Source organism: Bradyrhizobium ferriligni (genome assembly GCF_056837965.1).
In genome coordinates, this window is record NZ_JBXEJO010000069.1 from 1 (window position 1) to 52,407 (window position 52,407).

The following is a 52,407-nucleotide window of genomic DNA, read 5'->3' on the forward strand; positions in this document are numbered from 1 at the left end:
GGTGGGCCCCGGGCACTGACCGGGGAGGCTTGGCAATTCGGTGTAGCGCGGATCTGCAACGCGTGCCTTCGCAGAGGAGCGCCGTAACCGATGCTCCCTCCAGTTCGCCTCGTCTCCGAAGCCGCCGAGCTTGCTGCGCGCCGTCACAACGGCATGGCGCGCAAGGGGCGGGGCAGCGAGCCTTACATCAATCATCTCGCCGAGGTCGCGAACCTGCTCGCGCAGGTGACCGATGGCGCGGATGCCGAGCTGGTGGCGGCAGGCTGGCTGCACGACACCATCGAGGACACCGAGACTACACGCGAGGAGCTCGCGCAGAGGTTCTGTGCGCGCGCCGCCGATCTCGTCGTCGAATGCACCGACGACATGAGCCTGCCAAAGGCCGCCCGCCGGCAAAAGCAGATCGAGGATGCTCCGCACAAATCTCCCGATGCGAAGCTGATCAAGATCGCCGACAAGATCAGCAATATCGGCGCGCGGATCGTGCCGCATCCAAGCAAGGACGAGCGCGACGATCTCGCCGACTATGCGACCTGGGCCGACAAGGTCGTTGCCGGTTGCCGGGGCATCAATCCGCGGCTCGACCGCATTTTCGACGACACGATTGCGCGCGCCAAGGCCGCGCTGGCTGAAACTGGGGGCTGACATGTCCGTGAAGATCAAGCGTTCCGTCTATGCCGACATGTTCGGCCCGACCACCGGCGACAAGGTGCGGCTTGCCGACACCGACCTGATCATCGAGGTCGAGAAGGATCTCACCACCTATGGCGAGGAGGTGAAGTTCGGTGGCGGCAAGGTGATCCGCGACGGCATGGGGCAGTCGCAGGTGACCAACGCGCAGGGCGCGGCGGATACCGTGATCACCAACGCGCTGATCGTCGATCACTGGGGCATCGTGAAGGCCGACGTCGCGATCAAGGAGGGCATGATCGCGGCGATCGGCAAGGCCGGCAATCCCGACATCCAGCCCAATGTGACCATCATCATCGGCCCCGGCACCGACGTGATCGCGGGCGAGGGCAAGATCCTCACCGCCGGCGGTTTCGACAGCCACATCCATTTCATCTGCCCGCAGCAGATCGAGCACGCGCTGATGAGTGGCGTCACCTCGATGCTCGGGGGCGGCACCGGCCCCTCGCACGGCACCTTTGCCACCACCTGCACGCCCGGCCCGTGGCACATGGGACGGATGATCCAGTCGTTCGACGCCTTCCCGGTCAATCTCGGCATCTCCGGCAAGGGCAATGCCTCGCGCCCGGGAGCGCTGGTCGAGATGATCAAGGCCGGCGCCTGCGCGCTGAAACTGCATGAGGATTGGGGCACCACGCCGTCCGCGATCGACACCTGTCTCTCGGTGGCCGACGATTACGACGTCCAGGTGATGCTGCACTCGGACACGCTCAACGAGTCCGGCTTCGTCGAGGATACGATCAAGGCGTTCAACGGCCGTACCATTCATGCCTTCCACACCGAGGGTGCCGGCGGCGGCCACGCGCCCGACATCATCAAGGTCGCCGGCCTGAAGAACGTGCTGCCGTCGTCGACCAATCCGACAAGGCCGTTCACGCGCAACACCATCGACGAGCATCTCGACATGCTGATGGTGTGCCATCACCTCGATCCGTCGATCGCCGAGGACCTCGCCTTCGCCGAAAGCCGGATCCGCAAGGAGACCATCGCCGCCGAGGACATCCTGCACGATCTCGGCGCGCTCTCGATGATCTCGTCGGACTCGCAGGCGATGGGGCGGCTCGGGGAAGTCATCATCCGTACCTGGCAGACCGCCGACAAGATGAAGAAACAGCGCGGCACGCTGCCGCAGGACAAGGGCAACGACAACGACAATTTCCGCGTCAAGCGCTACATCGCCAAATACACCATCAACCCCGCGATCGCGCACGGCGTGTCGAAGCTGATCGGCTCGGTCGAGAAAGGCAAGCTCGCCGACCTCGTGTTGTGGTCGCCGGCGTTCTTCGGCGTCAAGCCGGACTGCATCATCAAGGGCGGCTCGATCGTGGCGGCGCCGATGGGCGATCCCAACGCCTCGATCCCGACGCCGCAGCCGGTGCATTACCAGCCGATGTTCGCCGCCTTCGGCAAGTCGCTCACCGCGTCCTCGGTGGTGTTCACCTCGAAGGCCGCGGCGAGCGGCGGTCTCGCCCGCAAGCTCGGCACAGCCAAGAAGCTCTACGCGGTGCAGAACACCCGCGGCAAGATCTCCAAGAAGAGCATGATCCACAACGACGCGACGCCCGAGATCGAGGTCGATCCCGAGACCTATGAGGTGCGCGCAGACGGCGAGCTGCTGACCTGCGCGCCGGCCGAGGTGCTGCCCATGGCACAGCGCTATTTTATGTTCTAAAACCGATCCCGGTAAACTGGAGCGTTTTCGAGCGAACTGGATTTCCGGTTCGCGGAAAGAAAACGCGTCAAAACAAGACCCAAGTCAAAAGAGAAAACCGGGAGGAATTTCCGTGATTTACGTCGTTGCCACGCTGACCATCAAGCCCGAGACCCGCGCCGAATTCATCGCCGCGGCGACGGCCTGCATCAAGGAAACCCGCAAGGAGCCCGGCAACATCGCCTACGATCTGCATGAGAGTGTCACCGACCACAGCAAGATGGTGTTCGTCGAGCAGTGGGAGAACGCGGAGGCGCTGGTGCCGCATCGCACCGCCGAGCACATGAAGACGTTCGGCCGGGTCGCGGTGAAATGCATGGCCGCGCCGCCGAAGATCGAGGTGATCACGCCCGAGAAGGTCGACGTCCGCTAACGAGAAAAAGAAGGGAGATAATCCATGATCTATGTCATCGCCACCACGCCGATGAAGCCGGAGAACAAGGACGACTTCATCAAGGGGCACAAGGCCTGCACGGTCGAGACCCGCAAGGAGAAGGGCTGCATCTCCTATGACGGCAATGTCAGCGTCAACGATCCCAACCTCTATGTGGTGGTCGAGCGCTGGGAGAGCCGCGAGGATCTCAACGGCCATGCCAGGGCGCCGCACATGAAGGTATGGCGCGAATATTCCGCTAACATGAAGACCGGGCCGACGGTGATCGAGATCATCAGCGACGCCAAGGTCGAGAAGCTCTGAGGCATCGATGATCCGCGCCACCAAAGTCCTGGGACAGCATCGCTGGAAGGAAGCGGCAGCCGACACCGTCGTGCTCGATTTCGACGACCGGCACCGGCGGCGGATGGTGATGTCAGGGACGCGCGGGCTCGAATTCCTGCTTGATCTCGAAAACGCCGTCGCGCTGCGCGGCGGCGATGCGCTGGTGCTGGAGGACGGCCGCCTCGTCGAGGTGGTCGCAGCTCCCGAGCCGCTCGCGGAAATCCGCGGCAGCGATCCGCATCATCTGATTCGGGTCGCCTGGCATCTCGGCAACCGTCATCTGCCGACCCAGATCATGCCGAAGGGCCTGCGCATCCGCAGGGATCACGTGATCGAGGCGATGGTGAAGGGGCTAGGGGCGCGTGTCATCGAGATCGAGGCACCGTTCGATCCCGAGGGCGGCGCCTATGCCGAGCATGCGCATGCCGACGAGCACGCGCATGGTCACACCGGGCACGATCATGCCCACAGCCGTGCGCATGATCACGGTCACCACCATGGCCATGATCATGGGCCTGACCATGACCACCACCATCATCATGATGAGCATTGCGAGCATGCCCATCATCACCACGACCACTCCCATGCTCATGACCACAAATGAGCCTGATCCCGCCGTGCTGCGCGGCGGGATGGCGGAGGACGAGGCAGCCGCGCTGTACCGGCTGATGACGTGGCTGTCGCCGTCCTTTCCAGTCGGAGCGTTCGCCTATTCCAGCGGCATCGAATGGGCCGTCGAGGCCGGCGACATCACCGATGCCGCGTCGCTGCGCGATTGGCTCGCCGCGATGCTTTCCGATGGCAGCGGATTTTGCGACGCCGTGTTTCTCGCGCAGAGTTTTCGCGCGGCGTCTGAGCATGATCTTGCCGGGCTGAAGGAGATTGCCGAATGCGCGGCCGCCTTCGTGCCGTCGCGCGAGCGGCAGCTCGAGACCACGACGCAGGGGCGCGCCTTCATCGAGATTGCCCGTGCGGCCTGGAATTCGCCCGGCCTCGACGCGATGATCGCGGCTTGCGACGGACCGATCGTCTACCCGGTCGCAGTCGGCCTCGTCAGCGCCGCGCACGGCATTCGGCTTGCGCCTGTGCTGCACGCCTTCCTGCATGCCGTGCTCTCGAACTGGATTTCCGCGGGCAGCCGGCTGATCCCGCTCGGGCAGACCGACAGCCAGCGCGTGCTGGCCGATCTCGAGCCGGTCGTGGCCGCGACCGCGGCGCGGGCCGACGCGGCCTCGCTCGACGATCTCGGCAGCGCGACCTTTCGCGCCGATCTCGCAAGCCTGCGTCACGAGACGCAGTACACGAGGCTGTTCCGGTCATGACGCGCGATCAGGCGACGATGCTGGTGCCGTGTCCGCGCCCTCAGCCGTCGTCCCTGCGAAAGCAGGGACCCATAACCACCGGCCTTCGTGGTTACGCAAGTCTGCGGCCCCAGCTTCTCGCAACAATTCAATTCGGTGGTAATGGGTCCCGGCTTTCGCCGGGACGACAAGGAAAGAGCACCTGATATGCCCACTTCCCACGGCCCACTTCGCGTCGGCGTCGGCGGCCCGGTCGGCTCCGGCAAGACCGCGCTGATGGACCTGCTCTGCAAGTCGATGCGCGAGCGCTACGACATCGCCGCGATCACCAACGACATCTACACCAAATGGGATGCCGAGTTTCTGGTGCGCTCCGGCTCGCTGACGCCGGACCGCATCGCCGGTGTCGAGACCGGCGGCTGCCCGCACACCGCGATCCGCGAGGACGCTTCGATGAATCTCGCCGCGGTCGCCGACATGCGGGCGAAATTCCCCAACCTCGATCTGGTGCTGATCGAATCCGGCGGCGACAATCTGGCGGCGACCTTCTCGCCGGAATTGGCTGATCTGACGATTTACGTCATCGACGTTGCCGCCGGCGACAAGATCCCCTCCAAGGGCGGTCCCGGCATCACGCGATCCGACCTTTTGGTGATCAACAAGATCGATCTCGCACCCCATGTCGGCGCGTCGCTCGAGAAGATGGACACCGACGCCAGGCGGATGCGCGGCGAGCGGCCCTTCGTCATGACCAACCTGAAGAAGAGCGACGGCCTCGACCGCATCATCAGCTTCATCGAGACCAAGGGCGGCCTTCGGTCGCAGGGCAAGGTCCAGGCAGGTTAGGCGTTAATCATTGTGGCACGGGTCCCGTCACCCTGAGGTGCGAGCGTCGCGAGCCTCGAAGGGTGCACGGCCACCGGCCGGGCCGTTCACCCTTCGAGACGCGCGTACCGCGCTCCTCCAGCGACAAAGGCGAAGCCTTTGCGCGGGGGTGACGGTCGATGAGAGGGGCGCGCACCTCGCCGCAAAAAAGCTGCGCAATAGCCGGAACAATTTCCAACTTTGACGATTAGCAACCGTTGGCGCCGCCAAAGACCGCCGGGTGGCGTCGTCGTTAATGTTGACGACCGGCTCCTGTTGCGGACCGATGATCGCTATTCCATATTACTTTGCGGCGGGCTTTCATCGCATCCTGATTTGTCGCCGCCCTCGCAGAAGCCAGATGCCTTCCGTCCCCTTTCGCCACCCCCTGATTGCCGAGTAAGCGTGTGGTTCGACTGGGCTTCATCGTTGCCTTGATTGCACTGATCGGAGTTCTGCTCTCCGGTCTTGCCGCCTATCGGGTGCACGATCAGGAGCTCGCGATCGACGGCATTGCGCTGGCGCGGGCGATCGACGTCCATGCCAGCCTGGTGCAGGACCGCCTGACCGAGCGCGAGCTGCTGGCGCGGGTCGCCTCGGGGCTGTTCCGGGCGCCGTCGATGGTGAAGGCCAACATGCTGCAGCCGCTGCGCTCGGCGATCTACGCCTTCAAGACGGATTTCGTCGTCGCCGCCTGGATCGCGCGGCTCAAGCCGGACGAGCTCGCCGCGGCGGAGGCCGAGCTGAAGGCCAACGGCTTCACCAATCCGACCATCCGGGATTTCGACGACCAGGCGCTCGACCTCAAGGCGCTCGACAAGCCGATCAATGTGCTGATGGACGTCGAGCCGCGCAATCCGGAGACCTTGAGCATTCCGGGCCGCGCCTTCGACCGCCACTCGGTGGTGGGCCCGATGCTGGCGCGGGCGATGGCCAACGCCAAGCCGGTGGCCTCCGATCCGGTGCCGCTGTTGCGGCAGAACGGCCCGGTCGGGGTCGTGCTCGCCGCGCCGGTGTTCCAGGAGGGCGCATCCGAGCCGGCCGGCTTCATCACCTTCTCCTACGAGTTGTCGTCGCTGATGCTGACCAACGACGACAGCTCGCTGTTCGCGGTGGCGCTGAAGGACCCGCGCGATTCGAATGACGAGTTCACCGCCAACGAGCAGGGCATCGTCACCTCGCGCGCGGTGCGCCAGGACGGCCCGCTGCCGTCGATGGTACGCACGGTGACGTTCGGCGGCCGTGACTGGTCGCTCGACTATTACGCCAAGAGCAACGCCACGGTGCGTGCGCAGCAGACCGCGACCATCGTCGCGGCGATCGGCCTCGCGCTGACCGGCATCGTCTGCGGCCTGTTCGGCTATGTCGCCTACAACAATTTGCGCCTCAGCCGCGAGATCGAGGTCCGCATCGGCTTCGAGCGCCGGTTGACCGCCGTGATCGACGAGCTCAACCATCGCGTCAAGAACATCCTCGCGGTGATCCAGTCGATCGTGACCCGCACGCTGCGGCACGGCGCCGATATCGACGTCGCGCGCGAGCTCCTGATCGGACGCATCCACGCGATGTCGAACGTCGTCACGCTGCTCAGCGAGAGCCAGTGGCAGGGCGTCAAGCTGAAGGGCCTGTTCGAATCGCGCTCGATCCCGCATGCCGACCGGATCGCGGTGAACGGTCCCGACATCACGGTCAGCGCTCGCGCCGCGCAATCGCTGTCGCTGCTGTTCTTCGAGCTCGCCTCGCATTCCGACGAAGGGCTGTCGCTGGTCGGCAAGCACCCGCACATCGTCGCCAATTGGGAGGTCGTCGGCGAGGACGCCGACGCGGTCTTCCATTTCCGCTGGGAGGAGTTCAACACCAGCCAGGCGACGCGGCGGGTCGACAGTGACTTCGGCCTGATCCTGCTCGACCGTGTCGCGCCCGAGGCGCTCGGCGGCACCGCGAAGCGCTACTTCACCGACGTCTCCTATGTCTATGAGCTGACCGCGCCGATGGACACTGTCGTCGACATGACCGAGCGCGACCGCACCGAGCAGTTCTCCGCGCCGCTGCGCCCGGTGAAGAAGTAGCGGCTGCCTCAGGTTGTGTGACCAGACCGCCGCGCGGATTGATCGAAATCAAGCGCGCGCGCTAGCCCCCGCGTCATCGTGACCAATGCCCGGTATCCGTAATAGGCCGCAACCGTTTGTTAAAACTTCGTTGAACTTGCTTGGGCATATACCGGGCAGGATACCGTCTGAGGACCCCGATGAGGCTTTGGGTCAGCCTGACCTTGCTCGCGGCAGTTTTGCCGGTAGGGCTGTCGCTTGCCTTGACCCCGGCGACGGCGCCGGGCGACCCTGCGACAATCCGTGCCAGCTATCGGCGGCCGGACGTCGTTCCGTTTCCGAGCAGCAATCCCTATTCCGACGCGAAATCCACCCTTGGGCAGCTGCTGTTCTTCGATCCGCTGCTGTCGAGGTCAAAGACGCACTCCTGCGCGAGCTGCCACAGGCCATCCCTTTCATGGGCCGACGGCCTGCCACGCGCCATCGGTGAGGATCCCAAGGGCCTCCCGATCCGCTCGCCGACATTGATCGATGTGGCCTTCTTCGAGCCGCTGGGATGGGACGGCAAGTTCAAGGATCTGGAATCCGTTGCGTTCGGGCCGATCCTCAGTCCGGCGAACCTGAACATGACCGAGCCGGAATTGATCGCGCGACTGTCGGCGATCCCCGGCTATGTCGATGCCTTCACCCACGCGTTCGGAGACGGCGCGATCACGCGGCCGAGGATCGAGGCGTCATTGGCGACCTTCGAGCGCTCCATCATCGCAGGCGAGGCTCCGTTCGATCGTTGGATCAAGGGCGACGATACCGCCATCAGCAAGTCAGCCCAGCACGGCTTTGAGCTTTTCAACGGCAAGGCGCGTTGCTCGGCTTGCCACAGCGGCCCGTCGTTTTCCGACGGATCCTTCCAGGATATCGGTACCGCCAAGGGCCATGACATCGGGCGCGGCCGTTTCTTTCCGACCTCGGCGAAGCTGAAATATGCGTTCAAGACGCCGACATTGCGCGACGTCGCGCGCCGCGCGCCCTATATGCACGACGGATCGGTGGCGACGCTGGAAGATGTCATCGAGCTTTACAACAAGGGCGGGATCGATCGGCCGAGCCGATCGCCCGACATCAAGCCGCTGTCCCTGACGGCAAGCGAGAAGAACGACCTCATCGCCTTCCTGCAAACCCTGACCGCAACGGCCCCGCCGGTGGCAGGAGTCCCCAAACTGCCGCGCTGACCCCGGCCCAACGCGGTTCAGAACGAGGTTCGTTCAGCACAGGTGCGGCAGCGCCGCGCCCAGCAGGCCGAGCCCGACGATCACGAATGTGCCCGCGCAGGTCTCGAGGGTCGCTGCGCGCGCAGCGGACGATCTTGTCATGTAGGCGAGGGCCGACCCCACCCCGATACTTACGACGCTCAACGCTCCGAACACTGTACCGGCCTCCCGATCCGATTTTGTCCGGATTTCACTACGACAGTTGAATTGAGCTCCCGTGCCGGAATTAGCTAAAATTTGAGGGAACCGGCTGTAAAGACTGCACTAAGGGACGGGCCGGGGGCTCGCCCGCCATGATTAACCACAATGCAACCACGGGGTGTCCCGGCAGGCGCAAAGCGTAAAATTTGATATAAGTTAAACAAGTCCTTAAGTGTGTGGGCGGTTGGTTCAATGTTTAGTGGATGGGCGCGAGATACCGTCTCGGCGGTGCGCTCCTTTTTCGCCACGTGCCTTGCAGCGGTTTTGTTTTGTGTCGTAGCCGCGCGCAGTGCCGAGGCACATGTCAAATGGTTCTGTGCCTACGATGTCGCCGGCCAACCCCGCGGACTCGAGAATGTTCTTTGCCTGGATTTCGAGCTGCTGCTTGGCGTCGCCATTTTCTGGCTGTTTGCGGGTTGCCTGATCGAGCCCACCTCGCTGGGTGATGCCACGATCCGGGTGATGGACCGCGTTACCGAGGGACTGCGGCTGCGCACCGAATTGATGATGCGCGCCGTATGCGCGTTCTTCTTCATCTCGATCTGGGCCGTGGGCGGCATCCTGCTGACGCCCGAGTTGAAGACGACGTCGCCGTTCGTGGGCACGCTGCAACTTGCGATCGCTGCCGGGATGCTGTCACGCCGCACGCTGCCGCTGTCGGCGGCGGGGATGGTGGTCCTGTTCGGCATCGGCGTGCGCGACTACGGTGTCTTTCACCTCGCCGATTACCCGATCTTTCTCGGTGTTGCCGCCTATCTTGCGCTCGTCGGGCTGAACAAGGATCTGTTCGGAATCCGGCCGATCGACGTGATGCGCTACGCCGCCGCGGTGACGTTGATGTGGGCCTCGGTCGAAAAATGGGCCTATCCGGAGTGGAGCTTCCCGCTGCTGATCGAGCATTCCGCGATGACGCTGGGCTTCGACAACGAGTTCTATATGCGCGCTGCCGGCATGGTGGAATTCACGCTCGCCTTTGCCTTGATCTGGACGCCGCTGATCCGGCGCTGCGCCGCCACCGTGCTGACGGGGATGTTCATCAGCGCGTGCTTCGAATTCGGCAAGATCGACACGATCGGACACTCGGCGATCATCGCCGTCCTGCTTGCGATCGTCGCCGACAACAAGGTGTTGCCGCGCGACCGTCGTGCGCCGTGGCTTGCCCCGGTCGCGCTCTGTGCCGCGCTGTCGGTGACCCTGTTCGTCTACTATTTCGGCCACGCCGCGATCTTCAAGACGTCGGTCCTGTAGATCGCCACCGCCCGGGGCGGCTATTTGGCGACGTGGACGGCGAGCTTCATCTTCGGATGAATACCGCACAGCACCGTGTAGTCGCCGGGCACCGAGAAGGTGACGTCGAACTTGCTGCCCGGCTGCTGGTCGCCCGAGTCGAAACTGAACGTATCGGTGCTCAAATAAGCGTGATGCAGCAGTTCACCGTCATCGTTAACGAATCGTAAAACCTCACCCCGCTTGATCGAGATCTGCGCGGGTTTGAATTCACGATCCTTCTGCGAAATGACATAAGGGGCTGCGCCCAAAGCGGCTCCCGCAAGCGCTCCAGTGACGATCGCCGCCGCAAATGGCAGGCGGCCGAACTGGCCCAGGCGCAAGGCGCGCAACAAGCCTGACTGCATGAGACCCCCGCTGAACCTCGAACACCAAATATCGGCTATCCCGGGCTGCAAGTGTGGCTCCCGGATTACCTGTAAGGGTGATTATCGCCAGCTGATCTTAACGATTTCAGCATGAGTTCCAGTCACTACTAAGGCAATTTTGAGCAGACAGTTATTTTCCGCAGTGCTGCGCGTTTCTGCGTAGCTGAGTATCGAGCACTACGGCGAAACGCGGGCATGGACAGCCTATTTGGCAACCTCAAAGTAAAGAGCGGTGCGGCCTTCCGGTTCGCAACCGGCCGGCTCTCGCGTCTTGCCCTGACCAAGGGTTCGATCCGCAGCCAGATTCTGATTTTTTGCCTTGCGATGAGCGCCGTTGCGGTCGCCCTCGGCGGGTACTCCATCCTCGGCATCCGCCATGCCGGCGATCTGGTGGCCAAGACGTTCGACGAATCCCTGATGTCGATCAACTATGCACGCGCGGCCGGTGCGGATTTCGCCACGATGCGGGTCGCCTCGTCGCAGCGCCTGCTGACCACGGATCCGGAGATCCGCGCCAATCTCGATGGCCAGATTGAAAAGCTCGCGAAGACGCTCTCGGAAGACCTGGCGATTGCTGCCGATCGGTCGCAATCCTCGCGCGCCGCGCAAGCCGCCGCAAAGGTCCAGGAAGCCGCCGACGCCTGGATGGCGCTGCACCGACGCGCGATCGGATCGTCCACAGAGGGAAGCGAGGCGGCTGACCCGCGCGCACCGGGTGCGACGGTCGGCGATGTCGATCGCTACTCCAAGATCGTCAGCCAGCAGGTCGAGCTGCTGGTCAACTATACGGCCGGCGATGGCTTTCTGTTCCGGCAAAAGGCGCTCTCGACGATCAAGCGGGACCTGCAGCTCAACGTGGCCGGGCTGACCGTGGCGCTGTTTCTGTCGGCCCTGTTTTCGTGGCTGCTGGCGCGCCGCATCATCGGACCGGTCGCGATCGCATCGCGGGCCGCGCGAAGCATCGCCGGCGGCGACCTCGACGCGACCATCCCGAAGGGCGGTACCGACGAGCTTGGCACGCTTCTGACCGCCATGGAAACGATGCGCGACAACATCCGGCGGATGGTCAATCAAGAGGTGTCGCAACGCCGCTCGGCGCAGGCACGGCTTTCCGATGCGCTTGAAACGTCGCGCGAGGGCGTCGTGCTGCTCGACGCGGATGGCCAGGTCGCGCTGGCCAACTCGCGCGCGAGCGAATTCATCCGTCTCTCGCCGCAGCTTCTGCAGTCGAATCCGCTCGATGCCGCCAGGCTGGCGCCGGCCGATGGTGACATCGACGGCTTTGCGAGCGAGGCGCAGCTTGCGGATGGACGCTGGCTGCGCGTCAGCCGCAGCGAGACGCAGGAGGGCGGCGTCGTTCTCGTCTACAGCGACATCTCCGCGCTGAAGCAGCAGAAGGCGGAGCTGCATGAAACCAATCTGCGGCTCGACGCGGCGCTCACGCACATGTCGCAAGGGTTGTGCCTCTACAACAGCGAGGCGCGGCTGCAGGTCGCCAACCGCCGGTTCTACGAGATATTCGATATATCGCCGGAGCTTGTCGTTCCCGGAATGACCATGGAGGAGGTGCTCGACCTGAGCATCGCCGCGGGCAATCACGGGGAGCGGACCGTCACCGACCTGCTGGCGGAGCGCGAGCGGTCGATGGCCCAGCACGACGGCAACTATCTGCAGCATCTCAGCGATGGACGGATCATTGCGATCGCGCAACGGCCGACATCCGATGGCGGCTGGCTCGTCACCTGCGAGGACGTCACCGAACAGCAACGGGCGGAATCGCAGATCGCGTTCATGGCCCGGCACGATGCGCTGACCAAGCTGCCGAACCGGACGTTGCTGGCCGAACGGATCGAGCTGGCGGTTGCGCAGGTCGGCCGCGGACTCGGCTTCGCGGTGTTCTGCCTCGATCTCGATAATTTCAAGCAGGTCAACGACACGCTCGGGCATCCGGTCGGCGACGAATTGCTGTGTGCGGTTGCGGACCGGCTCAACGCCTGCGTCCGTGAGGTCGACACCGTCGCGCGCTTGGGCGGCGACGAGTTCGCGGTCATCCAGTGCGGCGTCCAGGGCGGAGACGAGGCCGAGCGCCTCGCGCGCCGCATCGTGGAATGCGTGGGTGCGCCCTACGAGCTGAACGGGCATCGCGTCGTCGTCGGATGCAGCGTCGGCATCTCGATGTCGCCGGGCGACGGCACCACCGGCGAGAAGCTGCTGAAGAACGCCGACGTCGCTTTGTACCGCGCCAAGATGGAAGGCCGCGGCACCTGGCGCTTCTTCGAGCCAGCGATGGACGCCAGCCTGCAGCGGCGACGGGCGATCGAGCTCGACCTTCGCGAGGCGATGGCCAAGGACGAGTTCTCGTTGTTCTACCAGCCGCTCTACGATCTCCATCTCGACCGCATCTGCGGCTTCGAGGCGCTGCTGCGGTGGCATCACCCCAAGCGCGGGATGGTGTCGCCGGACCAGTTCATCCCGATCGCGGAAGAGATCGGCCTGATCGGCCCGCTGGGAGAATGGGTGCTCAATCGCGCCTGCGAACAGGCGACGACCTGGCCCGGCGAGATGAAGCTCGCGGTCAACGTCTCCGCGGTCCAGTTTCGTGATGCCGACTTCATCGACGTCGTCGTCAACGCGCTCGCGGCGTCAAAATTGTCGCCGCGCCGGCTGGAGCTCGAAATCACCGAGTCCGTGTTCCTCGCGAACAGCAACGAGACGCTCGCAACGCTGCACAAGCTGAAGGCGCAGGGGCTGCGCATCGCGCTGGATGATTTCGGCACCGGCTATTCGTCGCTGAGCTATCTGCGCAGCTTCCCGTTCGACAAGCTCAAGATCGACAAATCCTTCGTGCGCGACGCGACCGCGACGCATGGATCGAAGTCGATCGTCCGTGCCGTCATCAGCCTCGGCAGAAGCCTCGGCATGACCACGATCGCGGAGGGCATCGAGACCGTCGAGCAGCTGGATCATATGCGGGCCGAAGGCTGCAACGAGGCGCAGGGCTTCCTGTTCAGTCATCCGGTCCCGGTGACCGAAATCGCGGCCAAGATCCTCGAATTGAGAAACGGCTTCAAGCCGGCCTCCGTCAAGACGGCGATGGCCAGCTGATGGCGCGCTGAGCGTCACCGGGCCTTGCAGGCCAATATAAAAAGGCGGCCCGCGGGCCGCCTTCTCTCATTTATCGTTGTGGTCGCGCTTAGCCGCCATTGCCGCCGATCACGGCGCGCACGGTGTTGTCGGGGCCGAAATCTTCGGCGCTGTCGACATAAAGCAGCGCGGAGAGCTTCGATCGCGCGCGGTTGACGCGGCTCTTGATGGTGCCGACCGCGCAGCCGCAGATCGCCGCGGCATCCTCGTAGGAGAAGCCGGACGCGCCGACCAAAATCAGCGCCTCGCGCTGGTCCTGCGGCAGCTTTTCGAGCGCGGCGCGGAATTCCTCGAACTCCAGATGCGCCGCCTGCGAAGGCTGGCTCTTCAGCGTCTTGGCATAATTGCCCTCGGCATCCTCCACCTCGCGCCGCCGCTTCCGGTAGTCGGAGCGAAACAGGTTGCGCAGGATGGTGAACAGCCACGCGGGGAGGTTCGAGCCGGGCTGAAACGAGTCGATGTTGGCGATCGCGCGCAGCAGGGTCTCCTGCACCAGATCGTCGGCGCGGTCACCATTACCGGACAGCGAGATCGCGAACGCGCGCAGGCTCGGGACCGACGCAAGGATATCGTCGCGAAGTTCATTCGTGAGAGGCATTAGTCCCCTCCATTGTTCTTGTCGGTATCGCCCCCGGCGACGGCCGCCGCCGCTGCCTCCGGCCCGTCGAGTTTGCGGATCAGCTCCGCAAAGCGGTCGGGTACGCCCTGTCGCACCACGTCATCGTACATGGCGCGAAGCTGGTGGCCGATTCTCGATTGAATCTCGGCGTTGAGACCGCCCTGCTTCTTTACTTCCTTCATGATGTGATCCACGCTTCCCCGGGAGTTAAGTCTCTGATTTCCAAGTCGTTTCCTCGAAAAAAGAGGCTGGCCGCGTTGCCTCGTCGGTCTGGAGCTAATGCAAAGTTGCGCAGAAAGTTCCGGAATGCTGGAACTATTTCGTGGAACTTTTTCGGCTTTCGCGCGTAGTCGGGCATGCAGGGGAACCGGGGGCGCCCCAGAACTGGATTCTGGCGCCACCAGACAACGGGTTTCAGGCCGAAAGGCCTCACGAACAAGGATGGAGTGGGAATGTCCCGATCGCAGATCGTTGCCGAACACCTTCCGCTGTTGCGCCGTTACGCTCGCGCACTGACCGGAAATCAGGCGTCGGGGGACGCCTATGTCGGGGCCATGCTCGAGGCCCTGTTGCAGGATGGATCGTTGCTGGACCAGACCCACGGGCCGCGCGCCGGCCTGTTTCGGCTGTTCACCCAGATCTGGAATTCGGTGTCGGTGAACAACAACGACAATGCCGACGTGGCGACGCTGTCGCTGCCGCCGGAGCGGCGGCTGTCCAACATCACGCCGCTGCCGCGCCAGGCCTTCCTGCTGCTGTCGCTGGAGGGCTTTTCGGAGGAGGAGGTCGGCTACATTCTCGGCACCGATATCGCCGAGACGCGTAAGCTGACCGATGCCGCCGGCCGCGAGATGGCCGCCGAGATCGCCACCGACGTCCTGATCATCGAGGACGAGACCTTCATCGCCATGGACCTCGAGAGCCTGGTGAAGAATCTCGGCCACAACGTCATCGGCGTTGCGCGCACGCATTCCGATGCGGTGGCGCTCGCCAAGAACAAGAAGCCCGGCCTGATCCTCGCCGACATCCAGCTCGCCGACGGCTCGTCGGGCCTCGATGCCGTGAACGAGTTGCTGCGGACCTTCGAGGTGCCGGTGGTGTTCATCACCGCCTATCCCGAGCGCTTCCTGACCGGCGAGCGGCCGGAGCCGGCATTCCTCATCTCAAAGCCGTTCCAGCCGGCGATGGTGTCGGCGGTGGCGAGCCAGGCGCTGTTTTTCCAGCGCAACTCGCGCAACCGCACGCCGCGCGCGGCATCGGCATGAGCTGAATTTACGCAAGCGGCAAAATCCAGACCGGCGTGCCGAAAGGTACGCCGGCTTTTTTTGAGCAAGCCTTCGATAGCGACGTTACTTCGGCGTCACGCGGACCGGCATTGTGCTGAGCGCCCGCAGGCCCGAGCTGTCGCGGAAGGCTGTGGGGCCTGCAATCTCGAACTGCTTGACGCGGCTGGCGAGCGCCGTGATCACGGCCTCGGCTTCCAGCCGCGCCACCATCTGCCCGACACAGCCGTGGATGCCGACGCCGAAGCCCATATGTCCGGAGAGCCGCCGTCTGACGTCGAATTGGTCGGCGTGCTCCCAGCGCGTCTCGTCGCGGTTGGCGGAGGCGAGCAGCAGCAGCACCTTCTCGTGCTTGCCGATCCCAACGCCTGCAATCTCGGTGTCATGCGGCGTGGTGCGGAACACGAACGGCGCCGGTGAATCGAAGCGCAGGGTCTCGTCGAATGCCGCGCGCGACAACGACGGATCGGCTGCAAGCAGCGACCATTGCTCGGGATGGCGCGCAAGCGTGTACAGCGCCATGCCGATCGCGCTGATCGTGGTGTCGAGCCCGGCCGAGAGCAGCGAACGCACCAGCAATGGCGCTTCCTCCGCGCTGATCTCCCCGGCGTCGGCCGCCTCATAGACCTGCGCGCCAAAACTGCCCGGGCGCAGCGCCTCGCGCCGGCAGCGCGCCGCGACCCACGGCAGCACGCGGGGCGCCTGCTGCATCAAATCGCGAAAATAGTCGTTCTCGGGCCCGAAGCCGGCGAACACCATCGCGCCATAGGTCAGGAAGTTCTCGCGGCCCTCCTGGTCGATGCCGAGCGCGTCGGGAAACACGCTGACCGGAAACACCTCGGCGATGTCCCTGATGGCGTCAAACGATCCGCGTTCGACCAGCCCGTCGATCAGCCGCGTCGCCATCGCCTTGAAGTCATCGGCAAGCCGCCGCATCGCGCCGGGCGAGAGGATCCGCGCCAGCACCGCGCGGGTTCGCGTGTGCAGCGGCGGATCGGCTTCCAGCACGATGCTCGGCGGCCGCCACGGCTTTTCCTTGAAGTGATTCGCAAGCCCCGCGCCGCCGGCGTTGCTGAAATTGACATGGTCTCCGAAGATCGTCTTGACCTCGGCAAAGCGCGGCACTGCCCAGATGTCATATTTGGTCAGGCGGACGACCGGCGCCGCGGCACGCAGCTCCGCATAGGCGCCGTAGGGATCGGCCCGCGTCGCCGCGCTGAACGGATCGAAATCGCTGCGGACAATTTCGCCTGCAAGGGGGCTCGCAAGGGGGCTCGCATCGGTGCTCATCGGATCCTCCCGTCTTGTCATTAGTTAATTGACCATAGTCAATTAACTTGCATATTGCAAGGGCGGGGTTGCCATCGGGGCGGGTGCGCGGCATGGAGGCGCGAGGCAGATGGGGATGTCGATCGTGGAGCGAGCCAAAGGCGCACGGCGCTTTCAGCGCAGGGCGCGCCAGGAGGCCGACAAGGAGGCGCTGAAGGCGCTGATCCTCGAAACCGCGCGCAAGGAGTTCGCCGCCGGCACGCTGGAGACCGTTTCGATCCAGAAGATCGCCGACGCGATCGGCTACTCGAAGGGCACCGTCCTCAAATATTACCCGACCAAGCTGCTGCTGCTGCTCGCGGTGAAGCAGCAGAATCTCGAGGCGGTCGCCGAACGCCTCGAGCGGGTTCGCGCGGAGACGGCCGACAGCGATCTGCGGCTGCGGCGCGTGATGGAAACCTATCTCGATTACTGGGCCGACAATCCCGATCACTTCCGCTCGCTGTTCTCGATGTCCGGTACGATCGAGGACCGCCGTTTTCCCGACGGCGTCTATTTCGGCGAGACCGAGATCGCGCGCCGCAGCTACGAATTGTTCGTGGTCTCGGTGCGGGAATTTCTGGCGGCCCATGGTGCCGAGCCGGCGCCCGGCCTGCCGCAGCGGCTCGCGACCGCGCTGCTGGCGGCGACCCACGGCGTGGTCGCGCTGACGCTCGGCACGCCGACCATGAAACTGCCCGACATGCGCGGCACCGGCCGCCTGCTCATCGCAAGCCTGATCGATGCCTGGACGGCCAGGCTTGCCCCCGCGCGGAAAAGCGACGGCTGGCCGCGGGTCACGATCGGCACCTTCGCCTGACGGCGCGGTGTCCGAAGGTCCATGCCCGGTTATTCGCGCGTGCCACGCGGCCCTGCTTACGCGCCGCGCCCTCATACGCGAAGCGATGTGGAATCCCGGGCCTTCGCCTGCTAAGCGCGGCCCATGGATACGACGCAGCGCGACAGAACGGTGGGCTTTCTCTGCCTGGTGGTGACGGCCTTCGGCTGGGCCCTGAACTGGCCGCTGATGAAGCTGTTGCTGCAGCAATGGCCGCCGCTGTTCGCCCGTGGGCTTGCCGGCACCTGCGCGGCGGTGATCCTGGGCACGCTGGCGCTGGCCCGCGGGCAGTCGCTCGCCGTGCCGCGCGAGGCGATACCGCGGCTGCTGTTTGCCTCCTTCACCAATGTCTTCGCCTGGATGGGCTTTGGCACCATCGCGATGAAATTCGTCACGGTCGGCGAGGGGGCGCTGCTCGCCTACACGATGCCGATCTGGGCGATGCTGTTCGCCTGGCCGGTGCTGCACAGCCGACCGACGCTGCGGGATCTTGCGGCGCTGGTGCTCGGCATCGCCGGCGTTGCGCTCCTGCTCGGCGGCAATGGCTTTGCGTTCAGCGCCGACAAGCTGACCGGTATCGCGCTGGCGCTCGCCTGTGCTATTCTGTTCGCGCTCGGCAATGTGCTGAACCGCAAGCCGCTGCCGATGCCGCCGCTCGCGGTGGTGGCCTGGCAGGTCGGCATCGGCTGTCTCGTGATGCTTCTGCTCGGCATTCTCTTCGAGCATCCGAACTATGCCGCGATCACGCCGCTCGGCCTCGGTTGCTTTGCCTACATGACGCTGATGCCGATGGGCATCTGCTATCTCACCTGGTTCGAGACGCTGCGCCGCCTGCCGCCGACATCGGCGTCAACGGGCATGCTGCTGGTGCCGGTCATCGGCGTGGTGTCGGCCGCGATCATTCTTGCTGAACCGCTGGGGCTACGCGAGATCGGCGCCATGGCACTGACGCTCGGCGGCGTGACGCTGGCGCTGCAGCGGGCCTGACGCAAAGGAGGGAACGGACATCGGCGCATTGCGTTCTCCCGAAAAGGGAGCTTGGCCATGCGCAAAGCGATCGCGCGGCTTGATGCTGAGCAGAGGGCGCAACTGCTTTATCTCGCAGATCTCGGCACGGCGATGTTCACGTCGGCCCTCGTGGTGTGCATCCTGAAGGCGATTGTGGACCTGTTCGCCGCCGGTTGATCGCCACCATGCTGCCAACGCGCCGTCATTCCTCCTGCGGCGCGTCGCTCTGGGTGTGCCCATCGGGCCCCCGGTCAAACACCCCATAATCGCTCGATTTCACCCCTGCCGCCCCATCGGTGCCAATGCCGGCCAGACCGAGCTTGAGCAGCTCGCGGACCGCCGCAGCGCGGGTCGGCATGCGGTGCTTGAACCGGAAATCGTCGAGGGCTGCCAACTCCTCTGGCGACAGCATGACCTGAAGCCGTTCAGCGCGAAGCTCATTCATCGCAAAACACCCAGACTTAGCTTGTTGAGTAATTTGCTAAACCGCCAAACTCGCGTGGGGTTCCACCGGTTGAGACAAAAACGCTAATTGAGTATAATTATCAAATGAAATCAATAGCTTATATAAAAAATATGGGAACGATCCGGCTGCCCGTCTCGTTATGTCGCTGGAGAGATGCCATGGCCAACCAAGTCAAGCTTCCCCGCAAGCTGTCCGATGAACCGGAAGCCCCGGAACCGCGGCGCCCGAGCCACGCGAAAGTCATTGAGCAACTGGACCGCTGGGCCAACAGCCCCGGTCTTCAACCACCAAAGGTCGATAATGCAGAGGACGATTCAAAAGCGGAAGCGATCTGAACCCCATACATTCGAACAGCGCCTCGAGGAACATCGCGTGCGACTTGAAAGCCGGCTTGCCGAATTGCCGCGCGGAGCTGAGCGCGAGTCGATTGTCGCTCGCATCGATCAGCTGAAGACAGCCGTCGAACTGAACGCGATGCTGTCGACGACCGGCTAAGCCGGGAAGCGAAGCGGCGGAACGGCCACTTGCTCCTGCCGCTCCGCTCGCCTACCATTCCCACGTTGATGGGGATGGAGTCCCCCGATAATTGCCGCGAGGCTGATGACTCCTACCGGGCGCGACAGCGTCGGTAGGAGCATGCGCCACCGCCGACCCGCCGTGTCCCGCGAATGAGAAGGGACAGCGCATGACGGGTCTTCCTGGTTCACTCTCAATCGCATTGTCGCTAGTCGGGTCGATCTGGCTCGTCGGTGTCGTCGCCTTGCTGGTCGGCGCGCCGGGCGAGTTGGTTGCCGCGACCTTCGTGCTTGGGTTGGTGGCGGGCTTCGTCGAATGGCGAGCCGGAAAGGTGGAGCATTGAACGTTCAGTTGTTGGCGGCGGTTGCGATCGGCGGTTCGCTGGGATCGGTCGCACGCTATCTGGTGGCGATCGGCGCGGGACGCCTGGTCGGCGCGGAATTTCCCTGGGGCACGCTGGTGATCAATATCGCGGGTTCGTTCCTGATCGGCGTCTTCGCGGAGTCCTTCGCGCTGAGCTGGAATGCCAGCCAGGCGATGCGGGTGTTTCTCACCGTCGGCATTTGCGGCGGCTTCACCACCTTCTCGACCTTCTCGCTCGATGCGATCGTATTGATGCAGCGCGGCGAGCTGTGGGCGGCCGGCGCCTATATTGCTGCCTCCGTCGCGCTTTCGATTCTCGCGCTGTTCGGCGGCCTGCTGCTGGTGCGGGCGTTCACGGCCTAGTCAGTTGAACGGCGGCCGGTGCGTGGATTGAGCGGCGCGGTCCGCGGCCGTCGCAGCGCTTCGGGCAGGAACGGTTCGTCCCGCCGAGGCGAGGGGTCGGCACGCACATCGGCGGCCCATTGCGCGCGTTCGTGCGGCGTCTGGTTGTCGTTGAAGGTTCGCTTCACATCGACCCCGTCGACGGGGTCGTTGACGCCGTTCCGGCTGGCGGGACGGTCGACGCCGCTGTGGATGTCACTGGAGTTGCCCATCGCGGCCTCCGAACTCGGTTGATCCAGGTCTGATCTGCAAGGTCTGATCTGGATAAACGTGGCCCGCGCAGGCGCCGTTCCAAACAAGCGCCGTTCCAAAAAAGTGAAGGGCCGGAGGTACCGTCTGCCGCCCGGAATCCTTGGCGCGTCCGGGACCAGCCGGTAGGATGGAACCCGGATGGTAGCCAGGGACCAAGGGAGAGACCGGGGAATGAAGCACGTCGACGTCGCGGTGATTGCTGCCACGCTGTGGCTGCTGGCGTCGATGGTGCTGGACATCGTGACGCCGAAATCGATCACCGCGCTCATGATCGCCGCCGCGCTTGCGCCGCCGTTCCTGATCGGGATCGGCATCCATTTCGCACGCCAATATTTCAAGGCGAAGCGGCGCAGCTACCCGTCACCGCGGTTGGACGAACACTTCGAGAACTAGAGCGTTTTCGAGCGAAGCGGGCACCGGTTCGCGTGAAGAAAACGCGTCAAAACTAAAATCCAGAGCCCCGTTTCGATTTAATCGGAGCGGGGCTTCGGCGGGGCAGGGCTGCGGGAGGGCTGCACGTCCTGCATTGAACTGCGCAGATGGCTTGCTAAGCTTACGCCATGACCGAGCAGCTCCCCGATACGATCAGCCGCCTCTACACCGACCCAGGCGAATATGTCGACAGCGACCATCCCGCCGTCGAGGCGTTCGCCCGCGCCGCCGTTCCGTCTGACGCCAGCGTGCGCGACAAGGCGCGCCGGCTCTACACCGCGGTGCGCGACGGCATCCGCTACAACCCCTATGTCAGCATGCGCTCGCCCGAGAGCTACCGGGCCTCCAGCGTGCTCGCCGCCGGCAACGGCTACTGCGTCGGCAAGGCGGCGCTCTATGCCGCGGCCTGCCGGGTCCACGGCATCCCGGCGCGTGTCGGCTTCGCCGATGTGCGCAACCATCTCACCACCGAGAAGCTGCGCCAGAGCATGGGCTCGGACCTGTTCACCTGGCACGGCTTCACCGACGTGTTCGTCGATGGCGCCTGGCGCAAGGCGACCCCGACCTTCAACGACACGCTGTGCGCCAAGCTCGGCGTCAAGCCGCTCGATTTCGACGGCCACGCCGACGCGCTGCTGCATCCCTTCGACGGCGAAGGGCGCGCCTACATGCAGTATGTCAACGACCACGGCAGCTATCACGACGTCCCCGCCAAATTCCTGATGCGCGAGATGGCGCGCGAATACGCCAACATGCAGGGCGAGGATCTCGCCGGTCGCGACATGGAGCGCGAGGCGGCCGAGCAGTAGCGGACGTGTGAGCCGATTACGCGCCGGCTGAGGGGGCGGTGTCATGGATGCGGAGCCGCCGAAAGCGCAGGTTGGCCGCCCCGCCAAAGGCTGGGAGGACGCGGTCGCGCTGACCGGCTTCATCCTGGTCGCGGTCGGGCAGGCCTCCAACCAGGTTCTGGCGCGCGGGCTTGCCGGCTCGGTGCCGCCGTTTTCGCTGGCCTTCTTCCGCTGGAGCATCATCGCCATCGGCCTCGCGCCGTTTGCGATCGCAGCGATCCGCGACGGCAAGATCCCGCTGGCGCAGAACCTCTGGCCGATCCTCGCCGCCGGGTTCCTCGGCATGTTCCTGTGCGGCGCCCCGGTCTACATCGCCGGCATCACGACCACGGCGATCCACATCGCGCTGATCTTCGCGCTGTCGCCGATCATGGTGCTGCTGATCTCGGCGGCGCTCGGCATCGAGCATATCGGTCCGCTGCAATGGCTCGGTACGGCGCTGGCGCTCGGCGGTGCGCTCCTGATCGTCTCGGGCGGTCATGTGGAAACGCTGACGCAATCGAGCGCGGCCTGGGGCGATCTCCTGGTGGTGTGCGCGATGCTCGGCTGGTCCGGCTACACGCTGCTGCAGTCGCGCGTCGCGCCGCGCGCCTCGCTGCTGGCGCGGGTCAGCCTGTTCTCGGCGGCCGGCGCGCTGTGCTCGCTGCCGCCGGCGCTTCAGGAGATGTGGGCCACCCCGGCGGAGGTGTTCAACACCCGGGCGTTCGAGGCCTATGTCTTCGCCGGCCTCGTGCCCGGCCTGCTTGCCTATGCGGGCTTCGCCTGGCTCGGCGCGCGGTTCGGCTCGGTGCGGAGCTCGCTGGTGCTCTACGTCGCACCGATCGCAAGCGCGCTGCTGTCCTGGATCATCCTTGGCGAGCCGCCGAAGCTGATCCATCTGGTTGGCGGTCTTTTGATCCTCGGCGGCGTCTGGGCCAGCCTGCGCAAATAGATCCAGTTCCTTCCCAAGGTGCAACCTTTTCCGGCCTCGCGCGTTGAATCCAGCGTTGATTCAAGAGCTTAGTCGGAGGTCGTATGAATCTTACTCCCCAGCAGCGCAAGGACCGTGATGCGCAGCGTCAGCAAGACGCATCGCAAGCGATGAAGGAGCATCGCGCCAACGAGAAGGCGTTCTACGACAACTTCCAGCGCCTCAAGGCCGAGCGGCAGGCGCGCGAAGCCGCGGAGTCACGGAAGGCGCAATCCGCTTCGAAATAAGCGCCAGGAGCCACACCAACCAATCCGGATGGCCCGGATCTGACCGAACGAGAAGGAGCGAAAGCGAGGGGGGCGAGCACGGCGCAAGCGAGCTCGCCCCGAAGACGAGAAATCTCCAGGCTTATGGAGGACGTCAGATGTACTTTGCCGATCAGAAAACGGTCACCTGCAAATGCGGTGAGCCCTTGAGCGAATTGATGCTCGTCGACGACCAGACAACCGGAATCAAGTTTCACGTCGGCCGTTGCCCGTCATGCCGTGAAGTAACGGTTGTTCGATCTCAGGACATGCCAGCGAACGACAATGCCTGACGCGGACGGTCTTCTCGCCAGTGGCAGGACCGGGCCTTTGGTTTCAGGTTTTCGATTGCGACGGGTGAGCGACAGGCCGGCTGACGCATCGTTCGCGGCATACCAGAAAAAGAGCAGGGCGCGACCGGCATCACCACGGTCGCGCCCTACGTCGCCGGTCAATGGGGCAGGGGGAATAACCGGCTCTTCCAATGACTCGCAGACCCCCTGAGTCGTTCCGCGCAAGCGAAAATAATTTCGTACACGGTTAAGTGATGGCCGGACGCGAGAACCCCGCGGGTTTCGTTCGCGTTGTGTCCGGGATCGCCAAGGGATCGTCGAGCGAATTTCCATGGGGCGAGGGACATCACCATGTCAAAGATTCAGATGGGAATTTTCGCTGCGCTGGCGGCTGGGCTGACGCTTGGCGCCGTCCAGTTGGCATCTGGCCATGATCTCATCGGCGGCCAGCAGGTCACCACCGCACTGGCGCCGGAGAGCGCCGTCAATCGCGCCGCAAAGACCGACCGTGCCACGGTTCCAGTCACCGGCCTGCCGAGCCGGACCGTTGCGCTGAAGGTCGAGCGGCTTCCCGATACATCGGTGCTGGTCCGCGTCCCCGTGGCCAAGGAAGAGGCGCGCCATCGCCCCGCAGCGCCGGTTCGGGCACGGCCCGGCGACACCCGCAAGGTGGCCTGCGAGCCCGTGGTCAGCGTGCTGACCGAAGTGGCCAAGCTGCTGCAGCCCGGTCGTTGCGTGACCTGAGAAGGGCGCACGGTCGTCTAATATCGACGGCGTCATCGCCCGGCTTGACCGGGCGATCCAGTACGCCGCGGCCCATCGGCTCAATCACAATCGTCTCTGGAATACTGGATCGCCCGGTCAAGCCCGGGCGATGACATCGTTGGTTGCGGTTTGCACCTTACCGGGCAACGCAGGCTATTCCTCCTCGTCCGCCTCGCTGCTGCTGGCAGCGCTTCGGCTTGCCATCAGGCCGAGTGCGAGGCCGCCGACCGCCAGGAGCGGGATCAGCCGCTTCACGCCGATGGCCCGCACGATCTGCAGGCCGGTGGCGACCACCACCGGATCGGCGAACACATTGGCCGCGGCGGCCTTTGCCGCCTTCTCGGCGCGGCGGCGCATCTCGCGCTTGCGCACGATGTAGACGCTGGCGGCGATCAACGTGACGACAAGGAACAGCGCGGCGCCGGCAAGGCACGCTTCCACCGGCCCGTAGTGCTGCAGCACGTAGACGAAGGCGGCCGCGCACAGAAAGGCGATGGTGATGAACAGCGCGATCGCCGTGGCCGCGGCCAGCGACGTCAGCCGCAGCGCGTTGCCGGTGGAATCCTTGACGTCATTGATCAGCCGCTGAAGCATCGACCAGCCCTGCCCTGAATCTTGCCTTGAATCTTGCCTTGAATCTTGCCCTGAAGAGCGCATCGACAAAAGCGGCGGCGGCGCGCCAGCGCCGCCATCGCACCCAGAACGGTGGTTTTCGCATGATCGCCACCATGGAGCTCATTCCCCGGAGACCGCAGACTGCCTAGCGGCGCCAGGTGACGCCGATCAGGAAGCCGAGACCGAGCGCAAGGCCGACCGTCGCCAGCGGCCGCTGCGTGATCATATCTTCCAGCGATTCCTCGATCGAGGATGCGGCATCCTGCGCCGCGCCCATCATCGCGCTGCCGCGCTCCGACATGTCGTCGAGTGTATCTTCCGCACTGGCGCGCGCATCCTTGTAGCGGCGGCGTGCCTGCTTGCCCGCGTTGTTGGCAAACGAGTTCAGCGCGTCGGTGATCTGTTCGGTGAGGGCGGCGATATCGTTTTTCACGGCGGTGACATCCTTTTCGAGGCGTTCGTAGGTCGCTTTGTCCGTCATGTTCTTGATCCCAAATGCGCTGTCCGTGCTCGACATCGAAGGCTCCCGGAGAACTTGCGTGCTGGAACAAAAACGCGCCGCGCGGTGCATGGTTCCCGATGCGAAACCGAGGCTAGTCTTCCGGCAGCTGCGGCGAATTGACCGGCATCAAATGCTCCTTGACGATCAGCGCCACGATCAAGAGCGGTGACGACAGGAAGGCGCCCATCGGACCCCACAGCCAGGTCCAGAACGCCAGCGCCAGAAAGACCGCGAGCGCGTTCAGCGACAGCCTCCGGCCGACGATCGTCGGCGTCACGAAATGTCCTTCCAGGAAGGTCACGACCGCAAAACATGCCGGCGCGATCAGCCCGGCGCCGATGGTCGGCGAGGCGATGATGCCGACCACGACCAGCACGACGAACATCGCGACCGGGCCGATGATCGGAACGAAGTTCAGCGTCGCGGCGAGCGCACCGAGCCCGGCCGGGGTTGGCATGCCCGTCATCGCGCAGATCGCGCCGGTGACGATGCCGACGCCGACATTGATCATGGTCACTGTCAGCAGATAATTGCCGAGATGGGTCTCGACCTCGTTGAGGATGCGCAGCGTACGCAGCCGCGCCGTGCGTTCGCTGAAGGCCATCACCAGTGCGCGGCGCAGATCCTTCCAGCTTGCGATGAACAGGATCAGAGTCGCGATGAACAGCAGGAATTCGGCGAAGGTCGGCGACAGGAATTCCAGCGTCGGCTGCACCCACTCGAATTTCGGCAGCTGGAGCGTGGCCAGCGTATCGGAGCCGCCGACCATGGTCTGCAATTCCTGCCACAGCGCGAGCGGCCGGTCGAACACATGCAGCTTCTCCCTCAGGATCGCGCCGAGTTCGGGCAGCCGCGAGCTCCACTCCATCACCGGCGAGGCGATCAGCCCGACCATGAAGCTGACGGCGGCGCCGACCGCGATCACGATGACGACCGCGCCGAGCGCGCGCGGGATCCGATAGCGTTCAAGCATGCTCGCCGCCGGCGACAGCATGGTGCCGACGATGAAAGCCATGGTAATTGGGAGGAAGAAGGCGCGTGCGAGATAGAGCACCGCCACAACGACAATGACCAGCAGGGCGATCAATGCGAAGGCGACGGCCTCGGCGCGGCTGACCACCGGCGGCAGTTCGATCTTGCTGTCGGGGACTGGCGTGCCTTCGGGCGCATTGCCAAGCAGGTCTTCACTCGGAAAGGCGCGCACCGAACTCCTCCCGCGTGAGGACGAACAAACCCGTCGCGTGGTCGCCCCGCGCGCCGAATTGCGCGATGACAACTGATCGCTGCACAGAAAGTTCCATCGCGGCTTCGTGAGACGTGACGGGTTGACAATCGCGGCTTCGCGACGATTCGCGGCGGAACTGACTCGCGGCCATGCGCGTTGGCCCGGCATCGCATCACCACGATGCGCATCCCGTCCAGGGGCAGCACATGACACAGCAGTTTGTTTCCAGCCGCCGGCTTGCGTCGCGCGCCGCGCGCACCCTTGCCCGCACTCTTGCCATCGGCAGCGTCCTGTTGGTGACGCCGCTTGTCGTCAGCACGTCGGCCAGCGCCCAGGTCCGCTCTTCCGCGCTCGGCTATGCGTCGACGCAACCGGGCGCATTTCCCGCCGACGAGGTGATGAACGACCCTTCGAGTGGGGCCGGCGAGGACGGCGCGCTGCCGGAGCGGCTGCGCCGGACCACCGTCGCCCTCAACACGACCGAGGCGCCCGGCACCATCATCATCGATACCGGCAACACCGCACTCTATTACGTGCTCGGCGGCGGCCGGGCGATCCGCTACGGCGTCGGCGTCGGCCGCGAGGGCTTCACCTGGGCCGGCGTGCAAAGCATCAGCCGCAAGGCGGAATGGCCGGACTGGCATCCGCCGGCCGAGATGATCAGGCGCCAGCCCTATCTGCCGCGCTTCATGGCCGGTGGCCCGGGCAACCCGCTCGGTGCGCGCGCGATGTATCTCGGCTCCAGCGAGTACCGCATCCACGGCACCAACGATCCCTCGACGATCGGCAAGTTCGTCTCGTCCGGCTGCATCCGCCTGACCAATGAAGACGTTTCCGACCTGTTCAGCCGGGTCGATGTCGGCACCAGGGTCGTGGTGCTGCCGAAGAACGCGCCGCACCTCGCCGCGCGCGAGATCGGCCCGACCACGACGCAGATCTCGGTCCGGCCGGCCGCGGCGCGGCCGCGCCCAGCGGCGATGACGCTGCCTTCGGGGCGTCAGGCAATGAACATCCCGACGGCTTCCTCGTTGTACTAGAGCGAAAACGAGTCAGAACAAGAATCGAGAGCCGCGTTCCGATTCAATCGGAACGGGGCTCCTGGGGATCGGCATTGTACCGAGGTCGGTGATGGTGAAACGGCACGTAAGGCGCTGCGCGTTCGGGACGGCGGCATTGCTCGGCCTGTCGCTTGCGCCTGCGGCGCAAGCTCAGGATTTTTTCTCGCAACTGTTCGGCGGCTTCATGCATGGCCGCCCGCCGGTGATCCGGATGCCGTTCGACGACGGCCCGGCGCCGATGGCGCCGCGGGTCGAGCGCCGTCTGCGCTATGACGTCGGCCAGGCCTATTGCGTGCGGACCTGCGACGGCCGCTATTTCCCGCTTGCGGCGACCGGCAACCAGAGCAAGGCGGAAAGCTGCAACAGCTTCTGCCCGGCGAGCGCGACCGAAGTGGTCTATGGCGGCAATATCGACAACGCCGCGACGGAAGACGGCAAGCCGTATTCCGAGCTCCCTAACGCGTTCCGCTATCGCGACGAGCTGGTCTCGGGCTGCACCTGCAACGGCAAGGACTCGGTCGGCCTCGCCGCGGTGAAAATCGAGGACGATCCGACCTTGCGCAAGGGCGACATCGTTGCCGGCAAGGACGGGCTAATGTCGGTGGGCCGTCCGGACCGGCGCGGCGCGCAGCTCAACTTCACGCCGGCGCCGGATCGCATCCGCGCCAAATATGGCCGGCCGGCGGTGCTGGCACGCGAATAGCGTCGATCGCACGTGGGTGGCCGCTTTCGGTTCCTGGCGCGGAACCGGCCTGCCTCCTGCACGTTAGCAAAGGGCGAACAGCACATTCACCGATGCCATCAGGGGGCTCCGCATGCTCGTCGGCGTACTCGTCACCTTCCTTGTCGTTATTCTCGTTCTTTATCTCATCAACATGCTGCCGCTCGACGGCCGCGCCAAGCAGATCGCCCGCGCCGTCGTCATCATCATCGGCATTATCTCGCTGCTGAAGTATCTGGCGGTGTTTTAGCTTCGTCGCTTCGCTCCTCGCAATGACGTAGATACACCGATACACCGCTGTCATCGCCCGGCCTGTGCGCAATTGCGCACATGGACCGGGCGATCCAGTACGCCGCGGCCTCTCGGCTCAAGCACTGCGGCCTCTGGAATACTGGATCACCCGCATGCGCGGGTGATGACGCCGAGCAAGCTGAGCAATCACCCCGTCATCCGAGGAGCCCGCCAACGGCTGGCGTCTTGAAGGATGGCTACAAGGCTGCACAATTTCGGAATAGTAGAATAATACCGCAGATGTCAAGTTGCCGTGTCCGCTGGCAGCCGCCGGCACCTTTGCATGGGGTTGTTTTCGATATTTTGGCAGTGCGCTCCTGCGACGGCGGGCTCGCGGCGCCAACAAAAAAGCCCCGGCTCGCACCGGGGCTTTGCTTAGTCGTTGCGATCGCTCGCGGATCAGCCCGCGGCCTTGGCCTCGCGGCGGCGCGCGGTGAGGATGTATTCGGTGTAGCCGTTCGGCTGCGTGCGGCCTTCGAAGATCAGGTCGCAAGCCGCCTTGAAGGCAACGCCATCAAATGAAGGCGCCATCGGCTTGTAGAGCGAATCGCCGGCGTTCTGCTTGTCGACGACGACAGCCATGCGCTTCAGCGACTCCAGCACCTGATCCCTGGTGATGACGCCCTGGTGCAGCCAGTTCGCGAGGTGCTGGCTCGAGATGCGCAGCGTGGCGCGGTCCTCCATCAGGCCGACATCGTGGATGTCGGGCACCTTGGAGCAGCCGACGCCCTGGTCGATCCAGCGCACGACGTAGCCCAGGATGCCCTGGCAGTTGTTGTCAATCTCCTGCTTGACGTCGTCGGGCGCCCAGTTCGACTGCGACACCGGGATGGTGAGGATGTCGGACAGCTTTGCGCGCGGCCCGCCCTTGGCGAGCTCCTGCTGCCGGGCGATCACGTTGACCTGGTGATAGTGCAGCGCGTGCAGCGTGGCCGCGGTCGGCGACGGCACCCAGGCGGTGGTGGCGCCGGCCTGCGGATGGCCGATCTTCTGCGCCAGCATGTCGGCCATCTTGTCGGGCGCGGCCCACATGCCCTTGCCGATCTGGGCATGGCCGGGCAGGCCGTCGATCAGGCCGTTGTCGACGTTCCAGTCCTCATAGGCCTTGATCCAGGGCTGCGCCTTCATGTCGTTCTTGCGGATCATCGGACCCGCTTCCATCGAGGTGTGGATCTCGTCGCCGGTACGATCGAGGAAGCCGGTGTTGATGAACATGATGCGCTTGGAGGCGCGCTGGATGCAGGCCTTGAGGTTGACCGTGGTGCGGCGCTCCTCGTCCATGATGCCGACCTTCAGCGTGTTCTCCGGCAGGCCGAGCATCTTCTCGACCTCGGCGAACAGGTCGCAGGTCAGCGTCACCTCGTCGGGGCCGTGCATCTTCGGCTTGACGATATAGGCCGAGCCGGTGCGGCTGTTCTTGACCTTGGAATTGCCCTTGAGGTCGTGGATCGCGAGCAGGCCAGCGACCGCGGCGTCCAGAATGCCTTCCGGGATTTCCTCGCCCTTGGCGTCGAGCACGGCGTCGGTGAACATGTGGTGGCCGACATTGCGCATCAGCAGCAGGCTGCGGCCGTGCAGCTTCAGCTCGCTGCCGTCGCGCTTCTTGTAGACGCGGTCGGCATTGAGCGAGCGGGTCAGCGTCTTGCCGCCCTTCTCGAAATCGGCCGACAGCGTGCCGTTCATCAGGCCGAGCGTGTTGCGATAGACCAGCACCTTGTCCTCGGCGTCGACGGCGGCGACCGAGTCTTCCATGTCGAGAATGGTGGAGACCGCCGATTCCAGGATCATGTCGGCGACGCCGGCCGGGTCATCCTTGCCGATGACGTTGCTGCGGTCGATCTTGACCTCGACATGCATGCCGTTGTTGACGAGCAGGATCACGGAAGGCTGGGCCGCGTCGCCCTGATAGCCGGCGAACTGGGCGGCGTTCTTCAGCGCGGTCGAATTGCCGCTCTTCAGCTTGACCGAGAGCTGGCCCGCGATCACGGCGTAGGAGGTCACGTCGGTGTGGCTTCCGGTCGCAAGCGGCACGGCGGCGTCGAGGAACGCCTTCGCCTTCGCGATCACCTTGTCGCCGCGAGCCTTGTTGTAACCGCGCCCAGCCTCGCTCGGATCGTGCGGGATCGCGTCGGTGCCGTAGAACGCGTCGTACAGCGAACCCCAGCGCGCGTTGGCGGCGTTCAGCGCGTAGCGGGCGTTGGTGAGCGGCACCACCAGCTGCGGGCCGCAGATCTTGCCGATTTCCTCATCGACATTTGCGGTCTCGACCTTGTGGGTCGCGGGCTCGGGCAGCAGGTAGCCGATGTCCTTGAGGAACGCAGTGTAGGCGTTGATGTCGAACGCCTTGCCCTTGTTGGCGCGATGCCAGTCGTCGATCTTGGCCTGCAGCGCGTCGCGGACCGCGAGCAGCTCGCGGTTCTTCGGTCCGAGCTTCTGGATGATGGCGGCAAGTCCGGCCCAGAACGCATCCGGGGCGATCCCGGTTTTCGGCGTCGCCTCCTTGGCGATGAAATCGAACAGGACAGGGGCGATCTTCAATCCATGGGCATCGACACGAGTCATGATGGGCTTTCTCAAAGAAACGGGGCGTTTAGGGGCTGTTTTCAGAAGAAATCAGCAAAAAACGCGCCAAAGGGCCGCGTTCACGGCCCTTTTAGCCCTAAAGCCACGGTTCTGAGAAGGCCCCCCAGAGGAGGAGGCCACGCCGCCTAGATATTCGCCGCGAGGTCGGTCAGTTCGTCGAACAGGATGCCGGTCGTGGTCAGCATCCGCTCGATCTCGTCGGTGGCATCACTGACCGAGCGGTTCGAGGTGTCGATGGTCAGTTCATTGCCGGTCGGCGGCTGGTAGTCATTGGTGATGCCGGTGAAAGACGGCAATCCGCCGGAGCGGGCCTTGGCGTAATGGCCCTTGGGATCGCGGGTCTCGCAGACCTCGGCCGGCGTCGCGACATAGATTTCGCGGAATGCGCTGTCGGCGATGCGGCGCGCTGCCGCACGGTCGGCGGACGATGGCGACACCGCGGCGACGATCGCGATATGGCCGTTGCGCGCCAGATGGGTCGCGACTTCGGCGAGGCGGCGGATGTTTTCGGCGCGGTCCTGCGGCGAGAAGCCGAGATCGCCGTTCAGCCCGGCACGCAGCGTGTCGCCATCAAGCAGGATCGGCGAGCCGCCATTGCCGAACAGGCGCCGCTCCAGCGCCCGCGCCAGGGTCGACTTGCCCGAGCCGGGCAGGCCGGTCAGCCAGATCACCGCGCCGTTGTGATGGTAGCGCGCCGAACGCTCGTCCGGCCGCAGCGCGGATTCCACCGGCACGATATCGACCGGCACCGCCGGCCGGCCGGCGTCGACCGACAGCACGAGACCGCCGCCGGCGATGCGGCCGTTGACCTCGATCACGAGGCGGCCGGTGCGCGGATTGTCGGTGTAGGGATCGGTTGCAACCGGCTGCGCCAGCGAGATGTCGATCTCGCCGACATGGTTGCGTGCGATCGCGGTGTTCTCTTCGTTGGACAGCGCGCCGGGATCGATCGCCTTCTCGATCGCGACCACGGTGGCGCGGCTTTCCTTGGTGCCGAGCCGGATCAGGATCTGCTCGCCCTTGGTCAGCGGCTTGTCGTGCAGCCAGAAGATCCGGGCGCGGATGCGGCGGGTGTCGCGCGGACTCTGCCCGGAATGTCCGATGATGTCGCCGCGCTCGAGGAACAATTCGCGGTCGAGCGTGATGCCGACCGAGCGCCCGGCGCCCTGCGGTCCGCCCGCCGGCGTCACCGGCCAGCTCTCGACGGTCTTGATCTGCGCGATCTTGCCGGTCGGCATGATCACGATCTCATCGCCGGCCTTCAGGCTGCCGGATTCGATGCGGCCGGCCACGATGCGGCGGTCGTCGAACTTGTAAATCGCCTGCACCGGCAGCCGCAGCGGCAGCTCGGCCAGCGGGCGTGCCGGCTCGAGCGCATCGAGCGCCTCGACCACCGTCGGTCCCTGGTACCAGCCGATCCGCGCCGTGCGCTCGGCGACGCCGTCGCCGTCGCGCGCCGAGATCGGGATCACCGCCGTGGGCGTCACGCCGAGGCCGATCAGATGCGCGGAAATCTCGTCGCTGATCTCCTTGAAGCGATCGGCGCTGAACTCGACCCGGTCCATCTTGTTGACCACGACCGCGACCTGCTTCACGCCGAGCAGATGCAGGAGATAGCCGTGCCGCCTGGTCTGGTCGCGCACGCCTTCCAGCGCATCGATGATCAGCACCGCGCCGTCGGCCTGCGAGGCGCCGGTGATCATGTTGCGCAGGAACTCTGCGTGGCCGGGCGCGTCGATCAGCACGACGTCGCGCGAGCGGGTGCGGAAGCGGATCTGGGTGGTGTCGATGGTGATGCCCTGGTCGCGCTCGGTCTGTAGCGCATCGAGCAGGAACGACCACTCGAACGGCATGCCGCGCCGCGCGCTCACCGCCTTCAGCATTTCCAGCTTGCCGTCCGGCAGGCTGCCGGTCTCATGCAACAGACGCCCGACCAGCGTCGACTTGCCGTGATCGACGTGGCCGACGATGACGATGCGCACTTGCGGCCGCGTCGTGCCGTTGGGCGTTGCCGAGATCGAGGCGGTGGGAAGGATCATGTTCATCGGAACGCTCGCACGAAGTGGGAAGCCAAGTTGCTTGGAGTCAGGTGTTGCTTCGAGTGTCGATCAGAGATAGCCGGCGACGCGCAGCCGCTCGAACGCATCCTCGGTCTCGTGGTCGAGCGCGCGGCCGGCGCGCTCCGGGACCTTGGTGCCGTCGAGCTCGGTGAGGATCTCGTCGATGTTGGAGGCGGTGGAGGCGACCGGGAAGGTGATGTCGGCATCACCCAGCGAGCGGTAGCGCTTGCCGTCCTTGGCGAGATAGAGCGGGATGATCGGAATGCCTTCGCGCTTGGTGTAGGCCCAGATGTCGGCCTCGGTCCAATGCAGGATCGGATGGATGCGCAAATGCGCGCCCTGCGGCGGCGAGGCGTTGAACTGGTCCCAGAACTCCGGCGGCTGGTCGCGGACGTCCCATTCGCCCTCGAGACCGCGCGGCGAGAACACGCGCTCCTTGGCGCGGGTCGCCTCTTCGTCGCGGCGGATGCCGGCGATCAGTCCGTCAAAGCCGAATTTGTTGAGTGCGAGCTTCAACCCCTCGGTCTTGCGTGCGGCGGAGCGCGCGGCCGGCGGCAAAGTCGGGTCGACGCTGTCGATCGGCGGGCAGGGCTCGACGCGCAGGTCGAGGTCCCATTCCTTTCCGAACCGATCGCGGAACGCATACATCTCCGGAAACTTCTTGCCGGTGTCGACATGCAGCGCGGGGAACGGGACGCGGCCGAAGAACGCCTTGCGCGCCAGCCAGATCATCACGTTGGAATCCTTGCCGAGCGACCACAGCAGCGCGAGCTTCTTCAGCCGGGCGAACGCCTCGCGCAGAATGTAGATGCTCTGCGCCTCCAGCTCGTCGAGATGATCCATCGACGGCGGTGCCTGATTGGCGGGAATCCCCGGCACGGAAGATGCATTGCTAAGGGCTGCGGACCGCGTCCTGGCGGCGACGGATTCGTTGTCGAGAAGATGCATCTCTTGGCCTTGGCCTGTGGAGTTGAAAATTCTAAAGTTGCGTTGCAATAGAGAAGAAATAATTTTCTCTTTGCTGGGCTTGATCGAGAGATAAATAGAAAATAATTTCAGTCAACCCCCAAATTGGGGAAGCGAGTGTCTGATGCGATATCTGCCGGTGTTTCTGGATCTGCAAAGTGGCAAGGTGCTGCTCGTTGGAGCGGGCGAGCTCGTGCGCGCCAAGCTGCGGCTGCTTGCAGCCGCCGGTGCCGCAGTGCGCTGGTACGCAACCGACGGCGATCATGACATTGCCGGTCTCGCGGCGGAGGACGCCGCGCGGATCGAGCGCGCCGAAGGCGATCCGCTCGCCGCCGATCTCTCCGATGTCATCGCCGTCCTCTGTGCCGGCGCCGGCGAGATCGGTGTTGCGATGTCGGTGCGTGCCAAAGCGATCGGCCTGCCGGTCAATGTGATGGACGACCTCGTGCATTCCACCTTCATCATGCCGGCGATCGTCGATCGCGGCGATGTCGTGGTCGCGGTCGGCACCGGCGGTACGTCGCCGGTGGTGGCGCGCCGCATCCGCGAGAAGATCGAGGCGGTGCTGCCGGCGCGGACCGGCGATCTCGCCGGCTTCATCGGCGGCGTCCGCAAATCGATCCACGCCCGCATCGAAGAGTTTCCGCTGCGCCGCCGCTTCTGGGAGCGCATCGTCGACGGCCCGATCGGCGCACTGGTGCTGGCCGGCCGCAAGGACGAGGCCGAGCGGGCGCTGAACGCGATCACCGATCCCGCCGCATTCGCCGGCGCGAGCGCGGAAGGCAAGGCCATCGGTCGCGTGACGCTGGTCGGCGCCGGTCCCGGCGATCCGGATCTGCTTACGGTGAAGGCGTTGCGCGCGCTGCAGGATGCGGACGTCGTGTTCTATGACGAGTTGGTGTCGCCGGAAATTCTCGACCGCATCCGGCGCGATGCCACGCGGATCCCGGTCGGCCGCCGTGTCGGCAAGCCCGGCATCGGCCAGGACGCCATCAATGCATTGATGATCGAGGCGGCGCAGTCGGGCCAGCGCGCGGTGCGGCTGAAGGGCGGCGATCCCTTTATCTTTGGCCGCGGCGGCGAGGAAATCGAGGCGCTGCGCGACGCCGGCGTCGCTTACTCCATCATTCCGGGCGTCTCGGCCGGTCTGGGCGCCGCCGCGCAATTCGAAGTGCCGCTGACCTTCAGGCACGAGGCACTGCGCATCACCTTCCTCACCGCGCACAAGGCGCGCGATGCCGAGGTCGTCGACTGGTCGGTGCTGACAGACAAGAAGATGACCGTCGTCGTCTATATGGGCATGACCGCCGCGCCCTCGATCCGCGAAGGCATGCTTGCCGCGGGCCGCTCGCCGGAGACGCCGGTCGGCGTGTTCGCGCGCGTGACGCGGCCGGATGCCAAGGCCGCGGTCGGCACGCTGGCGCGGCTGCCGGAACTCGTCAAACAGGTCGATGGCGGTCCCGCCATTCTCATCATCGGCGACGTGGTCGCGCATTCCGCGCCGTGGAGCCGGTCCAACGTCACCCAACTCTTCTCCAACCAGATGTTCTCCGAACTGCTGAAAGCTGCCGAATGACCTCTCCGCTTGAACAGAAGAAAATCAGGATCACGGGCCCCTCGGTGGTGACCGCCAACCGCACCTGGGATGGTGCCGTGGTGTACCGAACCGCCAAGCAAGGCTGGTCCACCGAACTGTCCGATTCCGCTGTCGTCAGCACCTCCGACGACGCGCGCGCGCTCTTGGCCGAAGCCACCGCCGACGATGTCGGCGCGGTCGGCCCCTACATCGCGCCGGTCGAGCTCAAGGACGGCGGCAAGCTCAAGCCGGGCAATCTTCGCGAACATATCCGCGCCAAGGGCGTCACGATCGATCTCCAGGTGCCGGCGTAAGGCTCATCCATCATGTATGCATATGACGAACTCGACCGCACGCTGATCAACGAGCGTGTTTCGGAATTTCGCGACCAGGTGAAGCGCCGCCTTTCCGGCGAGCTCACCGAGGACGAATTCAAGATCCTGCGCTTGCAGAACGGCGTGTATTTACAGTTGCACGCCTACATGTTCCGCGTCGCGATCCCCTACGGCACGCTGTCGTCGAAGCAGCTGCGCCGGCTCGCCCATGTCGCGCGCCGCTACGATCGCGGCTACGGCCACTTCACCACGCGGCAGAACATCCAGTTCAACTGGATCAAGCTCGCCGAGCTGCCCGACGCGCTGGCCGATCTTGCCGAAGTCGGCATCCATGCGATGCAGACCTCCGGCAACAACATGCGCAACGTCACCTCGGACCAGTGGGCCGGCGTCGCGCCGGGCGAGATCGAAGATCCGCGGATCTGGTCGGAGCTGATCCGCCAGCACACCACACTGCATCCGGAATTCTCGTTCCTGCCGCGCAAGTTCAAGATCGCGATCACGGCCGCCGAGCACGATCGCGCCGCGATCAAGATCCACGATATCGGGCTGCGCCTGCACAAGAATGCCGACGGCGAGACCGGCTTCGAGGTGCTGGTCGGCGGCGGCCTCGGCCGCACGCCGTTCATCGCCAAGACCATCAAGCCGTTCGTTTCGGGCCGCGACATCCTGAGCTACATCGAGGCGATCCTGCGCGTCTACAACCAGTACGGCCGCCGCGACAACATCTACAAGGCGCGCATCAAGATCCTGGTGCACGAGCTCGGCATCGAGAAGTTCGCCAGGGAAGTCGAGGAGGAGTGGAAGGCGATGGGCGATGTCGGGCTGACGCTCGATCACACCGCCATCGAGGAGGTCCGCTCGCGCTTCTCCTATCCGCCTTACGAGAAGCTGCCGCACATGCCGGACGAGCTGAAGCAGGCCGCGCATGACAAGCTGTTCGAGCGCTGGCGCAAGAACTCGGTGTCGGCGCACAAGGTGCAGGGCTACTCGATTGTGACGCTGTCGCTGAAGCCGGTCGGTGGCCCTCCGGGCGATGCCACCGCGGAGCAGATGGACGCGGTCGCCGACCTCGCCGACAAATATTCGTTCGGCGAGATCCGCGTCGGCCACGAGCAGAACCTGGCGCTGCCGCACGTCGCCAAGCGCGACCTGCCGCAGCTGTTCAAGGCGCTCGATCGCCTCGGCCTCGCGACGCCGAACGTCAACCTCGTCACCGACATCATCGCCTGCCCCGGGCTGGATTACTGCTCGCTGGCCAACGCGCGCTCGATCCCGATCGCGCAGGAGCTGACGCGCCGCTTCGCCAACCACGACACCGCCGACCTGATCGGCCGGCTGCACATCAACATCTCCGGCTGCATCAATGCCTGCGGCCATCACCATGTCGGCCACATCGGCATTCTCGGCGTCGAGAAGAACGGCGAGGAATTCTACCAGATCACGATCGGCGGCCGCGCCGACGAGAGCGCGCAGTTGGGCACGCTGATCGGCCCGGCCGTTCCCTATGCGGAAGTCGCCGATGTGATCGAAGACATTGTCGAAGCCTATCTCGCGCTGCGCGACCGTCCCGAGGAATTGTTCGTCGATACGGTGAAGCGTCTGGGCGTCGAGCCTATCAGGGAGCGGGTCTATGCCACTCGTTAAGCAGGGAAGAATCACCACCGATCTGTTCGTGCATGTCGCCGACGGCGCCGAGCTGCCGGGCGATGGCGCGGTGCTGGTGAGCGCCGAGCGCTTTCTCGCCGATCCGGAGGCGCTGCTGCGCCGTCCCGGCAAGCTAGGCGTGATCTGGCCGAACAACCGCAACCTCGACGATCTCGTGCCGCATCTCGATCGGCTGGCCTCGGTCGCGCTGGTGTTTCCGACCTTCCGCGACGGCCGCGCCTACAGCCAGGCCCGTCTGCTGCGCGAGCGTTACGGCTATGACGGCGAGCTGCGCGCCACCGGCCAGATCCTGCGCGACCAGTTCGTGTTCATGACGCGCGCCGGCTTCGACGCCTTCGAGGTGAAGAAGGATGCCGATGCCGACGCGTTTGCCGCGACCATGAAGCGCTATTCGGTGTTCTACCAGCCGACCGGCGACGGCCGCGTCACCGCACTCAACCGCCGCACGCAGCTGCGTCACTCGGAGAGCGCCGGCCAGTGAGCACGCTTGCACCAGAGCTCGCAGTGGCCCCGGCCGCATTGCCCGCGGCCGATGTGCTCGATCGCGCGCTGCGCACGGCATCACCCGCCGAGGTGATCGCGGCCGCGGTCAGGACGCTCGGCCGCGAGAAAGTGGCGCTGGTGTCGTCGTTCGGCACCGAGTCCGCCGCGCTGCTCAAGGTGATGGCGGACGTCGATCCGGCGATTCCGGTGGTGTTTCTCGATACCGGCTGGCTGTTCGAGGAGACGCTGGCTTACCGTGACACGCTGATCGAAACGCTCGGCCTCACCGATGTGCGTTCGATCAAGCCCGATGAGGAAGCGCTGTCGCGACAGGATCCGGACCGCGAATTGTGGTTCACCGATCCCGACGCCTGCTGCCGCATCCGCAAAGTCGAGCCGCTGGCGCGCGCGCTGAAGCCGTTCGCCGGCTGGATCAACGGCCGCAAGCGTTTCCAGGGCGGTGCCCGCGCCGACATCCCGGTTGTCGAGGATGACGGCGTCAGGCTGAAATTCAATCCGTTCGCCAATGTCTCCCGCGAGGAGATCGAGGCGATCTACACGCTCGGCAAGCTGCCGCCGCATCCACTTGTCGCATCGGGATATCAGTCGGTCGGGTGTATGCCTTGCAGCAGCCGGTCCGCTGCCGGCGAGGATGCGCGCGACGGCCGCTGGCGCGGCCGGGCCAAGACGGAATGCGGCATCCATACAATGAAGATGTCATAGGGCATGGAGCAGGGCGCTCGATCGCGATGACGGTTCATCGCGATTTGGCGACGCTACAAAGCCTTCGCAGTGCGGCGACCTCGTAGCACAAGCGCGCTGCGCCGCCGAAAACAAAGAAAACCGGTTTCGTTGACTTAAGACCACTTCGCCGTGAGTTATGTCTTGCATGTTCCCTGACATTTCTCAGGTTGAATGGAGACAGAAATGATCCGTCGTATCCTGCCGCTGGTCGCGGGACTGTTGTGGGCGAGCTCGGCCTTTGCGGCCGACTATTCGCTGCTGAACGTGTCCTACGATCCGACGCGCGAGCTCTATGTCGATTTCAACAAGGCGTTCGCCGCGGCCTATCAGAAGGAAACCGGCAAGAGCGTCGAGATCAAGCAGTCGCATGGCGGCTCGGGTTCGCAGGCGCGCTCGGTGATCGACGGATTGCAGGCCGATGTCGTCACGCTGGCGCTTGCCTATGACATCGATGCGATCGCGGGCAAGGGCCTGATCGCCGCCGACTGGCAGAAGCGGCTGCCGCTCAATGCCTCGCCCTACACCTCGACCATCGTGTTCCTGGTGCGCAAGGGCAATCCCAAGGGCATCAAGGATTGGGACGATTTGATCAAGCCCGGCGTCAGCGTCATCACGCCGAACCCGAAGACCTCGGGCGGCGCGCGCTGGAATTATCTCGCCGCCTGGGGCTATGCGCAGAAGAAGTTCGGATCAGCCGACAAGGCGAAGAAGTTCGTCGCCGATCTCTATCAGAACGTGCCGGTGCTCGACACCGGCGCGCGCGGCTCGACCGTGACCTTCGTCGAGCGCGGCGTCGGCGACGTGCTGCTGGCGTGGGAGAACGAGGCCTTTCTGGCGCTGCGCGAATTCGGTGCGGACAGGTTCGAGATCGTGGCCCCGCCGCGGTCGATCCTGGCCGAGCCGCCGGTCGCGGTGGTCGACAAGGTGGCCGACAAGAAGGGCACCCGCGCCGTCGCCGAGGCCTATCTGAAGTACTGGTACACCAAGGAAGGCCAGGAGATCGCCGCGCGCAACTCCTACCGGCCGCGCGATCCCGAGATCGCCAAGGAGTACGAAAAATCCTTCGCCAAGGTTGAACTTTTCACCATCGACGACGTTTTTGGTGGTTGGACCAAGGCGCAGAAGGAGCACTTCGCCGAGGGCGGCATCTTCGATCAGATTTACAAGAACTGATCGGATTATCAGGGGGATATGTGAGCACAGCGGTTGCACGGCGCAGTACCCTGCCGGGGTTCGGTCTCACCATGGGACTGACCCTGACATGGCTCTCCGTTATCATCCTGATTCCGCTGGCCGCGCTGTTCCTCAAGACGTTCGAGCTCAGCCTCGACCAGTTCTGGGGCATCATCACCAGCCGCCGCACCCTGAACGCCCTGAAGATTTCGTTTGGGCTTTCGTTTGCGGCCGCCTGCGTCAACCTGGTGATGGGCACCATCATCGTCTGGGCGCTGGTGCGCTACCGCTTTCCCGGCCGGCGACTGTTCGACGCCATCGTCGACATTCCCTTTGCCTTGCCGACGGCGGTCGCCGGCGTCGCGTTGACGCAGCTGTTCGCCCAGAAGGGCTGGCTCGGCGCGCCGCTCGCCGAGCTCGGCATCAAGGTCGCGTTCACGCCGATCGGGATCTTCATCGCGATGATCTTCATCGGCATTCCGTTCGTGGTGCGCACGGTGCAGCCGGTGCTGATCGATCTCGATCCCGAGATCGAGGAGGCGGCGGCGAGCCTCGGCGCCAATCGCTGGCACACCGTGTTTCGCGTCATCCTGCCGAGCCTGATCCCGGCGCTGCTCACCGGCTTCGCGCTGGCCTTCGCCCGCGCCATCGGTGAATACGGCTCGGTGATCTTCATCGCGGGCAATCTGCCCAATGTCTCCGAGATCGCGCCGCTGTTGATCGTGATCCGGCTGTCCGAATTCCGCTATGCCGATGCCACCGCGATCGCGGTCGTGATGCTGGTGGCCTCGTTCCTGATCATCTTCCTGATCAACCGGCTGCAGCGCTGGGCGCAGGCCCGCATCCCCGTGCATTGAGGCTCAAGATGTCGATGCAGACGGGATTGGTGACCTCGACCACGCAACTGCGGACCTACGCACCCGCGACCGATGTCAGCGTGGCGGCGCCGGCGCCGCGGCTCGAGATCGCGCGCGCGGAGCCGGGGACGGCGCAGCGCAATTTGCGCACCGAGCCCGGCCCGGTCCGCTTCATCATCATCGCGCTCGCGATCGCCTTCCTCAGCATTTTCGTCGTGCTGCCGCTGGTCGTGGTGTTTGCGTCGGCGTTCTCGAAAGGTGTCGTCGCCTATTTCGCGGCGCTGGCGGAGCCCGAGGCGCTCGCCGCCATCAAGCTGACGCTCTTGATCGCCGCGATCTCGGTCACGCTCAATCTCGTGTTCGGCGTGATCGCGGCCTGGGCGATCTCGAAGTTCGAGTTCACCGGCAAGACCTTCCTGATCACGCTGATCGACCTGCCGTTCTCGGTTTCGCCGGTGATTTCGGGCCTGGTCTTCGTGCTGCTGTTCGGCGCGCAGGGCTATTTCGGGCCGTGGCTGCAGGCGCATAACGTCCACATCCTGTTCGCGGTGCCCGGCATCGCGCTGGCGACGATCTTCGTCACTTTCCCCTTCGTGGCGCGCGCGCTGATCCCGCTGATGCAGGAGCAGGGCACCCAGGAAGAGGAGGCGGCGATCTCGCTCGGCGCCTCCGGCCTGCAGACCTTCTTCCGCGTCACGCTGCCCAACATCAAATGGGGCCTGCTGTACGGCGTCCTGCTCTGCAACGCGCGCGCGATGGGCGAGTTCGGCGCGGTGTCGGTCGTCTCCGGCCACATCCGTGGCGAGACCAACACGATGCCGCTGCTGGTCGAAATTCTCTACAACGAATACCAGTTCGTCGCCTCGTTCGCGATCGCGTCGCTGCTCGCGATGCTGGCGCTGATCACCCTGGTGGCGAAAACCGTTCTTGAGCGGCGGCTCGACGAGGCAGAGGTGCCCGATGGCGATTGAAGTCAAGAATATCGTAAAGACGTTCGGCAGCTTCGCCGCGCTCGACAATGTCGATCTCAAGGTCGCCGACGGCGAGTTGCTGGCCCTGCTCGGTCCGTCGGGTTCCGGCAAGACGACGCTGCTGCGCATCATCGCGGGCCTGGACTGGCCCGACTCGGGCGAGGTCGCGATCGACGGCGAGAATGCGCTCTCGCGCGGCGCCAGCGAGCGCCAGGTCGGCTTCGTGTTCCAGCACTACGCGCTGTTCCGCCACATGACGGTGTTCGAGAACGTCGCCTTCGGCCTGCGGGTGCAGCCGCGCGCGATCCGCAAGGACGAAGCGACGATCCGTGCCCGCGTCAAGGAGTTGCTCGACTTGGTGCAGCTCGATTGGCTGGCCAACCGCTATCCCAGCCAATTGTCCGGCGGCCAGCGCCAGCGCATCGCGCTGGCGCGCGCGCTCGCGATCGAGCCGCGGATCCTCTTGCTCGACGAGCCGTTCGGCGCGCTCGATGCCAAGGTGCGCAAGGAGCTCAGGCAATGGCTGCGCTCGCTGCACAACGAGATCCACGTCACCTCGATCTTCGTCACCCATGACCAGGAAGAAGCGCTCGAAGTCGCCAACCGCGTCGTGGTGATGGACAAGGGCAAGATCGAGCAGATCGGCTCGCCCGGCGAGGTCTATGACAATCCGGCGACCGCCTTCGTGCACGGCTTCATCGGCGAATCCATCGTGCTGCCGGTCGACGTCGCCGGCGATGCGGTGCGGCTGGACGGCCGTCCCCTGAACATTCCGGCGCTCGGCGCGGCATCGGGCGCGGCAAAACTGTTCGTCCGCCGCCACGACATGGCGGTCGGCCCGGCCGGAACCGGCGCCCTGGAAGGCGCCATCCGGCATGTCCGTTCATTCGGTCCGATCCAGCGCGCCGAGGTGGCCCTGTCGGGCAGCGAGGGCAAGACCGTGATCGAGATCGACGCCCCCCGCGACCGCGAGCTCCAGGCCGGCGAAATCGTCTCCCTGCAGCCCCGCCGCTACCGGATCTTTGCCGCCCAGGAGTAGGGCCCGACCCGCTCGACCCGAACCTCCCCTTGAAAAGGGGAGGTCGCTTTGCTCGCCAGAGCAAAGCGGGCGGGGATCTTGCCTCCGCAGCATCGCTGTCGCCTGTGACCGACCCCCATCCCGACCTTCCCCCTTTCAGGGGGAAGGGGAAGCGGGCCGATCACCGAGGCCCCGTAGCCCGGATGAAGCCAACGGGTCGCGCGAACGCGCGCCCGATGACAGGCTCCGCGTCATCCGGGACTTCGTTCCGCGGATCGACCGTTCCCCGGATTGCGCTCCGCTCCATCCGGGCTACGGGGCCCGGGGCGCGGTGGCCTTTGATGGCCAAAAGTTAGCCCCTGTTCACCATTCAGCCACGGTTGGTATGCAACAACGGCGGGCCAACCTTGGGGGTTCTCAAAAGTGAAACGGACGACGGTCGCCCTGTTCGGGCTTCTGGTGCTTGCCGGCTGCGCCGCCGACACCAAACTCCCGGAAGAACCGACCATGTATCTCAACATGGCACAGCCCGGCGCGGTGCTGGATAGCCAGGCCGCCGCGATCATGTTCTCGCAGTACCGCCAGAACAATGGTCTTGGCACCGTCGTGGTGGATCCGGACCTGACCAAGCTCGCCGAGCAGCAATCGCAGGCGATGGCCGCCCGCAACAAGATGGACCATGACGTGAAGGCCCCGCTCGGTAAGCGGCTGCAGGCCGGGGGCTATCCCGCGACGGTGGCGGTCGAGAACATCTCGGCCGGCTATCACACGCTTGCCGAAGCCTTTTCGGGATGGCGCGATTCACCGCCGCACAAGGCCAATATGCTGAAGGGCGGTGTCACAAAAATGGGCATCGCGGCGGTCTATGCACCCAACACCAAGTACAAGGTGTTCTGGACGCTCATTTTGGCGGCAACCTGATCTCGATAAATTCCGCGTGATCTGGAGCATGATCCGGAAGTGTGAGGCGGTTATCCCTGCGACAAACGCGAAGCGTTTGCGCGGAGATCATGCTCAAACGAAGAGCCCTGCATCTCGTTGATTGACGCCGCGGCGAACAGCCGCCACGGTGCACCTCAAGTCATTTCCTGACCCAACGGTTACGCATGGATACTTCGGATTCCGCGCCGGCCTCGACGCCCGCGCAAGCGCAGCGCGTGCTGGTTCTTCAGGGCGGCGGCGCGCTCGGCTCCTATCAGGCCGGCGCCTTTCAGGCCCTCTGCCACGCAGGCTTTGAGCCGGAATGGATCGCCGGCATCTCGATCGGCGCCATCAACGCCGCGATCATCGCCGGCAACGAGCCGGCCGAGCGCGTGCCGCGGCTGAAGGAATTCTGGGAGATGGTGTCGGCGCCGGTGCCGTGGAATCCGGTCTCGAAGCATGAGCGCGCCCGCTCGCTGTTCAACGAGACCAGCGCCGCCATCATCGCGACCTTCGGCGTGCCCGGCTTCTTCACGCCGCGGATTCCGCCGGCGCCGCTGTGGCCGCCCGGCAGCTCGCAATCGCTGAGCTATTACGACACCGCGCCCCTGAAGAAGACGCTGGAGCGCCTGGTTGATTTCGACCGCATCAACGATCTGAAGACGCGCTTGTCGGTCGGCGCGGTCAGCGTCACCTCGGGCAATTTCCGCTATTTCGACAATTACGAGTTCAGGAAGCTCGGCAAGAAGATAGGCCCCGAGCACATCATGGCCTCGGGCGCGCTGCCGCCGGGCTTTCCGTCCGTCGTCATCGAGGGCGAGCATTACTGGGACGGCGGCATCGCCTCCAACACCCCGCTCGACTTCGTGCTCGACGAGGAGACCAGCCGCGATCTCCTGATCTTCCAGGTCGATCTGTTCAGCGCGCGCGGGCCGTTGCCGGAGACGCTGCTGGAGGCCGCCGAGCGCGAAAAGGACATCCGCTATTCCAGCCGGACGCGGATGAACACCGACAAGAACAGGCAGATCCACAACGCCCGCATGGCGGTGCGCGACCTGATCGGCAAGCTGCCCGATTACCTGAAGAACGATCCGTCGGTCGAGCTGCTGCGCAAGGCGTCCAAGGAGAACACCGTCACGGTGGTTCACCTGATCTACAAGAGCAAGAACTACGAGAGCTCCTCGAAGGACTACGACTTCTCCCATGTTGCGATGGTCGAGCACTGGGGCGCGGGCGTCCGCGACGTGCATTTGTCGATGCGTCACAAAGAATGGCTAGAACGGCCGCAGTCCGGGGAAACCATGGTGACTTACGACCTCACGGGGGATGAACCCACACCCCCCGCAAGCAAATAGGAGCGACCGATAATGGGTACGTTGACAGGCAAGACCGCCGTTGTGACCGGCTCGACCAGCGGCATCGGATTGGCGATCGCGCGCGCCTTCGCCGGTGCCGGCGCCAATATCGTTCTCAACGGCATGGGCGTTCCGGCCGATATCGAGAAGGAACGTTCCGGCATCGAGACCGACTTCAAGGTCAAGGCCGTGCATTCGCCGGCCGACATGACCAAGCCGGCCGAGATCGCCGACATGATTGCGCTCGGCGAGAAGACCTTTGGTTCGGTCGATATCCTCGTCAACAATGCCGGCATCCAGTTCGTGTCGCCGATCGAGGAATTCCCGCCGGAGAAGTGGGAAGCGATCATCGCGATCAATCTGTCGTCGGCGTTCTACGGCATCCGCGCCGCGGTGCCCGGCATGAAGAAGCGCGGCTGGGGCCGCATCATCAACACCGCCTCGGCGCACTCGCTGGTCGCTTCGCCCTTCAAGTCGGCCTATGTCTCGGCCAAGCACGGCATTGCCGGCCTCACCAAGACGGTGGCGCTGGAGCTCGCGCAGCACAAGATCACCTGCAACTGCATCAGCCCGGGTTATGTCTGGACCCCGCTGGTCGAGCACCAGATCCCGGAGACCATGAAGGCGCGCAACATGACCAAGGAGCAGGTCATCAAGGACGTGCTGCTCGCCGCGCAGCCGACCAAGGAGTTCGTGACTTCGGATCAAGTTGCAGCGCTTGCGCTGTTCCTGTGCAGCGACGACGCCGCGCAGATCACCGGCTCCAACTACTCGATCGACGGCGGCTGGACCGCGGAGTAATTTTCCGGCGGGATTTGGCGGCCTAAGAGACAAGCCGGCCCTGATTGGATCAGGGCCGGCTTTTGCTTTGAGGCTGCAAGCGTCGCCATCGCCTGGAGCCATCCCTTTTTGGCAAATTTTCGCAACTTTTTCCGATCGGATTCAGGACGATTTGGCACGCCGTGAGATGATGGCATGGGCATTCGTGGCGAGGAGCAAATCGGATGGAGCAGCGGCAGCCATATGACGAGGTGATGGGCAAATCGCATTCCGAGCTTCGGCCCACCTCCCAGCTACGGCTCAAGGGCCAGGTGGTCCTCGCCGGGAGCGCCGGTTACGACGAGGCGCGCAGGGTCTGGAACGGCGCCGTCGACAGGCGGCCGGCCATGATCGCCTACTGCGCGGATACCCAGGACGTGGTCGAGGCTGTGACGTTCGCGCGGTCCGGCACGCTCCCGGTGGCCGTTCGCAGCGGAGGCCACAATGTCGCCGGCCTCTCGGTCTGTGACGGCGGCATGGTCATCGACCTGTCGCGGATGAAACGCATCGACGTCGATCCGCTCCGGCGTACCGCGCGCGCGGAGGCCGGCCTCGATCTCGGCGAATTCGATCGTGCCACGCAGGCGCACGGCCTGGCGACCACGATGGGGGTCAACAGCGACACCGGCATCGCCGGGCTGACGCTTGGCGGCGGCTTCGGCAAGCTCGGGCGAAAATACGGGTTGACCTGCGACAATTTGATTGCCGCCGAAGTGGTGACAGCCGAGGGACAGGTCTTGAGGGCCAGCGCGACCGAACACCCCGACCTGCTCTGGGGCTTGAGAGGCGGCGGCGGCAATTTCGGCATCGTGACTGCGTTCGAATACCAGTTGCATCCGATCGGCACGTCGTTGCCCGTCGCGTCAACGCTTCATCCTTACGATCAGGCGCGCGAGGCCATGCAGTTCTACGATGAATTCGCCCGAAACGCTGCCGACGAGGTCAACGTCGATGCGGCCCTTGTGACGCTGCCGTCGGGCGACCGGTTCTTCAACATCTCCGGTTGCTACGTCGGCCCGCATCATGACGGTGAGCGCGCCCTTTCGCCGATCGTCAAGTTCGGCTCGCCCGTCGAGACGCGCCTCGCAACCGTCCCCTATCTCGAGATTCAGTCGGGTGGCGATGCCCTGTTTCCCCGGGGACGCCGCTATTATTGGAAGGCGCAGTTCCTGCGCGAGATCGGTGCAGGCGCGATCGACGCGCTGCTCGATGCCTATGCGAGAGCCCCCAACACCTCGTCCTTGCTGGTCCTCCAGCATGTCGGCGGCGCAATTGCACGGGTTCCGGTATCGAACTCGCCCTACGCAAACCGCGATGCGGCGTTCGACTGCTTCCCGGTCGCGATCTGGGACGATCCGGCCGGTGACGAGGCGAACATGCGTTGGGCGCGCGAGCTGTGGAGTGCCGTCAGGCCCTATTCGACCGGCGGCGTCTATGCCAACAACCTGGGAGATGAGGGCGAAGACCGGGTGCGCGACGCCTATGGCGAAAATTACGCACGTCTCGTCGCGCTCAAGAACAAATACGATCCGACGAATTTCTTCCGCCTGAACCAGAACATCAAGCCGACGACATAGTTCTGGGCATCGGAGAAAATCCAAATGCGAAGCCGCTGGACCATTCTTGCTGCTCTGTTCGTCGCCCGTGCCACCATCGCCTTTCAGTTTCAGAGCGTCGCGGCCATCGCGCCGCAGCTTAGCCGGGGCCTGGGGCGAGCCTCGCCGATATCGGCGTTCTGATCGGGCTCTACTTTGCGCCGGGCGCCTTGCTTGCCTTGCCTGGCGGCGCGATCGGCCGCCGCTATGGCGACAAGGTGGTGGTCCTTGCCGGTCTCCTGATGATGCTGGCAGGCGAACTGCTGATGACCACGTCAACGTCGTGGAGCGTGCAGATCGCGGGCCGACTGACTGCCGGCATCGGCGGCGTCCTCCTGAACGTTCTGATGACCAAGATGGTCGCGGACTGGTTTGCTGGCCGGGAAATCGCCACAGCGATGGCCATTTTCATCAACTCATGGCCGGCCGGCATCGCCGTCGCTCTCATGCTGTTGCCGGCAATCGGAGCCACGCTCGGACTCCATGCCGTCAACCTCGCCGTCGCCGGGGTGATCCTGGTCGGTCTCGGCCTCATCGCTCTGGTCTATCGCGCGCCGGATGCGGCCGTCGCGGTTGAAGGCGAGCGCAGCAGCCTGACCGCCGACACGATCTGCGCCGTGATTGCCGCCGGCCTGATCTGGTGTCTCTACAACATCGGCTTTGCGATGATCTTCAGTTTCGGTCCGTCGATGCTTGTCGAGCAAGGCTGGTCCGCCGCCGCAGCCGGATCAACCATCAGTATCGTGCTCTGGCTCGCCGCGCTTTCGGTGCCGTTGGGCGGCTTCCTCGCCGATCGGACGAGGCGCGGCGAGGTCATCCTGGTCACGGGCTGCATCGCCTTCGCGCTCCTGACACTGCTCCTGTCGCGCAGCGGCACGGTGCTTCCCGTCGTCATCGCTCTTGGAATCCTCTGCGGCCTGCCTGCCGGTGCGATCATGAGCCTGCCTGCGCGTGTGCTCGAGCAGAAGACGCGGCCGATCGGAATGGGAATATTCTACACCGTCTTCTACGCCGGCATGCTGGCCGGACCTGCGATCGGAGGAAAGCTCTCCACCTCGGTCGGCTCCGCCGGCGCGGCGCTCGACTTCGGCGCCGCCGTGCTGCTGGCTTGCCCGGCCGTGCTGTGGTTCTTCCGCCGTATGGTTGCCGGCCACCATTGGCAGCAGGCGGACGTCAGGCGCGCCTGACAGGCGCAAGGCTGAACGCGGTCAGGCAGGTTTTCCAGTCCGGCGGCGGTCATGCCATCGCATTAGGCCGCGTCCGGCGGGATGCTACGGCGCCGGTCGCCGCTTGCCGAATGCCAGCACGTGCAGCCCGAGGCGCGAGCGCACCACATAGAACAAGAGGATCGTCTCGAAGGTCAGCGACAGCGAGGTCGAGGCGGCGGCGCCCATGCCGCCGTAGCGGGGGACGAGGGCGATGCAGAGCCCGACATTCATCAGGAACGACACCGCATAGGCGGTGGCGCAGATGCTCTGGTGGCCAAGCATGTTCAACAGGCGCTCGACCGGCCCGATCGCCGAGCGGACCACGAGCCCGATCGCGGCGACGAACATGATGCTGTAGCCGTCGACGAATTTCGGGCCGAACAGCCACAGCAGCGGCTTGCCGAATGCCAGCAGGGCGACGGTTGCGAGCAGCGAGGGCCAGAACGTCCAGCTGATGGCGTGCGCGACATAGGCCGACAGCCGGTCCTTGTCGCCGAGCGCGTTGTATTCGGCGAAGCGGTGCGCGGTGGTCGCCGCCATCGCGTAGTGCACGAACGACACCAGCGCCAGCGTCTTCACCACGGCGAAATAGATGCCGACCTCCTCGGACGAGCGGAATTGCTGCAGCATCAGCACGTCGGTGTAGCCGAGCAGCAGATAGAAGCTCTCGACCAGCATGATCGGCAGCGAGATCGCGAACCAGCCCTTGACGTCGTAGCTCTTCTCGCCGACCCCGAGATGGGCGGTGAGGCGGCGGTTGAGCACGACCATCTGGCCGATCGCCGCGATGTACACCGCGGCCGCGCTCGCGATCATCGCCGCGGTGGCGCCGAGATTGAGCCCGAGCGCCAGCGCGCCGGCGGTCAGCGCGATGATCAGCCCCTGCCGCACGATGAACTGCGGCATCAGGCCGAGCTGCATCCAGTCATGCGCGCGGGAGATGCCGTCCTGGGTGTTGGCGACGACGAAGGGCGGCAAGGTCAGGCAGCCGATATAGAGCGGCACCACCGCGCTGGGATCGATCCAGGGCGAAGCGAGGTGGATCACGCCGGCGAGCAGCAGCGCGACCATGCTGGACGTCGCCAGCACCACCCAGCGGCCGCCGGAGAGGAAGCCGCGCAGCGCCGCGAGGTCGCCGCGCGCGCGGTATTCCGGAATGATCTTCTGCGCGGAGGGCGCGATGCCGAAATCCATCGTGCTGCCGAGCAGCAGCACCCAGGTCCAGACATAGACATAGATGCCGTAATCCGAGCCGCTCATCCAGCGCGCCAGCAGGATCTGGGCGAGATAGGCGATGGCGGCGCTGATGACGCGGATGGCGAAGATCATGCCGGCGAGGCGATTGGTGACCGACGCCTCCTTGGTGCCGCCGAGCGCGCGCGCGGCGAGGCCTCGCAGGCGTGCGGCCCGGCCCAATGGCGCGGAGGTTGCGGATTGTGTCTCCATCACAGCCAAGGCGGAAAAATTCCTAAAGCGCCGCGAGGCGGCAATGGCCTCCGATCTATCAACGAAACGTTAAGATTGGGTTGGGTGACTGCACCCCTACGGGGTCGTCCCGGGCAGTGCGAAGCACTGGACCCGGGACCTCGAGATTCCGTGTTCGATGCGCTGCATCGCCCCGGAATGACCCGACGGCTCAATTCAAATTGATATTGAATTCGTAGCTTTTGTCGCCGCTGACCAGCGTCAGCTTCAGCGCGGCGCCGTCGGCCTTGGCGCCGGGCGGCAGGCCGTCGAGCTCGAAAGAGAAGCGCTTCACGCCCGGCGGCGCGTGCGCGACGAGCTTGGGCACCGGCAGCGCCCAGTCGGGCGTCGGCCCCTCGACGAACAGGCTGAGGTCTTTACTCTCGGGCGCGCTGACATCGACCAGCACGTTGTTCTTGCCGTCGCGCTTGACGTCGCGGATCGAAAACGGGATGGGGTCGCCGATATTGGCGGGCTTCGGCACCGCGTTGAGCGCTTCCGACAGCGCGGCGTCCTCGGTCGATGCGACGCTCGCGAACGCCAGCTCGGCCTTCGCCTCCACCGGCACGCACAGCTTCTCGCACACCGCGTAGTTGATGTCGGCGCGCAGCACCAGCGGCTTGTCGGGATTCTTTGCCACGATGCGCAGCGGCAATACCACCTGGTGCTTGTAGCCGAGCGAGGTGCCGCCGGCGCCGTCGTCGAATTGCCGCGGCGCCGGCCACATCACGGTGACCGCCTCGACGTTATCCGACCTGGAGAAATCGAACCGCGGCGGCACGCCGGAATCGCCGGGCGTCCGCCAATAGGTCTTCCAGCCATCCTGCAACTGGAACGCAATGCCGCCAAGCAGCACCGCGCCGCTGCGCGATCCGGCGAGCAGCCGCACCGCCGAATGCGTGTCCTGTTGCCACGGCGAGGCGTCGTCGGCGCGGACCTCCGTTGCCATACATGCGACGGAAAACAGGGCGGCAACGCCAAATGCGGCACGCAAGGGAACTATGACGATCATGAGACGTCTTTACCTGCAACTTTCGGTGCAAACCATTGAATTGCTTGTGATGCATCGCCGCACGGCGGTCGATGGTTGATTGACAGAACCGCCACCCGATATCAGGATGCCAAATCAGCAGGAAAGGCCTTTGCGGATGCGCCCTGAAGGCAAAACAGGCAAGACTCGCAAGACCACCGGCAGAAGCCCGGCCGTCGGTGCCCATGCCGCCGAAGGCGGCTATCTCGACGGCCAGATGCTGATCGCGATGCCTGTCATGAACGACCCGCGCTTCGAACGCTCCGTGATCTACATGTGCGCGCATTCCTCCGAGGGCGCGATGGGCATCATCGTCAACCGTCCGGCCGGCAGCATCGATTTCCCCGGGCTGCTGGTGCAACTCGACATCATCGAGAAGTCGGATCAGATCCAGCTGCCCGAGAATGCCGAGATGATGAAGGTGATGAAGGGCGGGCCGGTCGACACCGGCCGCGGCTTCGTGCTGCATTCCAGCGACTTCTACATTCAGGATGCGACGCTGAACATCGACGACAGCATCTCGCTCACCGCGACCGTCGATATTCTCAAGGCGATCGCCAAGGGCGCCGGGCCCAAGCACGCGATCCTCGCGCTCGGCTATGCCGGCTGGGCGCCGGGCCAGCTCGAGAACGAGATCCAGCACAATGGCTGGCTGCATTGCGACGCGGATCCGGAGCTGATCTTCGGCACCGACGTCGACGAGAAATACGCGCGCGCCTTGCGCAAGATCGGCATCGAGGCCGGCATGCTCTCCAACGACGCCGGCCACGCGTAGCGCCCCGCTGACGTCGTCGACCATCCGTCCACATTCACGGTGTCGTCCCTGCGAAAGCAGGGACCCATAACCACCGCATGCAGTTGCGGCACCGCGCTGGGGCCACAGCGTCGCGCAATAACGGCACCCGGTGGTTATGGGTCCCTGTGTCTTGGAAGTCTGTCAGGACTGTCTCTTATACACACT

58 protein-coding genes and 1 riboswitch are annotated in these 52,407 nt (G+C 64.8%); of the genes, 43 read left to right on the top strand and 15 right to left on the bottom strand.

The window, feature by feature from the left end; genetic code table 11:
* Positions 1–90: 90 nt before the first annotated feature.
* The 10 genes from AC1VNY_RS32470 (at position 91) to AC1VNY_RS32515 (ending at position 10,049) form a co-directional block, all read left to right on the top strand.
* On the top strand, positions 91–645 hold the full coding sequence (locus AC1VNY_RS32470; protein WP_482408234.1) for an HD domain-containing protein: 555 nt from the start codon (positions 91–93) through the stop codon (positions 643–645).
* Position 646: 1 nt separating this feature from the next.
* Complete coding sequence (gene ureC / locus AC1VNY_RS32475; RefSeq protein ID WP_482408235.1) at positions 647–2,362, top strand: urease subunit alpha; 1,716 nt, start codon at positions 647–649, stop codon at positions 2,360–2,362.
* Between the two features lie 112 nt (positions 2,363–2,474).
* Positions 2,475–2,774 (top strand): putative quinol monooxygenase, encoded by a 300-nt coding sequence (locus tag AC1VNY_RS32480; protein ID WP_024581875.1) that lies wholly within the window; start codon positions 2,475–2,477, stop codon positions 2,772–2,774.
* 24 nt (positions 2,775–2,798) lie between these two features.
* Entirely contained in the window at positions 2,799–3,098 is a 300-nt protein-coding gene (locus AC1VNY_RS32485) for a putative quinol monooxygenase (RefSeq protein WP_028342270.1), read from the top strand.
* 7 nt (positions 3,099–3,105) lie between these two features.
* On the top strand, positions 3,106–3,723 hold the full coding sequence (locus tag AC1VNY_RS32490; protein ID WP_482408236.1) for an urease accessory protein UreE: 618 nt from the start codon (positions 3,106–3,108) through the stop codon (positions 3,721–3,723).
* Positions 3,704–4,441, top strand: coding sequence for an urease accessory protein UreF (locus AC1VNY_RS32495; RefSeq protein WP_482408263.1), 738 nt, complete (start codon positions 3,704–3,706; stop codon positions 4,439–4,441). The genes AC1VNY_RS32490 and AC1VNY_RS32495 overlap by 20 nt, the downstream gene beginning before the upstream one ends.
* Positions 4,442–4,627: 186 nt before the next feature.
* Positions 4,628–5,266 carry an urease accessory protein UreG gene (gene ureG / locus AC1VNY_RS32500; RefSeq protein WP_482408237.1) on the top strand — a complete coding sequence of 213 codons (639 nt, stop codon included), beginning with the start codon at positions 4,628–4,630 and terminating at the stop codon, positions 5,264–5,266.
* A gap of 425 nt (positions 5,267–5,691) precedes the next feature.
* Entirely contained in the window at positions 5,692–7,353 is a 1,662-nt protein-coding gene (locus tag AC1VNY_RS32505; protein ID WP_038386111.1) for a CHASE domain-containing protein, read from the top strand.
* 179 nt (positions 7,354–7,532) lie between these two features.
* A complete protein-coding gene (locus AC1VNY_RS32510; protein ID WP_482408238.1) occupies positions 7,533–8,561 on the top strand; it encodes a cytochrome-c peroxidase in 1,029 nt (342 codons plus the stop codon).
* Between the two features lie 504 nt (positions 8,562–9,065).
* Positions 9,066–10,049, top strand: a complete 984-nt coding sequence (locus AC1VNY_RS32515; RefSeq protein ID WP_038386112.1) for a hypothetical protein — start codon at positions 9,066–9,068, stop codon at positions 10,047–10,049.
* Positions 10,050–10,069: 20 nt separating this feature from the next.
* Here the strand turns inward: AC1VNY_RS32515 and AC1VNY_RS32520 are convergent, their stop codons facing one another.
* Positions 10,070–10,435 carry a methylamine utilization protein gene (locus AC1VNY_RS32520; RefSeq protein WP_038386113.1) on the bottom strand — a complete coding sequence of 122 codons (366 nt, stop codon included), beginning with the start codon at positions 10,433–10,435 and terminating at the stop codon, positions 10,070–10,072.
* A gap of 216 nt (positions 10,436–10,651) precedes the next feature.
* Here AC1VNY_RS32520 and AC1VNY_RS32525 point away from each other — a divergent pair, with 216 nt between their 5' ends.
* Complete coding sequence (locus AC1VNY_RS32525) at positions 10,652–13,561, top strand: EAL domain-containing protein (RefSeq protein WP_482408239.1); 2,910 nt, start codon at positions 10,652–10,654, stop codon at positions 13,559–13,561.
* An 88-nt stretch (positions 13,562–13,649) separates the two neighbouring features.
* On the opposite strand, the gene AC1VNY_RS32530 is transcribed toward AC1VNY_RS32525, so the two are convergent.
* Both AC1VNY_RS32530 and AC1VNY_RS32535 read right to left on the bottom strand, forming a co-directional pair.
* Complete coding sequence (locus AC1VNY_RS32530; protein ID WP_016847265.1) at positions 13,650–14,198, bottom strand: sigma-70 family RNA polymerase sigma factor; 549 nt, start codon at positions 14,196–14,198, stop codon at positions 13,650–13,652.
* Positions 14,198–14,401, bottom strand: a complete 204-nt coding sequence (locus tag AC1VNY_RS32535; RefSeq protein WP_018269610.1) for a NepR family anti-sigma factor — start codon at positions 14,399–14,401, stop codon at positions 14,198–14,200. The genes AC1VNY_RS32530 and AC1VNY_RS32535 overlap by 1 nt, the downstream gene beginning before the upstream one ends.
* Before the next feature lie 270 nt (positions 14,402–14,671).
* Here AC1VNY_RS32535 and AC1VNY_RS32540 point away from each other — a divergent pair, with 270 nt between their 5' ends.
* Complete coding sequence (locus AC1VNY_RS32540) at positions 14,672–15,484, top strand: response regulator (RefSeq protein WP_016847263.1); 813 nt, start codon at positions 14,672–14,674, stop codon at positions 15,482–15,484.
* A gap of 84 nt (positions 15,485–15,568) precedes the next feature.
* Here AC1VNY_RS32540 and AC1VNY_RS32545 read toward each other — a convergent pair whose 3' ends face one another.
* On the bottom strand, positions 15,569–16,792 hold the full coding sequence (locus AC1VNY_RS32545; protein ID WP_482408240.1) for a cytochrome P450: 1,224 nt from the start codon (positions 16,790–16,792) through the stop codon (positions 15,569–15,571).
* A gap of 115 nt (positions 16,793–16,907) precedes the next feature.
* Here AC1VNY_RS32545 and AC1VNY_RS32550 point away from each other — a divergent pair, with 115 nt between their 5' ends.
* From AC1VNY_RS32550 to AC1VNY_RS32560, 3 genes are all read left to right on the top strand, one after another.
* Complete coding sequence (locus AC1VNY_RS32550; protein WP_482408241.1) at positions 16,908–17,630, top strand: TetR/AcrR family transcriptional regulator; 723 nt, start codon at positions 16,908–16,910, stop codon at positions 17,628–17,630.
* 123 nt (positions 17,631–17,753) lie between these two features.
* Positions 17,754–18,635: a DMT family transporter gene (locus AC1VNY_RS32555; RefSeq protein WP_482408242.1), complete on the top strand. Its 882-nt coding sequence runs from the start codon at positions 17,754–17,756 to the stop codon at positions 18,633–18,635.
* Positions 18,636–18,692: 57 nt separating this feature from the next.
* Positions 18,693–18,833 carry a hypothetical protein gene (locus AC1VNY_RS32560; protein ID WP_155258615.1) on the top strand — a complete coding sequence of 47 codons (141 nt, stop codon included), beginning with the start codon at positions 18,693–18,695 and terminating at the stop codon, positions 18,831–18,833.
* A gap of 25 nt (positions 18,834–18,858) precedes the next feature.
* Here the strand turns inward: AC1VNY_RS32560 and AC1VNY_RS32565 are convergent, their stop codons facing one another.
* A complete protein-coding gene (locus AC1VNY_RS32565) occupies positions 18,859–19,101 on the bottom strand; it encodes a hypothetical protein (RefSeq protein WP_304498479.1) in 243 nt (80 codons plus the stop codon).
* Positions 19,102–19,280: 179 nt separating this feature from the next.
* Between AC1VNY_RS32565 and AC1VNY_RS32570 the strand changes: the two genes are divergently transcribed.
* From AC1VNY_RS32570 to crcB, 4 genes are all read left to right on the top strand, one after another.
* Positions 19,281–19,457, top strand: a complete 177-nt coding sequence (locus AC1VNY_RS32570) for a hypothetical protein (RefSeq protein WP_482408243.1) — start codon at positions 19,281–19,283, stop codon at positions 19,455–19,457.
* Between the two features lie 37 nt (positions 19,458–19,494).
* Positions 19,495–19,617, top strand: a complete 123-nt coding sequence (locus tag AC1VNY_RS32575; RefSeq protein ID WP_482408244.1) for a hypothetical protein — start codon at positions 19,495–19,497, stop codon at positions 19,615–19,617.
* Positions 19,618–19,678: 61 nt separating this feature from the next.
* Positions 19,679–19,739: riboswitch (Fluoride riboswitch) on the top strand.
* A gap of 68 nt (positions 19,740–19,807) precedes the next feature.
* On the top strand, positions 19,808–19,981 hold the full coding sequence (locus tag AC1VNY_RS32580; protein ID WP_225161321.1) for a hypothetical protein: 174 nt from the start codon (positions 19,808–19,810) through the stop codon (positions 19,979–19,981).
* Positions 19,978–20,364 carry a fluoride efflux transporter CrcB gene (gene crcB / locus AC1VNY_RS32585; RefSeq protein ID WP_482408245.1) on the top strand — a complete coding sequence of 129 codons (387 nt, stop codon included), beginning with the start codon at positions 19,978–19,980 and terminating at the stop codon, positions 20,362–20,364. Before AC1VNY_RS32580 ends, crcB begins: the two co-directional genes overlap by 4 nt.
* Here the strand turns inward: crcB and AC1VNY_RS32590 are convergent.
* A complete protein-coding gene (locus AC1VNY_RS32590) occupies positions 20,361–20,615 on the bottom strand; it encodes a hypothetical protein (RefSeq protein WP_482408246.1) in 255 nt (84 codons plus the stop codon). The genes crcB and AC1VNY_RS32590 overlap by 4 nt on opposite strands.
* Positions 20,616–20,826: 211 nt before the next feature.
* Here AC1VNY_RS32590 and AC1VNY_RS32595 point away from each other — a divergent pair, with 211 nt between their 5' ends.
* From AC1VNY_RS32595 to AC1VNY_RS32620, 6 genes are all read left to right on the top strand, one after another.
* The gene (locus tag AC1VNY_RS32595; RefSeq protein ID WP_016844392.1) at positions 20,827–21,048 is read left to right on the top strand and encodes a hypothetical protein; all 222 of its coding nucleotides are present in this window, start codon (positions 20,827–20,829) and stop codon (positions 21,046–21,048) included.
* Between the two features lie 167 nt (positions 21,049–21,215).
* The gene (locus tag AC1VNY_RS32600) at positions 21,216–21,896 is read left to right on the top strand and encodes a transglutaminase-like domain-containing protein (protein WP_304498485.1); all 681 of its coding nucleotides are present in this window, start codon (positions 21,216–21,218) and stop codon (positions 21,894–21,896) included.
* 43 nt (positions 21,897–21,939) lie between these two features.
* Positions 21,940–22,866, top strand: a complete 927-nt coding sequence (locus tag AC1VNY_RS32605) for a DMT family transporter (protein WP_482408247.1) — start codon at positions 21,940–21,942, stop codon at positions 22,864–22,866.
* Positions 22,867–22,949: 83 nt separating this feature from the next.
* The gene (locus AC1VNY_RS32610; RefSeq protein WP_016842983.1) at positions 22,950–23,132 is read left to right on the top strand and encodes a hypothetical protein; all 183 of its coding nucleotides are present in this window, start codon (positions 22,950–22,952) and stop codon (positions 23,130–23,132) included.
* Between the two features lie 137 nt (positions 23,133–23,269).
* Positions 23,270–23,443, top strand: coding sequence for a hypothetical protein (locus AC1VNY_RS32615; protein WP_196238193.1), 174 nt, complete (start codon positions 23,270–23,272; stop codon positions 23,441–23,443).
* Between the two features lie 351 nt (positions 23,444–23,794).
* Positions 23,795–24,187, top strand: a complete 393-nt coding sequence (locus AC1VNY_RS32620; RefSeq protein ID WP_482408248.1) for a hypothetical protein — start codon at positions 23,795–23,797, stop codon at positions 24,185–24,187.
* A gap of 174 nt (positions 24,188–24,361) precedes the next feature.
* Here AC1VNY_RS32620 and AC1VNY_RS32625 read toward each other — a convergent pair whose 3' ends face one another.
* The 4 genes from AC1VNY_RS32625 to AC1VNY_RS32640 all read right to left on the bottom strand — a co-directional run bounded on the left by AC1VNY_RS32625 (position 24,362) and on the right by AC1VNY_RS32640 (position 26,529).
* Positions 24,362–24,802, bottom strand: a complete 441-nt coding sequence (locus AC1VNY_RS32625; RefSeq protein ID WP_482408249.1) for a hypothetical protein — start codon at positions 24,800–24,802, stop codon at positions 24,362–24,364.
* Entirely contained in the window at positions 24,780–24,938 is a 159-nt protein-coding gene (locus tag AC1VNY_RS32630; protein ID WP_482408250.1) for a hypothetical protein, read from the bottom strand. Before AC1VNY_RS32630 ends, AC1VNY_RS32625 begins: the two co-directional genes overlap by 23 nt.
* Before the next feature lie 30 nt (positions 24,939–24,968).
* Entirely contained in the window at positions 24,969–25,340 is a 372-nt protein-coding gene (locus AC1VNY_RS32635; protein WP_016842979.1) for an ElaB/YgaM/YqjD family protein, read from the bottom strand.
* A gap of 76 nt (positions 25,341–25,416) precedes the next feature.
* Entirely contained in the window at positions 25,417–26,529 is a 1,113-nt protein-coding gene (locus AC1VNY_RS32640) for an AI-2E family transporter (protein WP_028342252.1), read from the bottom strand.
* 227 nt (positions 26,530–26,756) lie between these two features.
* Between AC1VNY_RS32640 and AC1VNY_RS32645 the strand changes: the two genes are divergently transcribed.
* From AC1VNY_RS32645 to AC1VNY_RS32655, 3 genes are all read left to right on the top strand, one after another.
* Entirely contained in the window at positions 26,757–27,587 is an 831-nt protein-coding gene (locus tag AC1VNY_RS32645; RefSeq protein ID WP_482408251.1) for a L,D-transpeptidase, read from the top strand.
* Positions 27,588–27,678: 91 nt separating this feature from the next.
* Positions 27,679–28,311 carry a DUF2865 domain-containing protein gene (locus tag AC1VNY_RS32650; protein WP_482408252.1) on the top strand — a complete coding sequence of 211 codons (633 nt, stop codon included), beginning with the start codon at positions 27,679–27,681 and terminating at the stop codon, positions 28,309–28,311.
* Between the two features lie 112 nt (positions 28,312–28,423).
* The gene (locus AC1VNY_RS32655) at positions 28,424–28,579 is read left to right on the top strand and encodes a Thivi_2564 family membrane protein (RefSeq protein ID WP_085970696.1); all 156 of its coding nucleotides are present in this window, start codon (positions 28,424–28,426) and stop codon (positions 28,577–28,579) included.
* Between the two features lie 440 nt (positions 28,580–29,019).
* Here the strand turns inward: AC1VNY_RS32655 and AC1VNY_RS32660 are convergent, their stop codons facing one another.
* The 3 genes from AC1VNY_RS32660 to cysD form a co-directional block, all read right to left on the bottom strand.
* On the bottom strand, positions 29,020–31,182 hold the full coding sequence (locus tag AC1VNY_RS32660; protein ID WP_482408253.1) for a malate synthase G: 2,163 nt from the start codon (positions 31,180–31,182) through the stop codon (positions 29,020–29,022).
* Positions 31,183–31,328: 146 nt separating this feature from the next.
* Entirely contained in the window at positions 31,329–33,248 is a 1,920-nt protein-coding gene (gene cysC / locus AC1VNY_RS32665; RefSeq protein WP_482408254.1) for an adenylyl-sulfate kinase, read from the bottom strand.
* Between the two features lie 63 nt (positions 33,249–33,311).
* The gene (gene cysD, locus AC1VNY_RS32670) at positions 33,312–34,106 is read right to left on the bottom strand and encodes a sulfate adenylyltransferase subunit CysD (protein WP_038386140.1); all 795 of its coding nucleotides are present in this window, start codon (positions 34,104–34,106) and stop codon (positions 33,312–33,314) included.
* A gap of 247 nt (positions 34,107–34,353) precedes the next feature.
* On the opposite strand from cysD, the gene cysG reads away from it, so the two are divergent.
* The 14 genes from cysG (at position 34,354) to AC1VNY_RS32740 (ending at position 48,931) form a co-directional block, all read left to right on the top strand.
* A complete protein-coding gene (cysG, locus tag AC1VNY_RS32675; protein WP_482408255.1) occupies positions 34,354–35,805 on the top strand; it encodes a siroheme synthase CysG in 1,452 nt (483 codons plus the stop codon).
* Complete coding sequence (locus tag AC1VNY_RS32680) at positions 35,802–36,119, top strand: DUF2849 domain-containing protein (RefSeq protein ID WP_028334721.1); 318 nt, start codon at positions 35,802–35,804, stop codon at positions 36,117–36,119. The genes cysG and AC1VNY_RS32680 overlap by 4 nt, the downstream gene beginning before the upstream one ends.
* Before the next feature lie 12 nt (positions 36,120–36,131).
* Entirely contained in the window at positions 36,132–37,787 is a 1,656-nt protein-coding gene (locus tag AC1VNY_RS32685; protein ID WP_482408256.1) for a nitrite/sulfite reductase, read from the top strand.
* A complete protein-coding gene (locus AC1VNY_RS32690) occupies positions 37,774–38,289 on the top strand; it encodes a DUF934 domain-containing protein (RefSeq protein WP_028342245.1) in 516 nt (171 codons plus the stop codon). Before AC1VNY_RS32685 ends, AC1VNY_RS32690 begins: the two co-directional genes overlap by 14 nt.
* The gene (locus tag AC1VNY_RS32695) at positions 38,286–39,014 is read left to right on the top strand and encodes a phosphoadenylyl-sulfate reductase (protein ID WP_482408257.1); all 729 of its coding nucleotides are present in this window, start codon (positions 38,286–38,288) and stop codon (positions 39,012–39,014) included. Before AC1VNY_RS32690 ends, AC1VNY_RS32695 begins: the two co-directional genes overlap by 4 nt.
* 204 nt (positions 39,015–39,218) lie before the next feature.
* On the top strand, positions 39,219–40,208 hold the full coding sequence (locus AC1VNY_RS32700) for a sulfate ABC transporter substrate-binding protein (RefSeq protein WP_482408258.1): 990 nt from the start codon (positions 39,219–39,221) through the stop codon (positions 40,206–40,208).
* Between the two features lie 50 nt (positions 40,209–40,258).
* A complete protein-coding gene (cysT, locus tag AC1VNY_RS32705) occupies positions 40,259–41,065 on the top strand; it encodes a sulfate ABC transporter permease subunit CysT (protein ID WP_028342242.1) in 807 nt (268 codons plus the stop codon).
* Positions 41,066–41,073: 8 nt separating this feature from the next.
* Positions 41,074–42,036, top strand: a complete 963-nt coding sequence (cysW, locus tag AC1VNY_RS32710) for a sulfate ABC transporter permease subunit CysW (protein WP_375764067.1) — start codon at positions 41,074–41,076, stop codon at positions 42,034–42,036.
* A complete protein-coding gene (locus tag AC1VNY_RS32715; RefSeq protein WP_028342240.1) occupies positions 42,026–43,075 on the top strand; it encodes a sulfate/molybdate ABC transporter ATP-binding protein in 1,050 nt (349 codons plus the stop codon). Before cysW ends, AC1VNY_RS32715 begins: the two co-directional genes overlap by 11 nt.
* Before the next feature lie 402 nt (positions 43,076–43,477).
* Entirely contained in the window at positions 43,478–43,975 is a 498-nt protein-coding gene (locus AC1VNY_RS32720; protein WP_028342239.1) for a CAP domain-containing protein, read from the top strand.
* A gap of 185 nt (positions 43,976–44,160) precedes the next feature.
* Positions 44,161–45,330: a DUF3734 domain-containing protein gene (locus AC1VNY_RS32725; RefSeq protein ID WP_438077346.1), complete on the top strand. Its 1,170-nt coding sequence runs from the start codon at positions 44,161–44,163 to the stop codon at positions 45,328–45,330.
* 12 nt (positions 45,331–45,342) lie between these two features.
* A complete protein-coding gene (locus tag AC1VNY_RS32730) occupies positions 45,343–46,131 on the top strand; it encodes a 3-hydroxybutyrate dehydrogenase (RefSeq protein ID WP_304498496.1) in 789 nt (262 codons plus the stop codon).
* 203 nt (positions 46,132–46,334) lie between these two features.
* On the top strand, positions 46,335–47,726 hold the full coding sequence (locus AC1VNY_RS32735) for an FAD-binding oxidoreductase (protein WP_482408259.1): 1,392 nt from the start codon (positions 46,335–46,337) through the stop codon (positions 47,724–47,726).
* Positions 47,727–47,914: 188 nt separating this feature from the next.
* Positions 47,915–48,931: an MFS transporter gene (locus tag AC1VNY_RS32740; RefSeq protein WP_482408260.1), complete on the top strand. Its 1,017-nt coding sequence runs from the start codon at positions 47,915–47,917 to the stop codon at positions 48,929–48,931.
* 84 nt (positions 48,932–49,015) lie between these two features.
* On the opposite strand, the gene AC1VNY_RS32745 is transcribed toward AC1VNY_RS32740, so the two are convergent.
* Positions 49,016–50,398: an oligosaccharide flippase family protein gene (locus tag AC1VNY_RS32745; RefSeq protein ID WP_482408264.1), complete on the bottom strand. Its 1,383-nt coding sequence runs from the start codon at positions 50,396–50,398 to the stop codon at positions 49,016–49,018.
* A gap of 190 nt (positions 50,399–50,588) precedes the next feature.
* Positions 50,589–51,428, bottom strand: a complete 840-nt coding sequence (locus tag AC1VNY_RS32750) for a protein-disulfide reductase DsbD domain-containing protein (RefSeq protein WP_482408261.1) — start codon at positions 51,426–51,428, stop codon at positions 50,589–50,591.
* 136 nt (positions 51,429–51,564) lie between these two features.
* On the opposite strand from AC1VNY_RS32750, the gene AC1VNY_RS32755 reads away from it, so the two are divergent.
* The gene (locus AC1VNY_RS32755) at positions 51,565–52,221 is read left to right on the top strand and encodes a YqgE/AlgH family protein (RefSeq protein WP_482408262.1); all 657 of its coding nucleotides are present in this window, start codon (positions 51,565–51,567) and stop codon (positions 52,219–52,221) included.
* Positions 52,222–52,407: the final 186 nt, after the last annotated feature.

What these genes read in the sequence shown, in the direction of transcription:
- AC1VNY_RS32685 (WP_482408256.1), top strand. Translation starts at nt 36,132, where the DNA reads ATGTATGCATATGACGAACTCGACCGCACGCTGATCAACGAGCGTGTT.
- AC1VNY_RS32540 (WP_016847263.1), top strand. Translation starts at nt 14,672, where the DNA reads ATGTCCCGATCGCAGATCGTTGCCGAACACCTTCCGCTGTTGCGCCGT.
- cysW (WP_375764067.1), top strand. Translation starts at nt 41,074, where the DNA reads ATGTCGATGCAGACGGGATTGGTGACCTCGACCACGCAACTGCGGACC.
- AC1VNY_RS32615 (WP_196238193.1), top strand. Translation starts at nt 23,270, where the DNA reads ATGTACTTTGCCGATCAGAAAACGGTCACCTGCAAATGCGGTGAGCCC.
- AC1VNY_RS32620 (WP_482408248.1), top strand. Translation starts at nt 23,795, where the DNA reads ATGTCAAAGATTCAGATGGGAATTTTCGCTGCGCTGGCGGCTGGGCTG.
- AC1VNY_RS32730 (WP_304498496.1), top strand. Translation starts at nt 45,343, where the DNA reads ATGGGTACGTTGACAGGCAAGACCGCCGTTGTGACCGGCTCGACCAGC.
- AC1VNY_RS32725 (WP_438077346.1), top strand. Translation starts at nt 44,161, where the DNA reads ATGGATACTTCGGATTCCGCGCCGGCCTCGACGCCCGCGCAAGCGCAG.
- cysC (WP_482408254.1), bottom strand. Translation starts at nt 33,248, where the DNA reads ATGAACATGATCCTTCCCACCGCCTCGATCTCGGCAACGCCCAACGGC.
- AC1VNY_RS32545 (WP_482408240.1), bottom strand. Translation starts at nt 16,792, where the DNA reads ATGAGCACCGATGCGAGCCCCCTTGCGAGCCCCCTTGCAGGCGAAATT.
- AC1VNY_RS32750 (WP_482408261.1), bottom strand. Translation starts at nt 51,428, where the DNA reads ATGATCGTCATAGTTCCCTTGCGTGCCGCATTTGGCGTTGCCGCCCTG.
- ureG (WP_482408237.1), top strand. Translation starts at nt 4,628, where the DNA reads ATGCCCACTTCCCACGGCCCACTTCGCGTCGGCGTCGGCGGCCCGGTC.
- AC1VNY_RS32525 (WP_482408239.1), top strand. Translation starts at nt 10,652, where the DNA reads ATGGACAGCCTATTTGGCAACCTCAAAGTAAAGAGCGGTGCGGCCTTC.
- AC1VNY_RS32570 (WP_482408243.1), top strand. Translation starts at nt 19,281, where the DNA reads ATGGCCAACCAAGTCAAGCTTCCCCGCAAGCTGTCCGATGAACCGGAA.
- AC1VNY_RS32610 (WP_016842983.1), top strand. Translation starts at nt 22,950, where the DNA reads ATGAATCTTACTCCCCAGCAGCGCAAGGACCGTGATGCGCAGCGTCAG.
- ureC (WP_482408235.1), top strand. Translation starts at nt 647, where the DNA reads ATGTCCGTGAAGATCAAGCGTTCCGTCTATGCCGACATGTTCGGCCCG.
- cysG (WP_482408255.1), top strand. Translation starts at nt 34,354, where the DNA reads ATGCGATATCTGCCGGTGTTTCTGGATCTGCAAAGTGGCAAGGTGCTG.
- AC1VNY_RS32605 (WP_482408247.1), top strand. Translation starts at nt 21,940, where the DNA reads ATGGATGCGGAGCCGCCGAAAGCGCAGGTTGGCCGCCCCGCCAAAGGC.
- AC1VNY_RS32510 (WP_482408238.1), top strand. Translation starts at nt 7,533, where the DNA reads ATGAGGCTTTGGGTCAGCCTGACCTTGCTCGCGGCAGTTTTGCCGGTA.
- AC1VNY_RS32735 (WP_482408259.1), top strand. Translation starts at nt 46,335, where the DNA reads ATGGAGCAGCGGCAGCCATATGACGAGGTGATGGGCAAATCGCATTCC.
- AC1VNY_RS32550 (WP_482408241.1), top strand. Translation starts at nt 16,908, where the DNA reads ATGTCGATCGTGGAGCGAGCCAAAGGCGCACGGCGCTTTCAGCGCAGG.
- AC1VNY_RS32660 (WP_482408253.1), bottom strand. Translation starts at nt 31,182, where the DNA reads ATGACTCGTGTCGATGCCCATGGATTGAAGATCGCCCCTGTCCTGTTC.
- AC1VNY_RS32690 (WP_028342245.1), top strand. Translation starts at nt 37,774, where the DNA reads ATGCCACTCGTTAAGCAGGGAAGAATCACCACCGATCTGTTCGTGCAT.
- AC1VNY_RS32595 (WP_016844392.1), top strand. Translation starts at nt 20,827, where the DNA reads ATGAAGCACGTCGACGTCGCGGTGATTGCTGCCACGCTGTGGCTGCTG.
- AC1VNY_RS32560 (WP_155258615.1), top strand. Translation starts at nt 18,693, where the DNA reads ATGCGCAAAGCGATCGCGCGGCTTGATGCTGAGCAGAGGGCGCAACTG.
- AC1VNY_RS32700 (WP_482408258.1), top strand. Translation starts at nt 39,219, where the DNA reads ATGATCCGTCGTATCCTGCCGCTGGTCGCGGGACTGTTGTGGGCGAGC.
- AC1VNY_RS32745 (WP_482408264.1), bottom strand. Translation starts at nt 50,398, where the DNA reads ATGGAGACACAATCCGCAACCTCCGCGCCATTGGGCCGGGCCGCACGC.
- AC1VNY_RS32590 (WP_482408246.1), bottom strand. Translation starts at nt 20,615, where the DNA reads ATGGGCAACTCCAGTGACATCCACAGCGGCGTCGACCGTCCCGCCAGC.
- AC1VNY_RS32555 (WP_482408242.1), top strand. Translation starts at nt 17,754, where the DNA reads ATGGATACGACGCAGCGCGACAGAACGGTGGGCTTTCTCTGCCTGGTG.
- AC1VNY_RS32470 (WP_482408234.1), top strand. Translation starts at nt 91, where the DNA reads ATGCTCCCTCCAGTTCGCCTCGTCTCCGAAGCCGCCGAGCTTGCTGCG.
- AC1VNY_RS32645 (WP_482408251.1), top strand. Translation starts at nt 26,757, where the DNA reads ATGACACAGCAGTTTGTTTCCAGCCGCCGGCTTGCGTCGCGCGCCGCG.
- AC1VNY_RS32530 (WP_016847265.1), bottom strand. Translation starts at nt 14,198, where the DNA reads ATGCCTCTCACGAATGAACTTCGCGACGATATCCTTGCGTCGGTCCCG.
- AC1VNY_RS32580 (WP_225161321.1), top strand. Translation starts at nt 19,808, where the DNA reads ATGACGGGTCTTCCTGGTTCACTCTCAATCGCATTGTCGCTAGTCGGG.
- AC1VNY_RS32655 (WP_085970696.1), top strand. Translation starts at nt 28,424, where the DNA reads ATGCTCGTCGGCGTACTCGTCACCTTCCTTGTCGTTATTCTCGTTCTT.
- AC1VNY_RS32520 (WP_038386113.1), bottom strand. Translation starts at nt 10,435, where the DNA reads ATGCAGTCAGGCTTGTTGCGCGCCTTGCGCCTGGGCCAGTTCGGCCGC.
- AC1VNY_RS32715 (WP_028342240.1), top strand. Translation starts at nt 42,026, where the DNA reads ATGGCGATTGAAGTCAAGAATATCGTAAAGACGTTCGGCAGCTTCGCC.
- AC1VNY_RS32485 (WP_028342270.1), top strand. Translation starts at nt 2,799, where the DNA reads ATGATCTATGTCATCGCCACCACGCCGATGAAGCCGGAGAACAAGGAC.
- AC1VNY_RS32650 (WP_482408252.1), top strand. Translation starts at nt 27,679, where the DNA reads ATGGTGAAACGGCACGTAAGGCGCTGCGCGTTCGGGACGGCGGCATTG.
- AC1VNY_RS32680 (WP_028334721.1), top strand. Translation starts at nt 35,802, where the DNA reads ATGACCTCTCCGCTTGAACAGAAGAAAATCAGGATCACGGGCCCCTCG.
- cysD (WP_038386140.1), bottom strand. Translation starts at nt 34,106, where the DNA reads ATGGATCATCTCGACGAGCTGGAGGCGCAGAGCATCTACATTCTGCGC.
- AC1VNY_RS32635 (WP_016842979.1), bottom strand. Translation starts at nt 25,340, where the DNA reads ATGTCGAGCACGGACAGCGCATTTGGGATCAAGAACATGACGGACAAA.
- AC1VNY_RS32600 (WP_304498485.1), top strand. Translation starts at nt 21,216, where the DNA reads ATGACCGAGCAGCTCCCCGATACGATCAGCCGCCTCTACACCGACCCA.
- AC1VNY_RS32565 (WP_304498479.1), bottom strand. Translation starts at nt 19,101, where the DNA reads ATGAATGAGCTTCGCGCTGAACGGCTTCAGGTCATGCTGTCGCCAGAG.
- AC1VNY_RS32495 (WP_482408263.1), top strand. Translation starts at nt 3,704, where the DNA reads ATGCTCATGACCACAAATGAGCCTGATCCCGCCGTGCTGCGCGGCGGG.
- AC1VNY_RS32535 (WP_018269610.1), bottom strand. Translation starts at nt 14,401, where the DNA reads ATGAAGGAAGTAAAGAAGCAGGGCGGTCTCAACGCCGAGATTCAATCG.
- AC1VNY_RS32755 (WP_482408262.1), top strand. Translation starts at nt 51,565, where the DNA reads ATGCGCCCTGAAGGCAAAACAGGCAAGACTCGCAAGACCACCGGCAGA.
- AC1VNY_RS32490 (WP_482408236.1), top strand. Translation starts at nt 3,106, where the DNA reads ATGATCCGCGCCACCAAAGTCCTGGGACAGCATCGCTGGAAGGAAGCG.
- AC1VNY_RS32630 (WP_482408250.1), bottom strand. Translation starts at nt 24,938, where the DNA reads ATGGTGGCGATCATGCGAAAACCACCGTTCTGGGTGCGATGGCGGCGC.
- AC1VNY_RS32625 (WP_482408249.1), bottom strand. Translation starts at nt 24,802, where the DNA reads ATGCTTCAGCGGCTGATCAATGACGTCAAGGATTCCACCGGCAACGCG.